This window comes from Peptoniphilus harei (genome assembly GCF_900454685.1).
Classification (GTDB): Bacteria; Bacillota; Clostridia; order Tissierellales; family Peptoniphilaceae; genus Peptoniphilus_A; species Peptoniphilus_A harei.
This window is the reverse complement of record NZ_UATM01000032.1, coordinates 692057-749727: the sequence shown is the minus strand read 5'-3', so window position 1 is coordinate 749727 and position 57671 is coordinate 692057. Positions and strand designations below refer to the sequence as shown.

At 36.4% G+C, this 57671-nt stretch carries 47 protein-coding genes (2 of these 47 running past the window's edge); 11 read left to right on the top strand and 36 right to left on the bottom strand.

The genetic code is table 11. The annotated features are described in order from the left end of the window. From DRZ96_RS04935 to DRZ96_RS04910, 6 genes are all read right to left on the bottom strand, one after another. On the bottom strand, positions 1 to 647 hold the 5' portion of the coding sequence (locus tag DRZ96_RS04935; RefSeq protein WP_112889807.1) for a hypothetical protein. Its footprint begins 79 nt before the window's first position; 647 of the gene's 726 nt are visible here — the first part of the coding sequence; the start codon lies at positions 645 to 647; the stop codon falls past the left edge of the window. A 185-nt stretch (positions 648 to 832) separates the two neighbouring features. Then, a complete protein-coding gene (locus DRZ96_RS04930) occupies positions 833 to 1039 on the bottom strand; it encodes a hypothetical protein (protein ID WP_112889806.1) in 207 nt (68 codons plus the stop codon). Further along, the gene (locus tag DRZ96_RS04925) at positions 1029 to 14795 is read right to left on the bottom strand and encodes a SpaA isopeptide-forming pilin-related protein (RefSeq protein WP_146740967.1); all 13767 of its coding nucleotides are present in this window, start codon (positions 14793 to 14795) and stop codon (positions 1029 to 1031) included. Before DRZ96_RS04925 ends, DRZ96_RS04930 begins: the two co-directional genes overlap by 11 nt. A gap of 1220 nt (positions 14796 to 16015) precedes the next feature. Continuing rightward, positions 16016 to 17269: an ABC transporter permease gene (locus tag DRZ96_RS04920; protein ID WP_112889804.1), complete on the bottom strand. Its 1254-nt coding sequence runs from the start codon at positions 17267 to 17269 to the stop codon at positions 16016 to 16018. Further along, positions 17269 to 17952 carry an ABC transporter ATP-binding protein gene (locus DRZ96_RS04915; protein ID WP_112889803.1) on the bottom strand — a complete coding sequence of 228 codons (684 nt, stop codon included), beginning with the start codon at positions 17950 to 17952 and terminating at the stop codon, positions 17269 to 17271. Before DRZ96_RS04915 ends, DRZ96_RS04920 begins: the two co-directional genes overlap by 1 nt. Further along, the gene (locus DRZ96_RS04910; RefSeq protein WP_112889802.1) at positions 17949 to 20084 is read right to left on the bottom strand and encodes an efflux RND transporter periplasmic adaptor subunit; all 2136 of its coding nucleotides are present in this window, start codon (positions 20082 to 20084) and stop codon (positions 17949 to 17951) included. The genes DRZ96_RS04915 and DRZ96_RS04910 overlap by 4 nt, the downstream gene beginning before the upstream one ends. 173 nt (positions 20085 to 20257) lie before the next feature. On the opposite strand from DRZ96_RS04910, the gene DRZ96_RS04905 reads away from it, so the two are divergent. Next, positions 20258 to 21565, top strand: a complete 1308-nt coding sequence (locus DRZ96_RS04905) for a Na+/H+ antiporter NhaC family protein (protein WP_112889801.1) — start codon at positions 20258 to 20260, stop codon at positions 21563 to 21565. A gap of 44 nt (positions 21566 to 21609) precedes the next feature. On the opposite strand, the gene DRZ96_RS04900 is transcribed toward DRZ96_RS04905, so the two are convergent. From DRZ96_RS04900 to DRZ96_RS04885, 4 genes are read right to left on the bottom strand one after another with little or no spacing between them, the layout of a single operon-like run. Next, positions 21610 to 22254, bottom strand: a complete 645-nt coding sequence (locus DRZ96_RS04900) for an ABC transporter permease (protein ID WP_070700250.1) — start codon at positions 22252 to 22254, stop codon at positions 21610 to 21612. Continuing rightward, positions 22247 to 23224 carry an osmoprotectant ABC transporter substrate-binding protein gene (locus DRZ96_RS04895; protein WP_112889800.1) on the bottom strand — a complete coding sequence of 326 codons (978 nt, stop codon included), beginning with the start codon at positions 23222 to 23224 and terminating at the stop codon, positions 22247 to 22249. Before DRZ96_RS04895 ends, DRZ96_RS04900 begins: the two co-directional genes overlap by 8 nt. After that, complete coding sequence (locus DRZ96_RS04890) at positions 23224 to 23859, bottom strand: ABC transporter permease (RefSeq protein WP_112889799.1); 636 nt, start codon at positions 23857 to 23859, stop codon at positions 23224 to 23226. The genes DRZ96_RS04895 and DRZ96_RS04890 overlap by 1 nt, the downstream gene beginning before the upstream one ends. After that, positions 23852 to 25072: an ABC transporter ATP-binding protein gene (locus DRZ96_RS04885; protein ID WP_112889798.1), complete on the bottom strand. Its 1221-nt coding sequence runs from the start codon at positions 25070 to 25072 to the stop codon at positions 23852 to 23854. The genes DRZ96_RS04890 and DRZ96_RS04885 overlap by 8 nt, the downstream gene beginning before the upstream one ends. Positions 25073 to 25267: 195 nt before the next feature. Here DRZ96_RS04885 and DRZ96_RS04880 point away from each other — a divergent pair, with 195 nt between their 5' ends. Continuing rightward, on the top strand, positions 25268 to 25642 hold the full coding sequence (locus DRZ96_RS04880; RefSeq protein WP_112889797.1) for an encapsulin-associated ferritin-like protein: 375 nt from the start codon (positions 25268 to 25270) through the stop codon (positions 25640 to 25642). Between the two features lie 57 nt (positions 25643 to 25699). Here the strand turns inward: DRZ96_RS04880 and DRZ96_RS04875 are convergent, their stop codons facing one another. The 4 genes from DRZ96_RS04875 to DRZ96_RS04860 are packed head-to-tail and all read right to left on the bottom strand — an operon-like array spanning position 25700 to position 29725. Beyond that, positions 25700 to 26908 carry an AI-2E family transporter gene (locus DRZ96_RS04875; RefSeq protein WP_112889796.1) on the bottom strand — a complete coding sequence of 403 codons (1209 nt, stop codon included), beginning with the start codon at positions 26906 to 26908 and terminating at the stop codon, positions 25700 to 25702. Between the two features lie 26 nt (positions 26909 to 26934). After that, positions 26935 to 27378, bottom strand: a complete 444-nt coding sequence (locus DRZ96_RS04870; protein ID WP_112889795.1) for a hypothetical protein — start codon at positions 27376 to 27378, stop codon at positions 26935 to 26937. Positions 27379 to 27380: 2 nt separating this feature from the next. Beyond that, positions 27381 to 28247, bottom strand: a complete 867-nt coding sequence (locus DRZ96_RS04865) for a radical SAM protein (protein WP_112889794.1) — start codon at positions 28245 to 28247, stop codon at positions 27381 to 27383. Positions 28248 to 28270: 23 nt separating this feature from the next. Next, complete coding sequence (locus DRZ96_RS04860; protein WP_112889793.1) at positions 28271 to 29725, bottom strand: nicotinate phosphoribosyltransferase; 1455 nt, start codon at positions 29723 to 29725, stop codon at positions 28271 to 28273. A 273-nt stretch (positions 29726 to 29998) separates the two neighbouring features. On the opposite strand from DRZ96_RS04860, the gene DRZ96_RS04855 reads away from it, so the two are divergent. From DRZ96_RS04855 to DRZ96_RS04845, 3 genes are all read left to right on the top strand, one after another. Continuing rightward, positions 29999 to 30817: a tRNA lysidine(34) synthetase gene (locus DRZ96_RS04855; protein WP_070700241.1), complete on the top strand. Its 819-nt coding sequence runs from the start codon at positions 29999 to 30001 to the stop codon at positions 30815 to 30817. A 126-nt stretch (positions 30818 to 30943) separates the two neighbouring features. Then, positions 30944 to 32155, top strand: a complete 1212-nt coding sequence (locus DRZ96_RS04850; protein WP_112889792.1) for an FprA family A-type flavoprotein — start codon at positions 30944 to 30946, stop codon at positions 32153 to 32155. Positions 32156 to 32993: 838 nt separating this feature from the next. Then, positions 32994 to 33344 carry a Spx/MgsR family RNA polymerase-binding regulatory protein gene (locus DRZ96_RS04845; RefSeq protein ID WP_112889791.1) on the top strand — a complete coding sequence of 117 codons (351 nt, stop codon included), beginning with the start codon at positions 32994 to 32996 and terminating at the stop codon, positions 33342 to 33344. 287 nt (positions 33345 to 33631) lie between these two features. Here the strand turns inward: DRZ96_RS04845 and DRZ96_RS04840 are convergent, their stop codons facing one another. From DRZ96_RS04840 to DRZ96_RS04825, 4 genes are all read right to left on the bottom strand, one after another. Next, complete coding sequence (locus DRZ96_RS04840) at positions 33632 to 35167, bottom strand: ClC family H(+)/Cl(-) exchange transporter (RefSeq protein WP_236251302.1); 1536 nt, start codon at positions 35165 to 35167, stop codon at positions 33632 to 33634. Next, positions 35148 to 36344, bottom strand: a complete 1197-nt coding sequence (locus DRZ96_RS04835; RefSeq protein ID WP_070700237.1) for a hypothetical protein — start codon at positions 36342 to 36344, stop codon at positions 35148 to 35150. Before DRZ96_RS04835 ends, DRZ96_RS04840 begins: the two co-directional genes overlap by 20 nt. Positions 36345 to 36455: 111 nt before the next feature. Continuing rightward, a complete protein-coding gene (locus DRZ96_RS04830) occupies positions 36456 to 37808 on the bottom strand; it encodes an MATE family efflux transporter (protein WP_083315492.1) in 1353 nt (450 codons plus the stop codon). Further along, entirely contained in the window at positions 37801 to 38427 is a 627-nt protein-coding gene (locus DRZ96_RS04825) for an NAD(P)H-hydrate epimerase (RefSeq protein ID WP_112889789.1), read from the bottom strand. The genes DRZ96_RS04830 and DRZ96_RS04825 overlap by 8 nt, the downstream gene beginning before the upstream one ends. A 294-nt stretch (positions 38428 to 38721) precedes the next feature. On the opposite strand from DRZ96_RS04825, the gene DRZ96_RS04820 reads away from it, so the two are divergent. The 5 genes from DRZ96_RS04820 to DRZ96_RS04800 all read left to right on the top strand — a co-directional run bounded on the left by DRZ96_RS04820 (position 38722) and on the right by DRZ96_RS04800 (position 43456). Then, positions 38722 to 39357: a helix-turn-helix domain-containing protein gene (locus DRZ96_RS04820; protein ID WP_070700234.1), complete on the top strand. Its 636-nt coding sequence runs from the start codon at positions 38722 to 38724 to the stop codon at positions 39355 to 39357. 55 nt (positions 39358 to 39412) lie between these two features. Continuing rightward, positions 39413 to 40849, top strand: coding sequence for an MBOAT family O-acyltransferase (locus DRZ96_RS04815; protein ID WP_112889788.1), 1437 nt, complete (start codon positions 39413 to 39415; stop codon positions 40847 to 40849). A gap of 8 nt (positions 40850 to 40857) precedes the next feature. Next, positions 40858 to 41886, top strand: coding sequence for a hypothetical protein (locus tag DRZ96_RS04810; protein WP_112889787.1), 1029 nt, complete (start codon positions 40858 to 40860; stop codon positions 41884 to 41886). 172 nt (positions 41887 to 42058) lie between these two features. Continuing rightward, positions 42059 to 42934 carry a LysR family transcriptional regulator gene (locus DRZ96_RS04805; protein ID WP_112889786.1) on the top strand — a complete coding sequence of 292 codons (876 nt, stop codon included), beginning with the start codon at positions 42059 to 42061 and terminating at the stop codon, positions 42932 to 42934. Next, positions 42935 to 43456: a phosphatase PAP2 family protein gene (locus tag DRZ96_RS04800; RefSeq protein WP_112889785.1), complete on the top strand. Its 522-nt coding sequence runs from the start codon at positions 42935 to 42937 to the stop codon at positions 43454 to 43456. It abuts the gene before it with no gap. A gap of 4 nt (positions 43457 to 43460) precedes the next feature. Here the strand turns inward: DRZ96_RS04800 and DRZ96_RS04795 are convergent, their stop codons facing one another. The 14 genes from DRZ96_RS04795 to DRZ96_RS04740 all read right to left on the bottom strand — a co-directional run bounded on the left by DRZ96_RS04795 (position 43461) and on the right by DRZ96_RS04740 (position 53183). After that, positions 43461 to 44150, bottom strand: coding sequence for a hypothetical protein (locus DRZ96_RS04795; protein ID WP_112889784.1), 690 nt, complete (start codon positions 44148 to 44150; stop codon positions 43461 to 43463). Positions 44151 to 44178: 28 nt separating this feature from the next. Continuing rightward, positions 44179 to 44523 (bottom strand): hypothetical protein, encoded by a 345-nt coding sequence (locus DRZ96_RS11700; protein WP_256584811.1) that lies wholly within the window; start codon positions 44521 to 44523, stop codon positions 44179 to 44181. Next, positions 44480 to 44785 (bottom strand): hypothetical protein, encoded by a 306-nt coding sequence (locus DRZ96_RS11695; protein ID WP_236587164.1) that lies wholly within the window; start codon positions 44783 to 44785, stop codon positions 44480 to 44482. The genes DRZ96_RS11700 and DRZ96_RS11695 overlap by 44 nt, the downstream gene beginning before the upstream one ends. 42 nt (positions 44786 to 44827) lie before the next feature. Then, the gene (locus tag DRZ96_RS04785) at positions 44828 to 45562 is read right to left on the bottom strand and encodes a TIGR03915 family putative DNA repair protein (RefSeq protein ID WP_112889783.1); all 735 of its coding nucleotides are present in this window, start codon (positions 45560 to 45562) and stop codon (positions 44828 to 44830) included. 9 nt (positions 45563 to 45571) lie between these two features. After that, entirely contained in the window at positions 45572 to 46801 is a 1230-nt protein-coding gene (locus tag DRZ96_RS04780) for a putative DNA modification/repair radical SAM protein (RefSeq protein ID WP_112889782.1), read from the bottom strand. 368 nt (positions 46802 to 47169) lie between these two features. Then, positions 47170 to 48768 carry a Na/Pi cotransporter family protein gene (locus DRZ96_RS04775; RefSeq protein WP_112889781.1) on the bottom strand — a complete coding sequence of 533 codons (1599 nt, stop codon included), beginning with the start codon at positions 48766 to 48768 and terminating at the stop codon, positions 47170 to 47172. A 151-nt stretch (positions 48769 to 48919) separates the two neighbouring features. Beyond that, positions 48920 to 49414, bottom strand: a complete 495-nt coding sequence (locus tag DRZ96_RS11690; RefSeq protein WP_236587163.1) for an MFS transporter — start codon at positions 49412 to 49414, stop codon at positions 48920 to 48922. Next, a complete protein-coding gene (locus DRZ96_RS11685; protein WP_236587162.1) occupies positions 49362 to 50141 on the bottom strand; it encodes an MFS transporter in 780 nt (259 codons plus the stop codon). Before DRZ96_RS11685 ends, DRZ96_RS11690 begins: the two co-directional genes overlap by 53 nt. Before the next feature lie 34 nt (positions 50142 to 50175). Next, entirely contained in the window at positions 50176 to 50451 is a 276-nt protein-coding gene (locus tag DRZ96_RS04765; RefSeq protein WP_112889780.1) for a hypothetical protein, read from the bottom strand. 1 nt (position 50452) lies between these two features. Further along, positions 50453 to 50992, bottom strand: coding sequence for a GNAT family N-acetyltransferase (locus DRZ96_RS04760; protein ID WP_112889779.1), 540 nt, complete (start codon positions 50990 to 50992; stop codon positions 50453 to 50455). A gap of 4 nt (positions 50993 to 50996) precedes the next feature. Beyond that, positions 50997 to 51413: a histidine kinase gene (locus tag DRZ96_RS04755; protein ID WP_112889778.1), complete on the bottom strand. Its 417-nt coding sequence runs from the start codon at positions 51411 to 51413 to the stop codon at positions 50997 to 50999. Positions 51414 to 51420: 7 nt separating this feature from the next. After that, positions 51421 to 51633: a helix-turn-helix transcriptional regulator gene (locus DRZ96_RS04750; RefSeq protein ID WP_112889777.1), complete on the bottom strand. Its 213-nt coding sequence runs from the start codon at positions 51631 to 51633 to the stop codon at positions 51421 to 51423. A 104-nt stretch (positions 51634 to 51737) separates the two neighbouring features. Next, positions 51738 to 52610, bottom strand: coding sequence for a hypothetical protein (locus DRZ96_RS04745; RefSeq protein WP_112889776.1), 873 nt, complete (start codon positions 52608 to 52610; stop codon positions 51738 to 51740). 90 nt (positions 52611 to 52700) lie between these two features. Continuing rightward, the gene (locus DRZ96_RS04740; RefSeq protein WP_172605462.1) at positions 52701 to 53183 is read right to left on the bottom strand and encodes an acyl-CoA thioesterase; all 483 of its coding nucleotides are present in this window, start codon (positions 53181 to 53183) and stop codon (positions 52701 to 52703) included. 420 nt (positions 53184 to 53603) lie between these two features. Here DRZ96_RS04740 and DRZ96_RS04735 point away from each other — a divergent pair, with 420 nt between their 5' ends. Next, a complete protein-coding gene (locus DRZ96_RS04735; RefSeq protein WP_112889774.1) occupies positions 53604 to 54569 on the top strand; it encodes a stalk domain-containing protein in 966 nt (321 codons plus the stop codon). 97 nt (positions 54570 to 54666) lie between these two features. Here DRZ96_RS04735 and DRZ96_RS04730 read toward each other — a convergent pair whose 3' ends face one another. The 4 genes from DRZ96_RS04730 to DRZ96_RS04720 form a co-directional block, all read right to left on the bottom strand. Beyond that, a complete protein-coding gene (locus DRZ96_RS04730; protein ID WP_305887685.1) occupies positions 54667 to 55782 on the bottom strand; it encodes an ABC transporter permease/substrate-binding protein in 1116 nt (371 codons plus the stop codon). A gap of 13 nt (positions 55783 to 55795) precedes the next feature. After that, positions 55796 to 56185, bottom strand: a complete 390-nt coding sequence (locus tag DRZ96_RS11965) for an ABC transporter permease (RefSeq protein WP_305887684.1) — start codon at positions 56183 to 56185, stop codon at positions 55796 to 55798. Next, entirely contained in the window at positions 56178 to 56828 is a 651-nt protein-coding gene (locus DRZ96_RS04725) for an ATP-binding cassette domain-containing protein (protein WP_305887686.1), read from the bottom strand. The genes DRZ96_RS11965 and DRZ96_RS04725 overlap by 8 nt, the downstream gene beginning before the upstream one ends. A gap of 237 nt (positions 56829 to 57065) precedes the next feature. After that, positions 57066 to 57671: the 3' portion of an SDR family NAD(P)-dependent oxidoreductase gene (locus tag DRZ96_RS04720; protein ID WP_112889773.1), read on the bottom strand. Its footprint extends 153 nt past the window's final position; only the last 606 of its 759 coding nucleotides appear in the window; its start codon lies off the right edge, out of view — the gene reads right to left on this strand; it ends in the stop codon at positions 57066 to 57068.

The window sequence follows — 57671 nt, the reverse complement described above, 5'->3', positions numbered from 1 at the left end:
TCAACATTAACATCGAAGTTTCTAGTTTCAGGAACTTCAACTATGTCTTCCTTAATAGCTTCAAGAATATAAATAGCATGATTTATAACCTTTAACTTATTATGTTTCGAGTTTCTCAAAAAAATACTTACAACTACAGGAGAGTAAAATAAAACTATTAATATAATTATTAAAATAAGAAAAATTATATTTCTGACTATAAAACCCGAATCTTGCCCTGTTGAATGTTCAAGTGCAGCAAGAAGATAGGCTAATATTATAGAAACACTTGTTGCTAGAATTGACAGAAAACCAGTAATGCGATCTACACTCTGCGAACTTACTTCAATGTCAACCTTATATGTTTTGAATGATATTAAGTCTTCTACTAGTTTTTCTTTATTAATGTTTTTAAAATTTTTACTATCCGTGTAATTTACAGTTACATATTCTAAAATTTCATCCGTGTCGTAATATTTTAAATCCTTCACTTTGTCATGAGCTAATTTGCAAGGAACTCCAGTGTTAAGTTCATTGATTGCTGTTAATATCTTTGTTAAAAATATAAAAATTCTGCAATTTATTATAAAATTAATAATTTTCTTGTACTTTTCATTATAATTTGCTTTTTCAACTGTATTATTTTTGATTGATTCTCTTTCTTTCATAAACCATCACTTTATTCTTTGAATATTAGATGATTATGAATGAGAGAGTGGGTGCGTGGCCCTTTCATCTATGAGGGTGGACCACCGGACTTCCCTCCACCACTCTCTATTCATTTAACATTGATTTTGACTTGCACTTTTCACAAGTACTTTACGGAGGGTGCCTCTTCTTGTCCTTAATACTATTAATCATAGGACAACCACCTTCTCTCGTCGGCCACGAGGCCCCCTGTCACAAAAGTTTCCGCCTTACATTTTCTATAAAATTTCAGCCTTAGAAGATTAGATCTGGCATCCTTAAAACTACTCGCCATAAGAGGACTTTTCTTCTTGTCCCTATAACTATTCATCATAAGAAGACTTTTCCTGGTGTCCCTATAACTATTCATCATAAGAAACACCCCTCTTCCTGCTGTAAACATAAGCCGCCGCACTCATAAGCACAAGCCCAGCAAGAGTAAATATCAACGTACCCCTACCACCAGTAAGAGGATATTCCGCCTTACGGTTTTCCACTTGGATAGGTGATTTAGAATCAATATAAGATCCTTCATTGCTTGATATGTTCGTTATATCAAGCCTATTTGTTACTTCGTCAATCATTGTACCAAAAGCATTGATATATACATCAGATTTTGGATTTACTGGACTTGTTGCATTTTCTTTAAGTTTTCCAGTAAATTCTACTACTAGAGTTTTATCTGTAGATAAATTGCTTCTACCTTCTTGATCTCTTGTGTAGTTAGTTCTTCCATACATCTCTCTTATTGAGTATTTAAGTGGATTAGTAGTTGATGTTACAGTGTAATTAGTTGGAGTAACTGTCTTAAAGTCAGCATCTTTCAAGTCGTTAATAGTTTTATCCTTATCAAGAACCGCTACTTTAATAAGTTTAGAAGTATTAGTTTCTTGAACATTCCAACCTTCTACAAAAAGTCTAAGGTGTGAATCATATTCGTCAAAGGTCCATTTACTGTTGCCTGGATTTATAACAAGTCTTTGCTTAAATGTTCCCTTGTCCTTATCCACTTCAAGGATTTCACTTGTTATCATGCCATTTGCACCAATAGTCTTGCTTGCCTTTAATGGGTCTTTTTCAAAAACTTGAAGTTTTCCATTTTCTAGCTTAAATTCCTTGATATATCCAGGGAATTTACCATAGCCATCTGGAGCTTTAGTCTCTTCAAGTGCGTAGTAACCGTCTTTAGTTAGGTTTAGACTAAATTTACCATTTTCACCAGAAGTTACTTTCATAGTTTCCTTCTTGCCTTGTGCATTGGCTACTTTGTAATCAGTGTATTTTCCATCTTTTGATTCTTTATAAAGAACTTTGAATACTGCACCATTAAGCTTCTTAGATTTATCGTCGCCATCTACTTTTTCAAATTCGAATGGTTTGTTGTTTACAATGTTGATTGGAATAGTTCCGTCAACTGGTTGGAAGATTTCTTCAGTACCCTTGCCATCTGGAGTTGGAACAGTTACTTTGTGATAAATCTTTCCAGAACTATCTACTTTAAAGTAGGCAACTGCTTTTGTTGGTTTTATATAACCTTCAGGTGCTTTTGATTCTACTAGCTTGTAGTAGCCCTCTTCAAGTTTTTCGTAAAGAACAATTCCGTCCTTGTCAATAAATTTTGCATTTCCTTTAGGAGTCCAAGTATCGTTTGGCTTTTCTACTGTACCACCATTCTTGAATAGGGAGAAGGATGCTGTTAATAGCTTTCCATCTTTATCTTTAATTAATTGACCATATGGGTCAACTTTCTTGAACTGAATCCTATTAGATGGGTTAACTGCTTGGATAGTTAAGTCAGCAGAAGCTGTATTTGCATTTTTGAATTCGAAAATCCAATCTGTTCTAGATACACCTGGATACTTCTCTGTAATATATCTTCCATATTGATAACTATAGAAAGTATTGTAATTGTATATGTCTGATATACCATTATAAGATAATAGATTTTCAGTATTCATAGTACCTGTAACTTTAATAATCATTGGACCATATGGGTCTAGTTTTCCTATTTGCTGTTCTTTTGTTGATTCATTAGCCCTTATATCAGTTGGTGGCATACCGCCAACTCTTCTTAAGTTTGGACTGTCTTCATTAACTGCGAAAGACTCTGGCATACTTTGAGCTATTGCATAATCACTATTATCCCTTAGTTTATAATAAGTGAATTGTAAGTCTTTTACATCTATACTTGGTGTGTATTTGAAGTATAAATCTTTACCGTTGTACTTTCCATCTCTATTTACATAGAAGTAATGGACGAACTCACCTGTTTTTGGATTGTAATGGTAAAGCTTAGATGCCATATTAATATAGTTAGTGTAATCTGTTCTTTCAATTGTATCGACAACATATTTTACTTCTATATTTTTATAGTTGTCCTTATTATTTCCAAGTCCTACTCCAACATATTGATTTCCTGATGTCTTAACCTTATCCAATGTTATATGAGCGGTAATCTTGTTTTCAAAGCTCAATAACTTATATTGCTCAGCATATTTTGTGAATGTGTAAGTTATTGTTCCTGCTTCTTTGTCATAGTCTGCCTTGGCTATTGTACCGACACCGTCTGCAAAGAGGTCCATGTTTCCTACCTCATCTGTTCTAATACCTACAAGGTCCATATTGTCAGATAGTTTTAGTACGAAGTAGTCTCCAGGTTTTATCTCAATATTTGGATCAAGTTTAAATTCGTTATCAAATTCCAAACTTTGTCCAACGTGAGGTCTGACTACACTATTTCCTTCTGATGATGTTACTTTTGCATCATCTGGGTCTGGTCTAACAACTTTAAGTTCAGATTTGCTTAGAGTAATATTATCTGTTAAGTTTTGACCTGTCCTTGCTATGTCTCCAGAATATGGGTCTAGGTCCTTACCACCAACTGTGAAGTGCCATACTTGGCCAGTGTTGATATGACCAGATGGATTTTCTACTTCTCTTAGTTCGTAGTTACCAACTGGAAGACCGTCTATTACAAGTACACCCTTTTCATTTACAGTACCTTCATAAACTGCATCTTTTACAGGATTTCCGTCTTTATCCTTCTTACCACTAGTCCTGATAGCTTGGAATTTAGCTCCAACTGTCAATTCTCCACTAGCATCTGCAGTTGCTCCTAAAGCATTTCCGTTTTCGTCAATTTTTTTGATAGTGACTTTACCTTTACCAGGTTTTTCGTTCAATATCTTACCCATGTTCTTAGCTGTTGCTGCTGTTACATAGTCAACTAGTGAACCACCTGATGATCCTGCTTTACCATATTCTGCTACATAACCGCCTTCTTTGTATTCTAGGGTTATATAACCTTGGGCACCTGCAATAATTCTACCCATTGGTTCATTTGATTCTGGGTCTATAAAGTTTGCAGTCTTTAGTGGTATTTCCTTTGGATTTCCATCTTTATCTTTAACTTCACTTAGAATCATACAAGTATCCATGTTGAACTTATCTGTATTTACTAATTCGCTAAAATTATAGACTTTATTATCTGGATCGCCTTTTATCTTAGCCTTAGCATTATTAAGTTCTATTTTTTCTTCATTGTATGGGTCTATTATTGTTAATTCAGTTAACGCTACTTCCTTTTTAGTCTTTGGATTTATGATTTTTCCAGACCTTGTATCAATTTGTTTGATTGTAAATTGTAGAAGTTCTCCTTCAATTGGCTTGTAGCCTATTGGTGGTGTTACTTCTAATAGTCTGTAACGACCTGGTTCTAGTCTTCTAAATCCAAAGTAACCATTGAAGGCTGATGCTACATAAGATTCATCTAGATCATACCAGAAGGAACCTTCTCTCTTTTGTAGCTTAAATACAGCACCTTCAAGTCTGTTGTTATTGTAGTCTTCTTCTGTTCCATCTGTTTTTAGTTTGGCGTGCTTAGAGAAAGTAATATTATAAGTTTCATCTTCGTTAGTTATTGTCATTCCATCTTGAGGAATTGTCTTTATACTATCTGAAGAATACAAGTCTTTAATATTCGCCTTAGTATATGAAGTTTGGATTGGTGTGGCATTTTTGATATTTGAGTTATCAACATTTGATGCTAGTACAATGCGGCCTGCATCGTAATAATTACCTGCTATTGTGGCACCTTTTCTTAACCAAACATCATATTTTTGCTCGTCAGAATTACCATAGAACCATTTCTTAGCTTCTGCTTCTCCATAAATACTTGAATAATAAGCGTATAGGGCTTCCATACCTTGTTGGTAAGCTGCGTCTCTCTTAGTTTGGAGACCGCCTGTGTTTCCAATGTCCTTATCAACCTTCCAACCTAATTTTCCATTTTTATAAGTTCTTTGAGCAAATACCCATTCTCCTGCATAGAAGTCTACCTTAAGTTCTATTTCCTTTAGGTCAACTATGTTGTCGTCGTAGAATCCTTCAATATCTATGAAGTAAACTCCATCATTTGATAGGTTGATTTGGTCTTCGTCAAAGCCCCAGTCAAATGGTCTCCACCTTGCAGTGTTAACAACTGATACATTGGATTTTCTTAAGTCATAATCTTTTAGAACATCATCAGGGGTTAAGTTGTCTGCTGGGTTTGCAACTTTATAAGTTGTCCTATAAGCAGTCTTTACACCACCACTTGTTGTCTTTGGAGGTTGTGAAGGTGTATCAATTTCTTCTCTCTTTGTTGTAGGAGTTATTTGGACGTTTATCTTGTCAGCACCTTTGTATCCTCTAGTATCTATATAGATTCTTTGGACGAAAGTCTTATTAACAGGGTCAATATTTTTAATTATTGACTTATATTTAATTGCATCAGTTGAACTAGTATTATCTCCTGCCTTTGCCCCTTCAGATGATAGATATGAAGTAGATGTGTGTTTTGGACCACTTTCTTTAATAACAAGTTGTCCTCTTTCTTCTACTACTTGTAGTTTCCAAGGTGCTGCAGGTTTTTTGTAACCAGCTGGCGACTTAGTTTCTGTTAATAGGTAATTACCAACTTGTAGCTTGATAGGTTTATTGTTTTCGTCAACAAATACTACATTACCATTTTCATCGGATACTGCTTTTGCAATTATCGTATCTGTTCCGTCATCTTTCTTTAATTCAAATTCTGCACCAATTAGACCTATATCAGCATTGTTCTTCTTATAGATTTTAAGTTCGATACCTGTTTGTGGGTTGGTAATTAATGCAAATTTTCCTTCTGGAATTTCAATTTCATCCTCGCCAGGTTTTGTTCCACCATCTTGAATAAAGTTTGCAGAAACATTTACTACTGATTTAGGCATAGTAAACTTGTTGTCTGTAACTGTTATAGGGTTACCACTTGCATCTGTAACAGTATATGAGTAGAATGTATATCCCTCATTGGCTGTAGCTGTAAGAGTAACTTCTTCTCCTGCTTTTGCAGTTAGCTTGTCAGCTTCAACTTTACCATTGTTTGAACTTATAATGTTTATATCAAAAGCGTCTGGTTCAGGCTTAACAATATTTACATTATAAGTCGTTGTTTTGCCACCATATGTTATGGTAAGTGGCATATCTTGTGCTTCTTTTGCTGAACTAAATCCTGTTACCATACCAGGGTTTACAGCAATTGTTTGTTTAGTACCATTAGACATCGTTGCTTCGATTGTAAGGTTTGTTACATCTAATCCTTCACCAACTTTGTAAGTTGTCTTGTGGTTTAAACTATTAACTTTTATACTCTCAAGATTTACTGGAGCATCCTTCCATTGAGCTACAAATGTGTAGTCTCCACCAATTTTAATAAATCCTCCAGGTAGGTATACACCCTGATATCCTTTTATTGTCCATCTTAAAAACTCTTTTCCAGCTGGAGGAGTAAATTCACAATTTGGTATTCTGTATTGATAGCCATTATATACTTCTTGGTTCTTCATTACACCAGATCCACCATTTGGATCGAAGCTTATGATTGATTTATATGGATCTCTAACAAAAGTTGCTGAGACATCTATATCCTGATCCCTAACGGTAAATGTTGCTTGATTGTTAACTACTCTTTGTGTGAAATCCCATCCACCTATTAATAGTTGGTTTAATTTATATCCAGGTTCTGGCCTTATAGTCAATGTAAACTGTTCACCAGTTACTGCTGAAGATTTATTACTTGTTACCTTACCATTTTGAATATTAGGGTCAATGGTTATTTTATAACCGGAAATTGCTTTGTCTTTCCAAAGTGCTGTAAGTGTTGTATTAGCACTTACTTGGATAGTATCTCCTGGTTGATATTCTTTTCCACCTACTGACCAAGCTTTAAATTCTTTTCCAGCTGGTGCTGTGAATGTAGGACTTGGTAGTTTGTAATCGCCTTGTGGAACAGTTTGACTTTGCATTGTTCCTGATCCACCATTACCGGCATTAAAGTAGATTGTCACATCGGTATTTAATTTCTCAAAAGTATTTGTTACTATTACATCCTTATCTGGCATTCTAAAGCTAAATACATCTTGTGCTATTACATTTCCATCTTTATCAGTAATTTTATTGCCTGTCCATTCGTATCCAGGGTCAGGTACTATATTTAGGCTGATTTCTTTTCCAGTTTCTCCATATTGTGGAGCAGTTACACTACCACCTGTTGATTGTTTGATTGTAATTAGGTGTTTGTAGTTGATTTTATTTGCGCTGTTGTAAGACTCGTTTGCTGTAGCATATTTCCAATAAGATAGAGGTGGATTTTTTTGCCTGTCGTATAAATAATAAGCTTCTAAACCTAAATTTGAGTTGTCAGTGTAGTCTACAGTGAATTCAACAGCATACTTATCAGTACTCCAAGGGAAATTTATAGTATTACCTGTGTAGTAGTTGTCACCAAAAGGTCCGTTATGATTTATATCAGCTCCATTAGCTTGTAAGTTATCTATAGTTGAAGCATTTTTAACTTTATAAACTCGGATATTCTTAGGAGTTATTGAAGTGCCATTAGCTGTGTGGTAGTTTAGCATAATAGGTTTTTTACCTAATGTCTTACTTCCATCAATTAAGAATACTTGTGTAAATTCCTTAGTATCTTTATTGATTCTAGTAATTTTAGTTTGGATTCCATCTTCATCTTGGTGGCTTGCTATTGTAGATTTATTTGGATCTACTTTTTGCCATCCACTAGCTCTTTGAGCCTCTGGAAGTGGATCGTCAGAAATTTCTAATCCTGAATTTGTTCCTAGTGCAAAGTCTCTGTTGTAAGCAACCATTGCAATTTCACCAAAAGTCATTCCATCAGCTAATTGGTTTTCAAGATTGTTTTCTCCATATACTGCATTTATATTTTGTCTTATATATTCTTGATTTATTTCTGCTTGTGATCTAAGAAGAGATTTTTCATCAGCTTTTGAAGTTAATCCATATTGAGCTGACCTTAGGCCTTGCATTTGCTTTGCAAGTCTAAGATTTCTAACTTGTTGTGCTTCAGTTGAGTTAGGGTCTCCTACTGTTAGGATTGTGTTTGCAGCTACTGGTTCAAGTGCTGGTTGTGCAGCTCTTTCTTCTCCAGTAGTATTATTTGTGTCCTCAGTTTTAGCAATTTGTTTGATGAAAACTTTTCCTTCATCTGTTATCCTAACTGACCAATCATTATTCGCTAGTTCATAACCTGGAGCTGCTTTATTTTCTTCTAACTTATATGTTCCTGGTGTTAGCTTGTCGAAAGATATCATTCCATTAGAGCCTGTTGTCATGAATCTTTCATCCTCGCTAGGTTCTGGACCTGTTAGCTTAAATTCTGCTCCTTGAATAGCTTGTGCAGCATTAGTTTCTTTAACCTTCTTTAGTTTGAATCCAAATGTTTTTGATTCATTGGTTACGTCTAAAGAGTTATCAGCTATATAAGAACCTTGGATACCTGTAGACTGTTCTAGTACTGGTCCTGATTCTTTTATTATATTAACTTTTTCGTAGTAGTCAGACTTCCAATAGGTTGTACCATTTTCAACCCAGTCCATGCCTGTACCAACGCCGCCAGTGTCTTCATTGTATGGTACCTTAATATCTACAACTATTGGTTTGTTAGTTGCTGGGAAATCTAGGCTTAGTCTGTCTGGTTCTCCATACCTACCTGCTACTTTCTTAGCTGATCCCTCTACAAAACTAGTAATGTTTTCTGCTTTGTAGTCAGCAAGTCTAATATCTTCTATTTCACCTGTGACAGCTTTATCTAGTTTAAATACTTGATAATCTTTTCCAGCTTTTGCATTACCCTTATACCAATCCATATTTGGATATTCTATTTTTTCTCTGTGGATTGTAGCAGTTGTTTTTCCCATACTTTCTGCTTCTGGGTTTAGGACATATCTTTGGATAACATACTTTTCAGTTTTATTGATACCAACTATTCTTGTTCCCATTTTAAATGGTGTTGGGAAGTTTCCAGTCCAGTCAGTACGTCTATTATCATATAGATTCCAGCCATCAAGGCTTCTGCCTGCTACGTTAACCCAGTTAACATTCTCTTTTTCTAGGATTGAACCAATTGTTTGATCGGATTTTTCTCTATAGTTATAAACTTTTTTGTTGCCTTCAGCATCAACTACTAAAACCCATTTTTTATCGAGTTTTCTGTAGCCTTCTGGTGCTTGAGATTCTTCTATAATATAGGTTCCTTGAGTTAAGCCTTCAAATTCAACGATACCATTTTCGTTAGAAGTAGCTTCTTTATTAATAGTATTGCCGTCTTGTCCTTTTATTGTAAACTTAGCTCCTGGAAGAGCTTTTCCAGTGGAATCCTTCTTATAGACTTTGAAGTTTCCTCCACTTGGTTTATTGCTTACAGGTATTATTATAGTGTCTTTTCCTGTGAAGCTTGTTCCACTTCCACCTACTTCATTTATAACTACATTTCCTGTGTCATATACTATTACTTGCCATCTTCTATTTGACTTAACAAAGCCATTTGGAGCTTTAGATTCTTGTAGTGTATATACTCCTGGTTCTAAGTCATTAAATTCTACTAGGCCGTCAGAACCACTGTACCTATTAATTATTTTACCTTCTTTGTTTTTTAATTCAAAAATTGCGTCTGGTAAATTAGTATTATCAACTTCATTGGTCTTTTTGATTTTAAATGAGCCTGGTTGGTAAGTTTTATTTATCAGTTTAATTTTTTGGGAATAGAATTTAGGAATTTCTTTTCCCGTTTCTGATCCTATTGCCCAGTTATAGTTACCTTTTTGGTAAGAGCCTGTGTGTCTACTGCCATTTGATAGATAGTATCCTGACCATAGGTCTTTGAATCTCTGTTTATCTGTTACCTTAAAGGTTTGGACTATTACATAACCTTCATTTCCACTTACTCTAGGTAGGTCTATTTCAAGTGGGTGCTTGCTATGACCGTAGTCTAACAAACCCTCATATGATTTTAGATATTCAGGTTTATAGGTAACCCTTACTTCTCCACCAGATTCTGAGAATCCTTTTTGTGGATCTACATTTGATTTCGAATAAACTCTAATATAATCAAAAGTATCTTGTTCTGGTCTTATACCATAGGATAATGGCATTAGATTTTGTTTTCTATTTTGGTCGCCATATACCTTGTATACTTTTAGGTCATCAAATCCAAAGGCTGGATATCCATCTGCACGATAGTATTCTAGACCTGGTCTTGGTTTTTTCATCGACAACCAGTCAAGTCTAACTTTTCTTGGTCCACTAGACAAATTAGTTGGGTTGTAATAAGAAACAGCCTTCATGTAGATTTCTCCATCGTCACCCTTATAAATGTCTGTTATATATTCACTTGTTAGTGGTCCGCCTCCACCTTGGGAGTCATAAGCATAGTAGTCAGTCTTTACATTAAAGTTTAATGTCTTATTGCTAGTTGCTGCATTTGGATCGTCTGGATCTACTGTTATCTTAAAATCATAACCATTTGTCTTGTTTGTTTGAGTCGCATAGTACTTGTCTGGGATAATACCTACAATTTCCAATGACGCACTCACATCAGTTGCATCTTTTACAAAAACATAGGTCAAAAGATTAGTGTCGTAGTTAAAGTATGGTTTTGCAAGTAAATTGCCATCACCATCTTTAAGGTCTGGTATTTCGTAGACATATCTCTTGAAGTCTAGGTTAGTATCAAATTGGATTTTGAACCTTCCACCTTTAACAACATTGCCAATAGTATAAGTACCATTATATTTGTAAGATTCTATACCATAGGCTTCCCAAATGCCCTCTTGCCATCCAAGACGGCCATCATCTGGTTGTGTTTGTTTTTCTTGTAGCTTCATGCTTTGGTTAAGAACTGTTACATTGTAATTAGTAGTATCTTGTCCTACCTCTACATCTTCTAGGATATAGTCTACACCATTTATTGGTGTACCATTACCATCTTTGAATCTTGCCTTGTAAGTTACCTTGCCATCTTCAGATACATTTACATCAAATACAACATTTGAATTTTTGTATCCTTTAGGCGCTTTCTTTTCTTCTATAGTATAGTTACCTGGAGCTTGATGACCAAAGGATACAAGTCCCTTAGTTTTTCCTTCACCTTCAGCTTGTGACTGAACGTCAATTATTGGATTTCCATTTGAATCCTTTAGGGTAAATGTTGCACCACTTAGGCCGTCAACTTTATTTTCATCAAGCTTAGTAAGTTCTATTGGTGATTTTTGAAATGCTTCGTTGGTAATAGTAATCCTTGTTATATCACTTGTAGGGTTTTCTCCTGTAGAATCTGATGAGTTTTTAGTTGACAGACCAATTATTTCTTGCATCTTAGCTTCATTTGCAACACTTGAATTATCTGTCAACCAGTCATAGGATACCGCACTTGTGCTAGTACCACCAGTTGCCTTTACTTTTACCAAGAATCCCCAATCATTTCCAAATCTTGAAGCTGGGAATTTGATTTGGTAACCAGTTTTACCTGTGTAAGAATCTACTACTTTGTCTTGTCCTATAATTTTATTAGCGTGATCTTTGTTTAGAACTTCATTTCCCTTATATGTGCCCGCAGTCTGCTTTTGCATTATGTTTCTAGTAGTGTATCTATCTCCAGGGGCTACATCTAGAACTTCTACAGTGTCAATTTTTCCTCCACCTGCTAGGTTAAGATTTAGTCTTGTGTCTTTATCTGTACTTCCACCATAGCTATTTGCTTCTGGTTTTAGATAGATATAAAATTCTACATTTCCCTTTTCATCAATGCTACCATAGTGCATTGCATTCATGTAGGATGGATATGATGGGTAGTAGTTGTGTCTTGTAAGAACTGTGGCTACTTTTCCACCTTGCATAGAAATATTATTTCCCGATACTGATACAGTACCATCATTGTGGACTGTGATTTGTTTAGGCTCTTGGTCTAATTTGTATCCAGCAGGTGCTTTGTTTTCTATTAAGTTATAAGTTCCTGGACTTATGTTTTTAAAGTTTATTTGTCCATTAGCGTCTGTTTGTAGTTTTAAAGTTTCTCTTGGGCTTTGAAGTGTAAATTCTGCTCCTGCAAGTTTCTTATTAGGATCCTTGCTATCTGTTTTTATAATAGTAAATGAGGAATCTGTTTCATCTGTAGATTCTGTCATAACATTATAAAGATTATATGCTCCATCTTCTAGGGAATAGTAGTTATACTTTTCCTTGTAAGAATATTTTGTTTCATCTATAGTTGGTCCTTCTGGGAAAGTTTGAATTATATTTGGAGTAATCTTTGTTTCTGATCCATCGTTTCCTATTGTCCATGTTTTAACAGCTGGGATATCAAAGTTTCTATCAGCTTTACCTATTTCTCCTTCATCAACTGTTATTGGACTTGATAAAGGATTTCCATTAGCATCTTTAACTTCTATGGTTTGTTTAGGCATTGTTTGAGTGCTATCAATACCAGACCAAGTTTGTTTTATCTTTATTGGTTGGTATTTGTTGATGTTAACACCTGAAAGTGAATAGCCGGCTTCTGAATCTGTTATATCTGTGTTAAATTCGTAAACTGCAATTCTACCTGGAAATTGTTGGTCTGATGGATTTTTTCCCTTTGCTGGAATTGTTTTATTAAGGTCTGTCTCTCCTATTATGACCTCCATCTTACCATCACCTGGGTTAAGTCTATAAACAGCCATCTTTGCTGATGCTAAGGTTTGATCTCCTGTCAACTCTCTTGTAGCTAAAGGAAAGCCTATAACAGGGTCTACTTTTTTAGTGTTATCACCTGTTGACACTTGGTCTGTTACAGTCCATTTAGCTGTTGTATCAGATGAAAATTCACCCATAATTGTTGTTCTATTGTTAACGCCCACACGCTTAGAAGTTGTATCTTCCATATAAGACTTGTTATCTGCTGCGTCATAAACTAGTCTTACTGCTCCTGTTTTCTTCTTATTTAAAAGAGCAACTGATAGGTCTAGGGCATATTTTTCTTGAGGATTGGTTATCTCTGTTTCAAATGTGTAGCGAACCTCTCTTAAAGATTTATTCAAAGTATGGTTTTTAGATGCTACTATACCAAGCTGACCTTCAATTTCATTTTTTGTTAGGCCATCTGCCTCAGTTCTAAGCTCATCACCATTTAATAATAGGTCGCTAAAATCTCCTAGACCAGATCCTTTAACAGTAGTAGCGTTTGAAGATAGACCCAAAGCTAATAAGTCTTTAGTTGATGTAAATGTAACTGACCAATTTACTGCTACAAGTTTTCCATCTTTTACAACGGGAGTTCCATGAGCATCCATGTAAACCTTATAGTCAGACCCTGGTTCTACTATTTGTAGAACTTCATGTCCGCCTTCTTCTGAAATTCCATTTACTATGTCACCATTATTATTAACCATTACTTCTGGAAGTTTTACTGGTCTAACTACGCCTAGTCCAGAAATAGAATTGTTAATAGGGTGAGTGTCTTTTATTTTGTCTAGTTCTTTTATTTTGTTAACATTATAGTCGACATCTATGACTATAGGAATTTGTAGGTCTTTTGCTATAGGGTTTTCAACTGTATATTTAATTGTATTCGTACTTTCGTTGTACTCAGGTTTCGCTAATACTGTTCCATCGTTTACAATGTTTGGAAGAATAGTACCTGTTTTAACAGTAAGTCTTGGGTCTAGCTTGATTTCAAAAAATTGTCCTGGTTGAATTGCTCCAGTAATAGTTGATGTATCAAGTCTAGTCCTGATCGTGAACTTTTTATTTTCTAATTCTTCCGGGCTTGCTCCAACAGGATTAGCCATCAACATATCTGACCTGAAGTTTTCTTCCCTATCTCTTTCAATAAGTTCTTGGAAGGCTTCTTCGTTATCTGCCATCAGTTTGGCTTGGTCTTCTCTTGACAAGTCGTACTTATCTTCGAAAGTATCAAGTAGGGCTTGAATTTCTTCTAGACCGTTATCTTTGTTTTTAAGTGCTTTTTTAAGTTCTTTGTCTGCTTTTTGTAGGTCTGTAAGTCCAAGGCCTTCTTTGATTTTTTCTAGTAGACCTTTTTCTTCTTCATCTTCTGTAAGATCTTCTGTCTTATTTTTATCTTCTAATTTATTTGATTTTTCCTGGTTTAGACTTTTTTCTGATTCTTGTTTTTGTTGGTCCCTTAGACCCTTTTCTTTTAACTTTTCTTCTAATAGCTTTTCTAGCTCGATTCTCTTTTGGCGAGCGTCCCTATATTCTGCTTCGGCTGCTGCGGCTTCGGCTTCGTTGGCTCTTGCTGCTTGTGCTTGTTTTTCTGCTTCGATTCTCAAAAGCTCTTGTTTTTGTTTTTCAAGTTCTGCATTTTCTTTTGCAGCTTGTTCTTCTTTTGCCTTTGCTTCTTCTGCAGCTTTTGCTTCTGCTTCTGCCTTTGCTTTTTCTTTAGCCTTGGCTTGGTCCGGTTCATTCTTCTTTGTGTTTTCAAAGAATTCGTAATCGTTCTTTGTTTTCTTAGCCGGTATTAGTTCAGGAGCCTTGCCTGTTTCTTTAGGCTTGTTAGAAGAATTTTTATGTACTTCTTCTTTCTTATTTGAATTAGTCTTCCTAGTATCCTTCTGACTGGTCTTCTCGGCCGGCTTATTAAATAGTTCGTCGGAAATCTTTTTCTCAATCTTATTTGAATTTGAGTTTTCATAATTGGTATCATCTACTAATCCTGCAGCCAGTGCTGTGACTGGACTAAATACCTCCAATATCATTAATAATGCCAAGAATAGGCACGTAAATCTTTTAAAAATATTATCCATTTTCTTTCTCCTATCTCTTAATCAGTAATAAGTCTTTACTAGGAAATATGTAACTCTCTAGTAATGATATATACATTCTAATACAAGAATAAAAAGATATCAATACCTATTTTGTAAATTATCCTTCGCCAATGGCTTGTTTTGGTCTTTCTTGAATACTCTCGAAGAATCTTTATTTTTTATTCATGTCTTATTATCAATGTTTCTTATGTAATACTTTTGTAACTTTCCCTAAATATAGCGCTTTCCTATATTTACTTATTTTTAAATATTTATATATGTATTATATAAGTATATTTTTTGTATTTATTTTATACAATTTTTCTTCAAAAGAAAATTTTTGATTTTTTTATTTTTATGATTCTATATTGTGATTCTCTCTGGTTTCCTGGCCTATTTTTTTATTTTTGTAAAACTCTTTAATTTTTATGAAATCTTTTCTCCATAGATAAAAATACAAGAACCTAATTTTGATATTATTTATCTATTAAATATATTTTTACATTCTCTTTAATTATTTTTTTAATTATTAGACTTGTAATATTTCTATTAATTTTTATTACTCCTGTAATATGATTTGTATTTTTAAAATATTTCCCGTATAAATACATGTATAATAGAAAGAATTTTACTTTTTTGCTTTTAATTTTATTTGTGAGTCTGTAATTTTTAACCACTTAGGAAATATTTGTAAGTTTTTATTTTTACATGAGCTTCCTAGTTTATTGTCATTTAGATCTTTCTCGTCTATATCTTATTTTTTATTAACTCTTATTTGCTTGCAACTTATAAAATAATTATCAAGTCAAACTTAACTACAAGTTATAAAATTATTTTGAGGTCATATTTGTTTGTGACTTAATAATTTATCATCAAGTCTTATTTGCTTATGACTTAAGAGTTTATCATCAAGTCATACTTATTTGTCACTTTAGAATTTATTAGTGAGTCCAACTTGTTTGTGACTTAGGAGTTTTTTATAAACTCATTTTTCAATCAGGAACTTATAATTTTTTGCTAGGTCATAGGACTTTATGACTTCAAAATTAATTTGCTCTTTAATCTTTTAGGTCAAGAGTAGACATCCGCTAGTTCCCTTCGGTCCTTCTCTTTGGCATATGGTCGCAGATAGGTCAAGCAAAAAGCACTGCCTCTCGACAGTGCTTTTCTTCTATTATATAGTCTTTTTAATTGTTTATAAGATTCTAATATCTTACATCTTATTCGTACCTAAGGGCTTCGATTGGGTCTAGCTTGGCTGCCTTGTTGGCTGGATAGTAGCCGAAGAAGATTCCTATTAGCATGGAGAATCCCACTGCCACCACAATTGATCCAAGGGATGGAAGTGTTTGGAATTCTAAAAGCTTGGACCCAATTAGTCCTATTATGGTTCCCAGGATTATGCCGAAGAATCCTCCAATAATACAAATTATTACGGACTCAATGATAAATTGCTTTCTTATATCGCCTCTTGTTGCTCCCAGAGCCTTTCTTATTCCAATTTCCTTGGTTCTCTCTGTCACAGACACGAGGAGGATGTTCATTACGCCGATTCCTCCAACTAAGAGGGAGATGGCTGCTATGGCTCCTATGGCAACTTGAATGGACCCCATAGCGGAGTTCATTTGTGATATTTCGCTCTCGGCTGAGTAGTGGGCAACTTCTGCTCGTGGGTTGTCCTTATAGAATTTGGCATTTAAGTCATCAACTAGAGCCTTGGCATCTTCTTCTATAGTGTCGGGGTTTTTTAAAGTCATGGCGATGTCGTAGTAGGATGTCCTTGGTTCTGTCAAAAGTTCTCTGTCCCCTGTTGTCCTTGGGATGTAAACGGATGAGCTGGCCCCATTAAGTGATTGGCCCATGACCTTCATCTCTTCGTACTCATAGACTCCAATTATTGTGGCAACTAGGAGTTTACCATTGACGTCAATTTTTACTTCTTGGCCCAAGGCTTCTGGTGCTGGGACCTTGTAGATTTCTTCAAGGACCTTGTCTGATATTACTGCAACAGACTTGCCCCTTGCCACGTCTTGGTCATTTAAAAACCTTCCGGCAATCATCTTGAGTTTGAAAAGATTTTTTTCGCCCTCTGATGTAGAAACTATGGATACTGGCTCCTTGTCTCTCCCTTCCTTGACATAGCCTTGGCCGCTGGCTCCATGGTAGACTAAGTCTTCAATGGTCCTGCCCTTTTGTGCTTCTAAATAGTTTATTATGTTTTCTGAGAAGTAGTCGGAGTCGGTGAGTTCTCCCCCATCGTAGTCGGCATTTTTTGGCTTTACATAAATTTGGACTGCTGTGTTGGCTATGGAGTCAAAGGCCTTGTTGACTGACTTGGTGAGGGCATCTCCTATGGTTGTGATGCCGATTACTGACCCGATTCCAATTATTATCCCTAGCATGGTTAAAAAGGACCTGAGCTTGTTGGACCTAAGTCCCTCAAGGGAGAGTTTTATTGTTTCTAATATATCCATTAAATCTCCTCCAAAAGTCCGTCAGTCATCTTGTAGATCCTGCCAGCTTCCTTGGCCAGTTCCATGTTGTGGGTGATGATAATTATTGTCCTCTTGTCTTCCTTGTTGAGTTTGTGGAAGAGGTCCATAACATTTCTGCCAGTCTTGGAGTCCAGGGCTCCCGTTGGCTCGTCTGCCAAGATGATATCGGGGTTATTGGCCATGGACCTGGCTATGGCAACTCTCTGTTTTTGTCCACCTGATAACTCATTGGGAAGGTGGTCCATCCTGTCCTTCATCTCCACTATTTCAAGGAGTCTTTCTGCCCTCTCTGCCCTTTCCTTTTTCCCCACTCCTGCATAGGTCATGGGAAGTTCTACGTTCTTTTGGGCATTGGACCTGGGTATTAGGTTGAAGTTCTGGAAGACGAAGCCAATTTTTTTGGACCTGTAGGCTGAAAGCTCGCTGTCCTTTAGGGTGGATATGTCGACTCCGTTGAGTTCGTAATAGCCTGAGGTCTGCCTGTCGAGTAGACCAATGATGTTCATTAGGGTTGACTTACCTGATCCCGACTGGCCCACAACTGATACGAAGTCGCCGTCATTTACTTCAAAGTCTATGCCGTGGAGGATTTCCAATTCATTTTCTTTTCCTATATTAAAGGACTTTTTTATGCCCTCCATTTTTATAAGCTTGCCTGTCATTTTATAATAACTCCTCCGGCTTCTGCAGTGCTGGCGTCTACACTTTTTTCATCTCCATCACTTTCTTTGGAGTTTGGGTCCTTCATAAGGGTTAGCTTTGTTCCTTCTCCATAGCCTCCTGATGTGGCAAGGACCTTGTCGCCAACCTTTAGGTCTTTGGACTTGATGGCAGTTTCTGCGTCATTTTCAAGTCCCCTTATGACTTCTACTTTTTCAATTTGGTAGTCATCCTTACCAATGTTTTTTAGACCAAGGACATAGGACTTGCCATCTCTCTCGAAGATTGCATCACTTGGCACCTTGAAGGTGTCTCTTTCTTGGCTGAGGATGTATTTTACCCTAAGTGTCATGCCTGGAGCAAGCTTTTCTTCTTGTCCTTCATCTATTTCTATTACAGTTTTGTAGAGGACTTCGCCAGACTTGTTGTCTTCAGAAACTGGCATTGGTGCTGGGTCAATGGAGATGACCTTGCCCCTAAAGACTTCTCCCACAAGGGAATCTGATGTGATCTCAACTTCTGTACCCACACTTATGGAGTTCTTGTCGTATTCCTTGACTTGGGATTCTATCCTAAGCTTGTCTATAGTTTCGATCTTGGCAAGATAGCCTGTTGGAACTTGGCCTTCCTTGGCTGGGACTTCTGTCACAGTTCCGTCTGCTGGTGCCTTGATCATGACCTTGTCTAGTTCCTGACTTAGATTTTCGATTTCCACATTATCAAGATTGTTTGCTCCAGCCTTGGCTGTGTTTAGGTTGTCTCTTAGGCCAGAAATTTCGTTGACAACTTGTTGTTTTGTTGATTCTAGATTTTTCTTGGCATTATCATAGTTGTTCTTAGCAGTTTCAAGGTTCTTCTCTAGAGTTTTTAACTCGTCGTCACGAGATTTTCTTGCCTTTAGGGCCTTGTCTGCATCGGCATAGAGGTCTTCTTTTGCCTTTCTCACTTCAAGTTCTGTTGACTCCACTTGTTTTACCTGGCCTTCCACTTCTTTTTCAAGGGCTTCGGCTTGAGAATCGTATTTTTGCTCGTCAGCCTTGGCAGTGGCAAGGTCTTCAGATATTTTTCCTATTAGGATTTCTGTTTCTGATTGTTCTCTTGTTAAGTTTTTTACTTTATTTTGCAATTCTTTTATTTCTTCTGTAATTTTGTCAGAATTTGAATTTGCACCACTTGTCTTGTCATCTACAATTCCATTTTCAATTGTGCCTGCATTTATAGTTTGCGTACCCTTGTCTATCATATTGTTTTTAGAAGGCTTATTCTTAGAAAGCTCTTCAGCTTTTTGTCTTCCTCCAGCTAAAAGGTTCTGTTGTTTTTCTGAAATTTTAGCTTGGGTTTCAGATATTTCAATCCCAATTTCTGTAAGTCTTCTCTTGGCATTGTCAAGATCTGACTGCAAGTAGTCCTTGGACCTGGAAGAGTCTCTTGCAAGGGACCTATTTTCAGCAATTTTGTTCCTATTGCTATTTAGGTCTTCCACAAGTTGCTTGTATCTTAGGTCAGTTGCTTCTTCTTGGTGGGCAAGATTTTGCCTGGAGTCCTTCTCTGCAACTATGCCTTGGTTGTATCTCTCGTCTATACTTCTCTTGAAGTCATTGTAGGATTTCTCTGCGGCAAGGTATTGGTCCATAGCTTGAGTTAGGGAAGTTTCTGCAGCAACAAGGGCTGGATTTTTACCAGACTTTTGACCAGTCACTGCTTCAGAAAGTCTTTTCTTGGCAGCAGAAATTTGTGCCGACACATTTTTGTCTGTGGCCTCCTTTTGGGCCTTCCTTGACTTTAGTTGTTGCTCTATGCTTGAGGAGTCAAGCTTGGCTATGACGTCGCCCTTCTTGACCTTGTCGCCAACCTTTACATTGACTTCTGTCACTGGAAGGGACTTTTCAGCAAATACTTCCACTGAGTTTGATGGAACAACCTTTCCCTTTTCGCTGACGGAGTTTGTCACGCTCCCCTTCTTTAGGGTCACAACTTGGTTTTCAGAAATTGTTTCTCCCTTTCCTCCACCAAGGCCAGCAAATTTTGGTATAAGTATTAGGGCCAGGATGAGGGCCAGTCCTCCTCCTGCTAGGATTTTATTTCTTCTATTTTTAAGTATGGTGTCTTTCGCTTTTGTATAAAATTTTTTCATATCTACCTCCATGCTTAATTATATATTAAGTTTTTCAAGAATTACAATAGTAAAGACCTGCAAAAGTCTTTCAAATTTATTAAGATTTGCCTAAATTTCCTTGAAAGATGTCTTGGCTTAATTATAAAATAAAAAGTATAAAGCTAGAGTAAAGAAAGTCAGGGAGGTGGAAAATGCTAGAAATTTTAATTTTAATTTTATTTATGGTGAATCTCTTCATAGCAATAATTTTTGATATATCAATTGTCCTTGCCCTCTTTTTGAATTTGATTCTCCTAATAATTTACGCCTTTATAAAAGACTACAAATTAAAAGAAATTTTTCACATGGTCTATGAGGGACTCTTGGACACAAAGACCATCCTCTTTGTCTTTATGTTAATTGGAATGATAACAGGTATTTGGCGATTATCGGGGACTATTGCCTACATAATTTATAAAGGGACTGGGCTTATTGCCCCAAAATTTTTCTATGTGGGAGTTTTTATTTTTAACTCTGCCATTTCAGTCTTAACTGGGACAAGTCTTGGAACTGCTTCCACTTCTGGCATAATTTCCATGTCAATTTCTACCGCCATGAACTTCAATCCCTATATCACTGGTGGGGCAATTTTGTCTGGCTGCTATTTTGGCGACAGGTCATCTCCAATGTCAACATCAGCCCTATTGGTTGCAACTCTTACCAAGACTGACCTCTATGTTAACTTGAAAAATATGTTTAGGACCTGTGTCATTCCCCTAGTTTTGACCCTAATCACTTTTCAAATTTTTAATTTTGGAATTGATGCCGAGATAAATTCTCAAAGTTTGAGGTCCATTGCCAGCATTTTTAATTTTAATTTCTTCTTAGTGGTCCCAACTCTTTCCATAATCATCTTGGCTATATTTAAAGTGGACATTAGGATCAACATGGTAATTTCCATTATAATTTCTATTTTCTTTGCAATAATCTTTCAAGATGCTAGCCTTGGAGAAATTTTTAAGGCCTTGATTTTTGGTTTTCACATTGACTCTGATGTGGGACCACTAGTAAATGGTGGCGGCCTTCTATCTATGAGAAAGATGCTACTTATTGTAGGGATTTCATCTGGCTACTTTGGTTTTTTCAAGCACACAGACCTCTTAGTAGTTGTGAAAAAATATGTAAACATCTTGTTTGAAAAGCTACCCGACATGGTGGTCATGTCCTTTATTTCATTTATAATCGCAGGTTTTTCTGCTAACCAAACCTTGACCACTATGATCACCTACGAAATGGCAAGGGAAAATTATAAGGACTCCTACAAGTTAGCCCTTGATCTTGAGAACTCTGCAATTATGACTCCACTTTACATTCCCTGGAACATAACGGGCAGGACCCCTCTTGAAATGGTCGGAGGACCCATTGGGGCAATTTTATTTTCCTTCTACCACCACTACATTGTACTGGTGAATACGCTGGCATCTAGCGTGGAATTTTATAGGAGTAAAAAAATAAATTAAGATATGAAAAAACTCAGGCTTATAAAACCTGAGTTTTTTTTATTCTATATCTTTGTAAAAGTTCTTGGTTTAAGTTTATTTTCTATGGCTCCAAGGGCGAAGTCTGCCAAGACTGCCATTAGGGCTGTTGGGATTGCTCCTGCTATTATTATAGGGCTTCCGTTGGCAACTGTGATCCCCCTTGTGATTATATCTCCAAGGCCACCTGCTCCAATGAAGGTTCCCACTGCCGTAACTCCTATGGCAAGAACAAGGGCATTTCTTATGCCACCCATGATTATGGATATGGCAAGGGGAAGTTCTACCTTTTTCATTATTTGAAATTTCGTCATCCCCATTCCCTTGGCTGCATCAACAAGTTCTGGTGTCACTGAATTTATTCCTCCAACTGTGTTTTTTAATATTGGAAGGATTGCGTATAAGAATACTGCAAAGACCACTGTGTTTGGTCCCGTTCCTATTAAAAACATGAGGATGGCAAGCATGGCAAGGGATGGGATTGTCTGCATTACATTGGCAATGCTTATTGTAAGTCTTGATAATTTTCCCTTTCTTGCAACTGCAAATCCAAGTGGTATTGCAACTATTGATGCAAAGAGAACTCCGTAAATGGAAATTAGAAAGTGTCTAATAAATTGTTCAAAGACATAGGACGCGTTCTCCATATAGTAAATCATTACATCAGACATTTTTTCCTCCTTCCACTGCTTCCTTGTATTCCTTTATCTTTTCTTGATCAACTTTTACATCTTCAAAGTAATTATGCTTTTTCAAGAAGTTTTCTGCCACTAGTGCTGGCATCTCCAGGTCTTCGTCTGCTTGACGGTTTAGTTCTTGCATATCTTCTGATGAGATTTGACCCACAAGCTTCATCATTATGGTTTCAAGCTCTGGATATTTTTCCACAATTGCCTTTGACAATACTGGTGAGCAGTCATAAGGTGGGAAAAGTCTCTTATCATCTTCTAGGACAACTAGGTCATAGGATGAAATCTTTCCGTCTGTGGAATATCCAAGGACTAGGTCCATTTCTCCACTGGCAAGGGCTGTGTAAACTAGGCCAATATCCATGGGATAAACTGTTTTAAAGTCAAATCCATAGATTTCTTTGAAGGCCTTGTAACCGTCTCCCTCTCTCTTTATCCAAGCTGTGTCAACTCCAACTTCGAGATTGTCCTTTAGCTTCTCAAGGTCAGAAACTTTTTTAAGATTATTTTCTTCTGCGAATTTTTTTGTAACCATAAAGGCATAGGTGTTGTCAAAGCCAAAGGATGGGTACCAGTATCTCTCCCACCTCTTGTAGTATTCATCCATAACAACTCTCTCTGCCTCTTTTGGGTCCTTGATAGGGTCCATGCCAAGTTCCCCACTTAGGGCTGTACCTGTGTACATGGCACCAACTATGTTTACATCTCCCTTTAACATGGCTATGTGGTTTAGGACAGATGATGACAAGTTGGTAATAAGTGAAACGTCTATGTCGCTGTGGTGTTCTATCATTTGCTTTACAACTTCTCCCAGGATCTGTCTTTCTGTGTTGGATCCCGTTGCCACAACTACGCTAGTCTTGGTGTTGCCACCAATTCCCGGTAGTGTGCAGGATGTCAAAAAGATTGGAAGTATAAGAAATATTAAAAGAAATGTTTTAATTTTTTTCATTATGCCACCTCACTTTTCTTATTGGGAGATAGTTTTTCTTCTAGGATTCCAAAGAAGAAGTCCACTATTATGGCCATAAGGGTAACTGGAATTGTGCCCCAAACTACCATTGGCATTATTGCGTTAGTAAGTCCGTTGAAGATAAAGTCCCCAAGTCCACCTGCTCCTACATAGGCTGCAAGAGTTGTCCAGGCAAGGACGTAAACTCCTGAAAGTCTTATACCACCCATAATAACTGGCATGGCCATAGGAATTTGGACCTTAAAAAGTATTTGGGACCTTGTCATCCCCATTCCCTTGGCTGCGTCAATTAGGTTTTCATTTACTCCTGCTATCCCAAGATAGGTGTTCCTCATAATCGGAAGCAAGGAGTAGATAAAAAGTGAAACTATGGCTGGTTTCTTTCCAACTCCAAAAAGTGGAATCATAAGTGCCAAGAGGGCAAAGGATGGAACTGTTTGAAGAACTGATGCTATTGCCATGACAATTTTCGCTGCCTGCTTGGACCTATTTAGTAAGATCCCAATAGGAACTGCCACTAGAATTCCAAGGGCTAGTGAAATCGCCGCAATCATAAGGTGCTCCATGGACTTTGAAAATATTTCTCCGCTATTCGCTAATAAAAAATCAATCATTTTTATCACCTATTTTCTTAGGTGACTCACCTGATGCATCCTTCATAAGTTCAGACAAATTGTCCTCTTCGTAAATTTCCTCAACTTCTTCCTCTTCTTCATTTTCCCAAAGGTTGGTGTAGATTGTATCAACTACTGATGCCCTGGTAACAAGGCCCACGAGTTTGTTCTCATCGTCAACTACTGGAAGGTTCTTTATGTCGAGATTATAGATGTCACGAATGGCATTCATGATAACTGTGTCCTCTTCTATGGCATAGACCTTGTCCATGACTTCGTCAAGGGGTTTTATGTGCTTACCAAATTTTCCTATGTCAAACATACCCACTGCTCCAAGTAGGTGACCTTCTTCGTCAGTAACGAAAATCGTGTCGACTCTCTTGTTCCTCATAAGGGCAAGGGCATCGTAGGTTGACCTGTCACTTGTTAGGGAAACTGGATTCTTAAGCATTATTGTCTCAACAGTCCTATAAGAAGTCTTGGCCTCGTTCATCTTTTCTTGGCCCAACATTTCTTCTACGTATTTTGATTTTGGGTTCTTAAGTATATTTTCTGGTGTATCAAATTGTTCAACATGACCCTTCTTCATGATGACTATCCTATCTGCAAGTGAAAGAGCCTCATCCATGTCGTGGGATACAAAGACTATTGTCTTTCCCATTTCTCTTTGAAGTCTCTTCACAAGTTTTTGTAGTGCATCTCTTGTTATTGGGTCAAGAGCACCAAAGGGTTCGTCCATTAGGATTATGTCTTGGTCTGCTGCCAAGGCCCTTATTACACCAATTCTCTGTTGTTGACCACCAGATAATTCTGATGGGTATTTTTCTAAGTAAGATAGTGGCAGGTCAACTTTTTCTATTAAGTTCTCTGCAATTGGTCTTAATTTTTCTTCGTCCCACTTAAGTAGCCTTGGAACCAAAACTATGTTGTCGTAAACTGTCATATGGGGCAAGAGTCCAATTTGTTGGATTACATATCCAATTTGTCTCCTAAGATCAACAGCATCCATATCTTTGATGCTGACTCCGTTAATGAGGATCTCGCCTGATGTGATTTCGTTCATCCTGTTTATCATCCTCATACAGGTAGTCTTGCCCGATCCACTGGCTCCAATAAAACATATAAATTCGCCATCCTTGAATTTTAAATTTATATTTTCAGCTGCAACCTGATTACCGGGATAGATCTTACTGACATTTTTAAATTCAATCATTAACAATCTCTCCTTTAATCAATTTTCTCAGTATCTTTGAAAATTATTTCAATTCTCTTTCTCTTCATAATTTTTTCAACTATATCTATTATACCCAAAACAAGGAAGTTTGAAAAATCCATTCCTTTGGTAAAGTGTTAGTGCTTTAATTAATTTGAAAGTAAATTAACATTTTTTATTGTAAAGGAGCTTATTATGGCTAACGATTATCACGAACCCGCTAGTGAAATGACGAAGAAGCAAAGGGAAATTGTAAGAGCAATTAACTCTCTAAAAGAAGAAATCGAAGCAGTTGACTGGTACTACCAAAGAGTTGCAGTTACTGATGACAAAGAACTAAAGGAAATCATGTGGCACAATGCCGAAGAAGAAATTGAACACGCAATGATGACACTTGAATGGCTTCGCCGCAATCAAGAAGGTTGGGACGAACAAATGAGGACTTACTTATTCTGCGAAGGCAACATAATGGAAGCAGAAGAAAATGCCAAGGAAGATGACGACAATGAAGAAGATGATGATAAAAAATCTTCTAAATCAAAGAAAACTACAAAGAAAAAATCTAAATAAGAAATAATTTTTTGCATAAAGAAAGACTTCTCACTGTGAAATGAGAAGTCTTTTTGTTTATATTTTTTTCATTCTTAAGTCTAAGTTCTTTTCATTGATCTTGTACTCTGTGTACTCTTTTATGAGGGCGTAGATTGTTGATGCAAGTGGTATGAAACCCCACATGCCAACAACACCAAAGAGTGAACCACCAATAGTGATTGCCACAAGAGTCCAAAGAGATGGAAGTCCAACTTCGTTTCCCACAAGTTTTGGATAAACTAGGTTTGACTCAACTTGTTGCAAGATCACAATCAAGGCTATAAAGATAAGTCCCTTTGTTGGATCTTCGATTACAATCATGACAAAGGCTATGGCACCACCAAGGAAGGGGCCAATAATTGGAACAAGGTCTGTCACTCCAACTATTACACCAATTGTGGCTGCATTTGGCATCCTCAATACTAGGCAGCAAATAAAAGTTGCTATACCTATAAAGGTTGAAACTGTAAGTTGTCCCCTGATGAAACCAAAGAAGTTTTCATGTAAAAGGTGGGCAACGTGTAAGATTTTATTTGCGACCTTGTTGTTAAAACATGAGTAGCAAATTCTTGTTGCTTGGTAACCCAATCTTTCCTTGTCTGCAAGGATGTAAATTGATGTGATAAGGGCAAGGAAGAAGGAAACCAAACCACCTAATATACTTGATGCAGTTGAAAGTGCAGAGTTTAGTATGTGTGATGAATTTTCATCAGATTTCACAAAGCCCTTGACCCTATCAAAGATTTCATTCCAAGACAAGTTGTCGTATTCTGCTTGGAGTCTGTCTGAATAACTATTAAGGTAAGGTATCTCTCTTGTCTTATCAATTGCCATTTGCAAGAAACTTGGAAGGGACTTCCTAAGTTCGTTAAAGGAATTAATAAGTTGTGGAACAATTATTGCCGTAATGATAAAGAAAACAAGGATTATCACTATAAAGGATAGGGCAATGGATATTGTCCTCTTGTGCTTTTGAAATTTTTCATTTTGTATCTTGTCAAAAACTTTTCTCTCTAAAAAGTTTAGGGGTATTTTCATTATAAAGGCAATGACTCCTCCCAATATAAAGGGAGCGCAAATGCCAAGTAAGACTCCAAGGCCTGAAAATATTGACCTTGAATTTACGAATAAGTATGCCACAAATAAGAGGGCAAGTCCTGTCAAAAATATCTTCTTGTAGACATCTGTCTTAAAGGTCAATTTTGACGGGATATTTTTTTCTTTTATTTCTCTTTTATCTTCCATATTTTGTTTTTCCTCTTTTCTTGAAACTAGAGTCCAAAGTAGTCTTCAAAAAATTTTTTCTCTATGTTTTTTGTTCTATTTAAGTAAATCTCTAGGTAGTCATAAAAGAGAGAGCCCTTATCTATCTTGGGGTTTTCTCTCTTTGTCCTTTGAAGATAATGAACCCTGTGAGGGGCAGGAAGTCTTGATGACCTTCCCTTCTTTTCATAAACTTCATGACCTTCTGGATTTAACTCAATAATAATTTCGAAATTCTTGTCACTAGGTCCTTCCTTTTTCTTGTAGTCAATGTCAAGTTTCTCCTTTTTATTGGGACTTGACTCAAGGGGGATTAGGTACCTAACAGGATTTAGAGCAAGGGAGGTCTCTTCAGTCTTTTCTTCAAAGGAAATAACTCCAGAGTCCAAGTCTTTTTTTAAATTTTTTAGCCTTTGCCCTTCATCCATGCTTTCAAAATTCTTGTCCTTCAATTTTAAAATCCTCTCAATACATCAGGTCTAAAAGACTTTTTCTTTAAAGTTTTTTCTATTGCACTAATTAAGCCTTCCCTATCTTCATTTAAAGTTCCTGCAAGTAGAACGTAGTTGGAAGCGTGGTTGGACCTAAATACTGTACCTTCAGAGTCAACGTGCTCCAAGAATATCTTCATCTCTTCAAGGATTTGACCTGCATCTGGCATCTTGAACTTGCCATTTACATAGTCTTCATAAAGAGGTGTGTTCTTGTAGATCCTCATTGTAAGATAACCCAAGAAGTCTGGCTTAGTTTCTGAAATTAGTTTGGCAGTTCCAATGGCATTTCTCTCCATGCCCTCTACTCCGCCAAGACCTGCAATGATTGTGATGGAAGTTGTAAAGCCAGCTTCCTTTGCCTTCTTCATGGCAGTCACATATTCTTCATAAGTTACACCCTTATTAATTTCTTTTAGGAGTTCTTCGTCTCCTGTTTCAAAACCAATGTAGAGCATCTCAAGTCCTTCAGCCCTAAGTTCTTTTAATTCTTCTAGGGACTTCCTATTTATATCTTGGGCAGTTGCATAGGAAGAAACCCTCTTTACATTGGGATAATATTTTTTTATTGTCCTTAGGATTTCAAGAAGGTCTTCTGTCTTTAAAACTAAAGCATCCCCATCTGCCAAGAAGATCCTTTCAAAGTAATCTCCATAGGAACTCATTTCTATTAGGTCCTTCTTTATGTCTTCAAGGGATCTTATCCTAAAATCATCTTCCTTGTACATGTAGCAAAAAGTACAGTCGTTGTGAGAACAACCCACTGTAGCTTGAACTATTAATGACCTAGCCTCACTTGGCGGTCTAAAAACATTTCCGTAATACTGCATATAACTTCCCTCTCTTTTTTATTTTAATTTTTTCCGTGCTTCTTTAATAAGTTGTCCTTTAGTTGCCAAAGTTCTTCTGACAAGTCAACAATATATTGATTTGGATTGTCAAGCCTCTTTGTTTCTTCCCAAAGGGTATCAAGTTCGTCCTTGGCCCTTTGTCTTATTTCGTCAAGACTTGGCATCTTGTAAACAAGTTCTCCCTTGTCATAAATTTGAACAAGGACCTTCTTAACTGTGTAGTCTGTAAGAGTCTTTCTCTTCCAAGTGTAAATTGGGTGGAAGACTTCGTAATTGTCCTTAGGGATTTCTTCATCTCTTAGGGCAATGACGTCACCCATGGCCTTACCCGTTTCATTTTCATAGAATCTGTAAAGTTCCTTAAAGCCTGGTGTAGTAATTTTTGTCACGTTTTCAGAAATTTTAATCTTTGGAGTTATTTTTCCATTTTCATCTTCTGTGGCAACAAGTTTATAAACTCCACCAAAAACTGGTGATGACTTTGATGTGATTAGTCTTTCACCAACTCCAAAGGAGTCAAGCTTTGCTCCTTGGTGGAGGATTGTCCTAATTGTGTACTCGTCTAGGGAGTTGGATGCCATAATCTGAACATCTTCATAGCCTGCGTCATCAAGTATCTTTCTCGCCTTGTTGGAAATATAAGTGATATCTCCAGAGTCAATCCTTATTCCCTTAGGTCTAAATCCACGAGGGACAACTTCTTCGTCAAAGACCTTGATGGCATTAGGGACACCTTCCTTTAAGGTGTCGTAAGTGTCAACAAGAAGCAGGCAGTTGTCTGGATAAACTCTTGCAAAGGCTCTAAAGGCTTCTAGTTCTGTGTCAAACATTTGAACCCAAGAGTGGGCCATTGTTCCAAGAGCTGGCACCCCAAACATCTTGTCTGTCAAGGTGTTGGCTGTACCTGCACAACCACCAATGTAGGCTGCCCTTGCTCCAAGATTGGCTGCAGAATATCCTTGGGCCCTTCTTGATCCAAATTCAACAACTGGTCTGCCCTTGGCTTGCTTAACAATCCTTGATGCCTTAGTTGCAATCATAGATTGGTGGTTAATTGTAAGTAGGACCATAGTTTCAAGCATTTGTGCTTGGATTGCTGGACCTCTTACTGTTAATAGTGGTTCGCCAGGAAAGGCCAAGGTTCCCTCTGGCATTGCCCAAACGTCACACTTAAATTCAAAATCTCTTAAATAAGTTAAAAATTCTTCGTCAAAAATTCCTTTTTCTCTTAAAAAGTCTATATCTTCATCAGAGAAGTGAAGATTTTCCATATACTCGATAAGCTGTTCAAGGCCTGCAACAATTGTGTACTCTCCATTGTCAGGCACCTCTCTAAAGAACATGTCGAAGATAACAGTCTTATCCCTTAGTCCTTCCTTAAAAAATCCATTTGCCATTGTCAGCTCATAGAAATCCACAAGCAGAGTGTAATTTTTCTTTACATTATAATTTACCATTTTATACTTCCTTTTCTTTCAACTAGCCTAGCTAGTTCCCCTTAGTTAATTACATAAATTATATCACAAAGGCCTTTAATTTTATAATTTAATGAACTTTACCTATATATTCCCAAAAATATTTTTATAAAAGACTTCTTGTGTTATAATTTTTAAGCAAAATTTTTAATCGGGATTTTATTTTCATTAGGAAGGTCTTAAAGATTTAGACTTTCTTATCAATAAGTAAATAACTATGCTATAATAAAAACAGATTGGTAAAGGTGAAATTTTTTGGAAAAAGTTAAAAGTATTGTGGACATAGAGAGGTCCCTAATAAAAACTTATAGGAGAGATATTTATAAAAAATTCGTCAAGGGAATCAACAATTATGAAATGATTAGCCCTGGCGACAAGATTGCTGTTGCTATATCAGGAGGCAAGGACTCCCTAACTCTTGCCAAGCTCTTGCAAGAACTCAAGAAGCACAACAAGGTTCCCTTTGAATTAGAATTCATCGCCATGGATCCAGGTTATCTTCCTGAGAACAGGGAAAGGCTGGAGTACAACTGTGAAAAACTTGGGATACCCGTTAAGGTTCACGACTCTGACGTATTTTCTGTTGCAGAAAAATTGTCTGAAGGCGGATCAACTTGTTACATGTGTGCAAGGATGCGTCGTGGCAACTTATACAACAGGGCCCAAGAACTTGGTTGCAACAAGCTTGCCCTAGGCCATCACTTTGACGATGTCATAGAGACAGTTCTTCTAAATATAATTTATGCTGGCGACTTCAAGACAATGATGCCAAAGTTAAAGTCTAAAAACTTTGAAGGTCTTGAACTCATTAGGCCCATGTATCTTGTAAAGGAAGAAGCCATAATTAGGTTTATGAAGTCAACTGGCCTTACTGCTCTTGACTGTGCCTGCACAGTTACCCAAAAGAAGTCTGGCAACAAGAGATTTTTTATAAAAGACCTCATTGAAGAGCTAAAAAAAGAAAACAAAAACGTGGACATCAACCTCTTGCGTGCAACAGAAAATGTCAACATGGAACAAATTCTTGGCTACAAGGAAAAGGGCGAGAGACACAGCTTTCTAGAGTTTTATTAAAATTATATTAATCCTGAATTTTATTGGGATTATGGGGTAAGAAATAATTTGTAATATTAACTATCTTAAATAAAAAGAACAAAGACTTAATTAGGTCCTTGTTTTATGAAAATATAAGGAGGATATATGGAAAATTTATTATCAGTGCCTATTAAAGATGATATTTATTTCATAGGTACAAATGATAGGAAGACAGAACTATTTGAAGGAATGTGGCCACTACCAAAGGGTGTTGCTTACAACTCTTTTGTTTTAAAGGGAGAAAAAAATATACTTTTCGACCTAGTAAGAGTTAACACAATTGACGATTACATTCAAAAGATCAATGAAATTATTGGAGAAAATGAAAAAATTGATTACATAGTAATCAATCACATGGAACCAGACCACACATCTTCAATTAAGTCAATCTTGGATATTTATCCAGATGCAAAGCTTGTTACAAACAAGAAAGCCGTTGCAATGCTAAACAACTTCTACGAAGTTACTGACAACATCATAGAAGTTAAGGAAGGCGAAACTCTTGAACTTGGGAATAGAAAACTTACTTTCTACATGACTCCAATGGTTCACTGGCCAGAATCTATGGTTGCCTATGAAGAAGCAACTAAGACTTTATTCTCTCAAGACATCTTCGGTGGCTTTGGAACACTTGATGGTGGAATCTTCGACGATCAAATCGAATACGATTCAAACTATCTAGAAGAAACTACAAGATACTTCATCAACATCGTTGGTAAGTATGCAAATCAAGCCCTAAAAGCCCTTAAAAAACTAGAAGGTCTTGATATTGAACTAATTTGTCCAGACCACGGACCAATTTGGAGAGAAAACCCACAAAAGATTATCGACATCTACACTTCACTAGCTAAGCAAGAAACTATTGACGGTTGTGTGGTAATCTACGGATCAATGTATGGTAACACAGAAACAATGGCAGAAGCAGTAGCAAGAGGACTTGCTGAAGGTGGACTTAAAAACGTCAAAATTCGCGACATCTCAAAGACTTCAAACTCCTACCTACTTTCTGACATCTGGAGATACAAGGGAGTTATCTTGGGATCATGTTCTTATGACAACAACCTATTCCCACCAATGAACTACCTATTGACAGAAGTTTCTCACCAAAGAATGAAAAACAACTATTGGGGAATCTTCGGTTCCTACTCATGGTCAGGTGGAGCCCTAAAGACTCTAAAGAAATACATGGAAGAAGGCAAGTACGATGTACTTGACACTCAACTTGAAATCCAAGGTGCAGCAACTGACGAAGAATTAAAACAACTTATAGACTTCGGTAAGGAAATGGCTGCAAGAATCTTAGCAAAAGAAGATTAATAAATTTAAATAAAAAAAAATCTCCACTTATGTCACAACTTATGTCACATAGGTGGAGATTTTTTATGTAGATTTTTATTTTATTGTCGATTGTTTTTCCTTCTTTATTTTTTAAATTCATTATTCCATTATTCCTATTTTTATTTCCCTTGTAAACATATTTTATTTCCCTTGTAAACACATATAAAATACAAAAAATTTTAATTTTTTCTTTATAAATCATTTTTGTTATCTGTTTTTTTTATTTTTCAACTTTTTATAATCGCAAGCCTTATCTTCTTTAAAATTTTTTAAATTTCCACAACTAGCTTAAAAAATTCCACAAAAAAAAGAATGTCCTTAATCAATTATCTAAAGACATTCTTTTCAGATTCTTAATTCCATCCAATTAAAACTTTTTGGTTCAATCACATCAATCACCTATATTCTTCTTTTTACCATAGCCCTATATAAATTAACATTCCCGAGAGCTCCCAACTCTAGGACTCCCTGCCATTTATATAAAAACTGAGAGTAAATTAACTTAAAAAATTCAAACTATTTACCATCTTACTTTAATTACATCTTCAATTTCAGTTTATATAAAAGCCTCATTGAAATTAATAAAAGGCTAATAAAATTAATAAAATCAAATACGCTTTTACTTTTTTATTGGATGGAATTGTCATTGTTCACAAATAAGATAAAACCTTAGCAACTCTTTCTTGCTTTATCGCGTTAATCTTATTTGGTACTATTATTATACCACGTAATCTAAAAATGTAAACACTTTTTGCAAAAATTTTTAAAATTTTTTATAATTTTTTTATAGTATAATTTGACTTAGAAGGAGGCTATTATGAACACATTAATCGGATACAAAAAATGCAGCACTTGCAAGAATGTAGAAAAACTTTTGGAAGAAAAAAATATTTCCTATGACTATAGGGAAATCGACAAGGACCTACTAAGCGTAGAGGAACTGAAAAAAATCAAAGACCTAGCAGGAGTTGACATCTATAAACTTTTTAACTCATCAGGAGTGAGGTACAGAGAACTAAACTTAAAGGACAAGAAGAAAGACATGACAGACCAAGAAATTTTTGAGCTCCTATCAACTGATGGAATGCTTGTCAAAAGACCAATCCTTTTAAAGGACGACAAGGCTTACGTGGGACCACAAGTTAAAAAGTATTTAGAAAGTCTGTGAGATAATTAGAAGTTAATAAATTTTTTTATTTTAGAATAAGTTGAAAAAATTTCAAAATCACAATAATTTCAAAAGTTTAAATTAAACTTAAAATCAAAATGCTTTCAAAACTTTTAATTAAAATCAAAATACTTTCAAACTTTTAAACAAAAACGAAAATAAAAACAAAAGAAGTGCAAGAAAACACATCTTGCACTTTTTCTTTTTGACAATTTAAAAAATATAAAAGCACTATCTTGTGTCTTATTACAAGTTTAGTGCTTTTTAATTATTTTAATTTCTAATTTTTACTCGCCTTTAAAAAATTCGTCTATGTCTAGGGCGTCTTCGGCACTTATTAATACTGTGACCTTGTCGCCAAGTAGGATTACGTCATCGGCTCCAGGGACAAATTCACTTCCATCTCTCTCGATGGACATTATTATAAGATGTCTTGGAAAGTTTATTTCTTTTAGGGTTTTGCCCAGATTTTTGAAGTCGTCTGTGATTGTGTATTCAAAGACTGAATAGTCGCCAAGTTCTCTTTCTTTTGGACTGAGTAAATTCTTGTCCTTTAGTTGTCTTTCAAAGAGAGTGTCATAAATTGGTGCGACTTTTAAGGCTTCGGCAACGTAATAGGAAACCATTACTACAATGGAAAGGGCGATCAAGTGCTCAAAAGTCGATGTCATTTCTGATACCAAAATTATTGATAGGATTGGACTTCTCACTACTGATGCTAGGATTCCACTCATGCCAAGGATTATGAAGTTGATGTAAAAGGCATCTAGTCCAAAGGCATTGTGGACTGCAGAGAATATTAGGGCTCCACATGATCCACCTATTACAAGGACTGGCAAAAAGATTCCACCTTGGACTCCTGAACCATAGCAAAAGCTTGTGTAAAATAATTTTACCAAGAGGATTGCCAAGATATATTTTACGGCAAATCTTTCTCTTGCCATATTTTCTAAGAGTCCGTGTCCCCCACCTGTTCCTTCAAAAAACATAAAGCCTACAAGGATTGTAACTCCCATCAATAGGGCGTACTTTAAAATTTTTGAGTTTATCTTTTTGAAGAAATCTTGGAACTTTGTTATTAAGTAGTTATAAGCTCCTCCCACTAGGCCTGTCAAGATTCCTATTAGGATGGCAACCCAAATTAAATTCATGGGTAGGGATTCTGTGACAAAGAAGGTGAAGGATGTCTCTTGTCCCATTATTACAAAGGAAATGTAGTTTGCTGTTATTGATGCAATTAGGGCTGGCAAGAGGACAAATTTTGAATAGGTCTTGTGGAGTTCCTCTATTGCAAAGATGCAACCAGCTAAAGGTGCGTTAAAGGCCGCTGCAAGTCCTGCTGCTGCCCCTGCTGTTATCATGTACTTGATCTCATCTGGTGGCCTCTTTAAGATTTTGCCAAGTCCTTTGGCCGCTGCTCCACCCATTTGGATTGATGGGCCTTCTCTTCCCAGTGAAAATCCCATGAGGTTTCCCAAGCCTCCTCCAAGGATTTTGGATATGAGGGTTGGGACTTCTTCCATCCTAAATTTACCAAGGATTTCGCCACGAATTTGTGGAATTCCACTTCCTCCTGATAGGGGAGCCCATTTCAACAAGTGATGAATTATGAAGGAAATTATTGCTCCCAAGCCTATTAAAATTATTAGGGACCTTGGGTTAAATTCCCCGTATAGGAAGGACCTGTAGAAGTCCATTTTCATTATCACAAACCTATAAAGAACAGAGAATAATCCTGCCAAGGCTCCCACCATTAGAGAGTCTATTAGGATCCTAAATATCAGTTTGTCCTTCTTACTTATATCATTTTTCAAATTTTTCACCCCACATTAGTTCCTGCCAATCTTCTTCCTTTAATTTTAAAATTTCTATATAATTTTTTTCCCTTTCAATTTTTTCTGGGATTGTATAGAAGTTTAAGTTTATTTTTTTTATTTTCGCTCCATCTATATCAGCTATTAGCTTAAACTTCTTGGATCTCACAAAATTATAAAATCTGGCATTGATTAATGTCCTCCCATCGTGGTAGATGAGCTTGTTGGAATCGGGATAGTAGGACATCCTAAAGGGTCTGTCATTTATCTTTCCCCTTAGGGTCCTAAGTTTTTCATTTTCCTCTGGCTCGATGTAGATTCTAGTCTCTGGAAGTTTTATCTCTAAGTAGTCTTTTATAGCTAGGGCATACTTATTGTCGTCTGACTTTAGTTTCAAGAGATTTAGGTCATCATCTGTGTAGATGTAAAAGACAATTTGGTCCCTCTTATCTAGGTCATTTGAAATTTTTGCAAATTCCCTTCTCAAAAGTCTCGCAATATAAGAGTAAGGAAAACTATCTTCTTCATAGTAAAAGCCCTCAATTTTTTCGAAAAGGTCTTTTAGGTCCTTGGACCTCACCTTCAACTCGTAGGACTTGTCTGAAAGTTTCTTCACCTTAGTCCTTCTTATGGTCTCTGCCCATTCCTTTTTCACATATTTCTTAAGCTCTGTGTTTTTTTCAGAAAGGGAAACTGGTGGAAGGAAGAGTTTTTTGTTATTAATGTCATAGCCAAGGTCGGACATGACCTTGGAGTCACGAGACAAGTTCACCATGGTGTTCCTGTCAATGTAAAGTGGAAAATCTGACACGTCTTCTCTATAGAGATAGACGTCACTATTGACGATTTTTTCCCCGTAGGTCTTTATTTCATGGTCTACTTCTCTTCTCTCATGATAGTATCTTTCCTTCTTGTCAGGACTTTGGTAATTGATAATATTTAATTTATCATTTTTATTATCTTCAAGGCTAAGTCTTATTCCGTAGTCGCCAGTGGATTTGACCTTGTTAAAAATATCTGCAAAGCCAAAGTCTTGGATATTCTTATCAACAAAGGCAAGAATCCTGTCGTCAACGGTGTAGAGAATTTCTGCCACCACTTTTTTTGGATAGCGGTTAAAGTTATAGAGGGCAAAAAAAATTCCCAAGCAAAGAAGACTTATTAAAAATAAAGTTTTTTTCTTCATAGTATCACTGCTTTTCTTATATTAAGTATAGTTTACAATAAAGCCTGACTTCATTGCAATTAAAAAAGGCACCAAGCTGGTGCCAATTTGTCATTATCTATAAATTTTCATTTACATATCAAAATCTTTTCTCCATCTTCCAAATTTAAAGTAAAGTACCATGATCACAAAGTTTGCAAAATATGAAACTGGATAGATAATGGAAATTACTCTTATTGAATTGAATATTGGCATTGCAAAGTAAACCACTACAAGCCTAAATATACAAATTGTCAAAAGAGAAATGATCATAGGTCCCATTGCGTGTCCACTTCCTCTTATGAAACCAGAAATTGTTTCTGAAAGTCCAAAACACCAGATTCCAAGACTCAAAATCTTTAGGAAGTCGGCACCATAAGCAACTACATCAGGGTCTGGGTTAAAGATTGCTATTAGTGGACTTGCTAGGAAGTAGGCAATAAGTGATAGAACAAAGGAAATTCCAAATACAATTATTAGGGAGACCTTCATACCCTCACGAAGTCTGTCAAACTTCTTGGCTCCAAAGTTTTGTCCCGAGAAGGTTGTTGCCGCAAGGGCAATGGCTTGTAAGGACATAAAGAGGAAGCCATCAATCCTTCCTTCTGCAGCTACACCGGCTATGGCATCGGGGCCAAAGGAGTTAATCTTTGCTTGGAAGATTACGTTGGTAAAGGAAAGAAGGGCCGTTTGAATTCCCGTTGGGATTCCAACTTCAAAAATCCTCTTGGCTTCAAACTTGTGAAGTTTAATCTCGCTCTTTCTTAATTTATAAGATGAATCAGTCTTTAAGAGTGAGTATGTTACAAGTATTGCTGATGTAACTTGGGATGCAAGAGTTGCTATCCCTGCTCCTAGGACTGACATTTGTAAATATCCTACTAGGATTAAGTCAAGGACAATATTTACTACAGCTGACACACAAAGGAAGTTGAAAGGTCTCTTGGAGTCACCAGTTGCCCTTAGGATTGAGGCTCCCATGTTGTATATAAGTATAGGAACTGTTCCCAAGAAGAAAACCCTCATGTAGGTTGTTGCGTCCTGCAAGATTTCTGGTGGTGTATCCATTATCCTTAGGAAAAATGGTGTTGTTAGATAACCAAAGATAGTTATAAGGAGTCCCGACATAAGTCCAAGGAAGTAGGAGCAACCTACGGACCTCTTTAAGGCTTCCCTATCGTTAGATCCGTAATAAAGTGAAATTATTACGGAAGCACCAGTTGTAAGTCCAAGGAAAAGTCCAATTAACAAGTTGGACACTGGTCCCGTTGCACCAACTGCTGCCATGGGGTTCTTGCCTGCGAACCTACCCACTATCATAAGGTCAGCTGTATTGTAGAGCTGTTGCAAAAAGTTTGTGAGAAGTAGGGGGATGGCAAAGGCAATTATCCCCTTGGGAATGGAGCCTTCTGTCAAGTTTATGTTTCTGTTCATTTTTTTACTCATCTGCATACCTCACAATCCCTATATATATTTTTTTAAGTTCTCCAACCTTACTATTTAGGAGTTGGCCGTCTTTTATGTCTGATATGGCAAAGGTCAAGTTGCATCCAACACAAGCTCCATATTCGTCACCAGTGTCTGGGTCCATGCCTGATGGGATATCAACACCAATAATATAATTGCCATGAGCGTTTATAAGATTTATAAGCTTTTTATAGAAAGAATTTAGGGGCCTGTTTAGTCCAAGTCCAAAGATTGCGTCAACAGTAACTTCATTGACTTCTAGAGACTCTACTAGGTCCTCAAAATTATTTTCGTCTTCAATATATTTTATTTCAGTAAGTTTTTCTAAGATCTCAAGATTTTTTGCAAATTCGTTTGTCATCTTATGTCCAACAACAAAGACTTCAACAAGTTTGCCATTTAAGATTAGGTGTCTAGCTAGGACAAGGCCGTCGCCACCATTGTTTCCCTTACCGCAAATTATTGTGTAGGAATTGTACTGATTAATTTCACGATAAATTCCCATTCCTGCGTTTTCCATTAAAATAAGAGAATCAATTTTGTATTCATCTATTGTTCTCTTCTCTAGTTCCATCATTTTATTTTTTGAAATTGTCACAGTAATCCCTCCTCTATCTTATTATATGCTATTTGCTAAAAATTAAAACCTTATAAGCTTTATTTCTTCTTGTGAATTAAAATTTTTTCAAATTAAATAAAATTCATTAATATATTTAAAAATATTTTTTGTTTAGTAATCTCACAAAGATGATGGCATGGCTCTTATTAAGGCTTTTAAAATTTTAAAAATAAATTAACCCTCTCTATTGATATTAGATATCAATTGTCCTATAATTATCTTAAGCTAAAAAATTATAAAAATTACATAAATAAAATTTAAACAGGAGGAAAAATGACAAATTATCTTAACCTTGCACAAATGACAAGACCAGAGTTGCTTGAATGTGCCACAGAAATCTTTGAAAAAATTTCACCTTGCAGCGAAACTTCTTCTCTTGATGAGATGAAAAGACAAATGGAAAACTTAAACACCTTTCTTTATACATATTTTTTGATTACATATAACAAGGACCTCACATACTTACATGAGGCCTTTGCAAAAAGACTTGAAGGGCAACTTGATGAAGTAGACCTTAAACTATTGGGTCACGACCTAATAGAGGCCTACTCCAATTCTCTTTTAGACGCCATAAGTTTTTCTAAAAATGAAATTATTGACAAGGCCATAAAAATTATTAACGAAGAATACAACAAGGGACTTGGACTTGAAGACCTTGCAGATAAACTTCATCTATCAAAAAATTATCTCTGCTCACTTTTTAAGGAAGAAACTGGCTTTACCTTCTGCCAATACCTAAACACTTTAAAGACAAATAAGGCCAAGAAGCTTCTCCTAGAAGACAAGAAGACCCTCGAATACATTTCTTATGAGTGTGGATTCTCTTCTCAGCCTCACTTTACAATGACTTTTAAAAAGTATACAGGCAAGACTCCTAAGGAGTACAAAATGAGCCTTCTTGCTGGATAATAATTTATTGAAATCCTCTAATTTTTACTATATTATATAGGAATTGGAGGATTTTATGCTTTTTAATTCTTTTGAATACTTAATCTTTCTCCCCATAGTTGTAATTTTTTACAACCTGCTTAGGGGAAAATCTAAAAATATATTTTTGCTCTTAGCAAGCCTTACATTTTATAGCTTTTGGAATGTGAAGTACACCTTCCTCATGGTTCTTTCAATTGTCATCACCTACATGACGGGGATCTACATTGAAAACAACCGTGACTCCAAGACTAAGATGAAGCTTGCTGTCTTTTTGTGCTTTTTTATAAATTTGGGAATCTTATTTATCTTCAAGTACTTTAACTTTTTTATGGACTTGGCAGGGAAAATTTCTGGTGGCAACTTTAACATAGCCCTGGACCTCCTCCTTCCTGTTGGTATTTCCTTTTACACCTTCCAGGCTCTTGGCTACACCATCGATGTCTACAGGAAGGACCTTGAAGCTGAGAGGTCCCTAATTGACTATGCCCTTTTCGTTTCCTTCTTCCCCCAACTTGTGGCAGGACCTATCGAGAGAAGTACTAACCTTCTTCCACAAATAAAAAATCCAAAAAAGTTTTCTTATGAAAATCTTATAAGGGGCCTCCAGTTATTTTTTTATGGAATGTTTTTGAAGTTAGTCTTAGCTGACAGGGCATCAATTTTTGTAAACGACGCCTTTCGTAACTACCAAGATTATTCTAGGGGATTTTTATTAATTGGGGCCTTCCTCTTTACCCTCCAAATTTATTGCGACTTCTACTCCTATTCAATTATGGCAAAAGGGTCTGCAAAAATTCTTGGCATAGACCTCATGGACAACTTCAAGGAGCCACTACTTTCAAAATCCATTACAGAATTTTGGAGACGCTGGCACATTTCCCTTTCCACTTGGTTTAAGGACTACCTCTACATTCCACTTGGTGGCAACAGGAAGGGAAGCTTTAGGAAGTGTCTAAACCTCTTAATAGTTTTTCTCGTGTCAGGACTTTGGCACGGAGCAGAACTTTCCTTTGTCCTCTGGGGCCTTATCCACGGAGTCTTTAACGTAATCGAAAGTTTACTTGGGATAAATAAAAATAGGAAGTCAAATATTTTCTTGGACTTCTTTAGGAGGATCTTGACCCTTCTTATTGTTGTCTTTGCCTTTATCTACTTTAGGGCAGAGACCATCCACCAGGGAAATGATTACATCTTGGGAATAATCAACAATCCTTGGTCCAATAATCTCTTAGAAGAAATTACAAATTCAAAGTTTGGCCTTGCCAACCTCTATCCTCTTGGAGTGGGAATTTTTATCCTACTTGTCTTTGACATCTTAAAGTACAATAGGATAAATCTTGGAGAAAAAATTATAAGACTCGTCCTTCCAATTAGATGGATAATTTATATGGCCTTTATCCTTGGAATTATAATTTTGGGAATTTATGGTCCAGAATTTTCTGAGTCAGCCTTTATTTATTTTCAGTTTTAGGTGGTTAAATGAAAAAATTTTTAAGAATTTTAAAATCAATAGTTTTTCTTGGCATCTTAATTTTTGCCTGCCTACAACTTAATAACCTCTTTATAAGAAAGTCCCTGGCAAAACCCTGGGACATGGGCAATAAAATTGGCGGCTTCTTTAACGAGACTGAAGACTACAATGCCATGTTCTTTGGGACAAGTCATTCCTATTGCTCCTTCGAACCACTTTATATCTATGAGAATACTGGTATAAAGTCCTATGTCTTGAGCTCTCAAAAGCAGCCCCTAAAGATAACGGCAACTTATGTAAAGGAAGCCTTTAAAAGAAAAAATCCTCAAGTGGTCTTTGTGGACATAAACGCTGGGCTTTTTAAAATCACAGAGGACTTGGGAGTTGTGAATTCTTATGCCGACTACCTTCCCATGTCAGTTAACAAACTCAAGATGATAGGGACAAAAGTGCCGAGGGACCTAAAGGCTCCTGCCCTATTCCCCCTTGTTGCCTATCACTCAAGGTGGGACGAACTAAGGGAGGAAGACTACGACTTTGACAAGGAATCTTATGACGACTACTTAAAAGGTTACGTCCTATTAAAGGGTCAGAGCCAGGGCTTCAAGAACGATGTGATTGCAGATGAGGAAGAATTTCTAGAGTCTATAAAAAATTTTGACAATGATGCTTATCTAAACGAAAACTTAAAAGCAATTGATGAGATAATAGATATTTGCCAAAAAAATGGAGCCCAAGTTTACTTTGTTAAGACGCCAGTTTATGCCTACTCCTATTATGCTGACAACATAAAAGCTTTTAGCAAATACTTAGAAGATCGTGGGGCAAAATTTATTGACTTCAACGATTTTTCTCATGAGATGGGACTTACAAAGGATGACTTTTACGACCCTCAACACTTAAATGTCCGTGGTGCAGATAAGTTTAATAAATTTTTCATCGACTACATGAAGAGTGAAGGAGTCTTCCAAGAAAATCTTGCTGACGACAAGGCTTGGTTTGAAGACTTGAAAACCTACCATATAAATAAATCTTGATAGACAGAGCAGTTTTTGCTTTGTCTATTTTTTTTGTATCCTTTTTGTAATGTGGGTATATTCCTGCTTTTCTCTTAACATTAATATTTTTAAAAATAAAATTATAAGCTTTCTTCTATAACTTCTTGATTTTTGCTAAATATGATAATAGAATATGTTTGAGGAGGTTTTTATGACAATTAGAGATTTGGAAATTTTCATTGAAGTTTGCAAGACTAAAAACATGTCTAACGCGGCAAAAAATCTTAAGATTTCACAGCCAACTGTTTCACATGCCATTTCACAAATTGAAAATGAGTACAATGTCAAACTATTCGATAGGATTTCAAAAAAATTATACATAACAGATGTTGGTTTAAGACTTTACGATTTTGCCATAAATATTTTGGAGCAATTTCAAGATACTGTTATTTTCTTACAAGGTTCATCAACTGCACACAACATTAATCTTGGCGTAAGTTCAAACTTTAGCTCTCAATTTCTCCTAGAGATCATAGATGAATATGAAGAAAAAAAGGGAGACATAAAGATAAGAGTTTATGTTGACTCACGTGAAGAGATACTTAAGAAGTTAAATTCTGGAATAATTAACATGGCAATCATTGATGGTGATGCTGGTGTTGAAACAAATATTGCAGAACCCTTCTACGAAGATGAAATTTATATAATTTCGTCAAATCATTCTGACTTAAAGGAAAAACCAGTCCTAACTCACGATGATTTAAAGGACAAGAAGTTTGTCTTGGGTGACCTAGACGAAGCTTCAAAGAAAATTCTTTTCTCCTACTTGAGGGACAAGAATATACCGATCGATATTAAATATATCTGTCAAAACAAGGACATGGTCCTAAATATTGTCAAATCTTCTAATGCAATATCACTTGGTGCCAGGTCTTCCTTCGATGATGACGAAATTATTATGCACAAGGTAGAAGACTTAGCAATTTCTAGGACTTATTACATGGTTTATCACAAGGAAGCCTTCCTAAAGAAAAACCTAAAGAACTTTGTTCAATTTATTAAGGGCAAGTTTAAAGAACAAGAGTAAATGGAAGTTCAATTCTTAAAATTTTTAGAATCAATCCACTCCCCCATCCTAGACAAGGTCATGATTTTTATAACAAGTCTTGGCAATGGGGGAATCTTTTGGATTGCCCTTGGTCTTATTATCTTCTTCCAAAAAAATAAGGACTCAAAAAAGAAAGCCCTTAGTATTTTTTTAAGTTTGATTATTTTTTCTATTGTTGGACTTTTAATCTTAAAGCCCATCATTGGAAGACCAAGACCCTTTATGGTAGAAGCCTTTGACCTCTTGATAAAAGAGCCCATGGGTTATTCCTTTCCATCAGGCCACACAGGCTCATCTTTTGCTGCAGCCTTTACAATTTATTATTACAATAAAAAAGAAGGAGCCCTTACCCTTATCTTGGCTGCCTTAATAGGATTTTCACGTATGTATCTATCAGTACACTATCCAACAGATGTCTTGGCTGGTCTAATACTCGGATACCTGTCAAGTCTTGTGGCTCTAAAAATAATTAAAAATAAGTATGAAAAAACTACCTCATAATTTTTTAAGAGGTAGTTTCTTTTTTTGCAATCTTAATATTTAATTCTTCGCCAAGGCTTCCGTAGATTTCTTGGTATTCTTCGTAGACATTTTTTAGTCTATTGAGGTTGAAGTCAATGGCTTCCTTGTCCTCAAGCATGTCCAATTGATTGAGGGGAAATCTCTCAAATAAAATAGAAATTTCTATTTCAAGGTCTTCCCTCATTTTTTCAAGTTGGTCATTACTCATCTCAAGTTCTTTGGGCCTTTCCTTTTTTAAAAAGTTTTCAAGTCCTTCCTTGTCGCAGGCCTTAAAGGCATTTCTCGCTTGGTCGAATTCTTCAAGAGAAAAGTCGTAAAGCTTGGGACTGTAATAAAATATTGCTTCCCTAAAGAGGTCTTCCACCTGTCTTTGGACCTCATCGTCAGCTAATTTAAGCTCAGCTTCATAGTCTTGGTCTTCTCTTAATTCATCAAGGTCCTTTTTAAATTCTTTCTCTGCTTCTTTTTTTGCAAGGTCTGGAGAAAGTTTATCCAAGAGTTTCAAGTTTCTTCTAACTTTTCTAATATTTAAATTTAGTGTATCTACATAATTTTCTAATTCCCCAAAGATCTCCCTATACTTTTCTTCAGTCTTGGGGATCAAATTTATAAGGGTGTCTTCTCTCACGAAGATAAGCTCTGACACCAAAAATTTCAAATAATTTCTTTCCATATCATCACCTGTCTGGTCTTAAACTTTATTACAAGTCTTCCCCTATGTCAACATCAAAGACATTGTAGGAAAAAATTGGGACCTTCAAAAATCCCCTTAGGTCGTTGTAGTCAATGTAGGACTTGGTCTTGTTCCATCCATCATAAACGTGCAAGAACTTGACCTTCATCCCCTTGAATTTATAAATTGAATAACCTGAGATAACTAATGAATGGTTCTTGTAATAGCCTGATCCCAGGTTCATAACTAGGGGCCTAAAGTTGTCGATCTCATCCTTCACGTGGGAGTAGAAGTTGCCAAGGTAAATTCCCCTTGCCCTTATGTCAATTTTATTTTTCTTGAAATAAATATTGGCAATGTGGGAGATCATCACAGGAAGGGTCCCTATTTTTTTTGAAATAGCCATTTTTCTTGGCGATTGCAAAGACTTCATCATAGATTTCAAATTTGTCCTTGTCTCTAAAGTAATAGTTTATAATCCTTGTTAGGCTTGCTATGGTGCAGTTGTTGTGGCTGTCATCAAAGTCCCTTTGCAAGAAGTCTGGCAATTCTAAATCGCTGGACTCAATAAATCTTGCTCCATGATAATGGTCTTCTATATAAGTATTTAAGTTTGCAATTCTATTTTTTTCCATTTTTTCCTCCCAAGTCCTTTATACCCTTAGAAGAAATTATTATTAATCATATTTCTTTGGCCTGTTCATCTCTGGCAAATTCTTCCAATATTTTTTTGGCATGTTTTGCATCCTGAGTTTTTCATTTTTTCTCTCATCAATTGCAACAGCATCGTAGAAGGAAAGCCAGAGGTCAATATAAGAATCATCAGTCTTCATATCTTCTGACATTTCAAAGTCAAAGAAGTTGCCCCTCTCTCCATTGTAGATTACGGCCTTGCTGCGAACTATATCTGCAATTACAAATTTTTCATTGACTAGCCTTCTCTTGAAGTGCTTGTAGACAAAAATCAAAATATCATTTTGTGGTTCAAACTTGGCAAAGAGAAGGCCATCCTTTTCTTCAAAGCGAAGAAGTCCCTTGAAAGAGTGGATCTCTCCTGAGACCCTCTTTAATAAATTTTTGAATTCAACTAGGTCTTCGTCGGCACTTTCATAATAATAAAATCCATGGGTGTAGAGTTTTTTAAGGGTCTTGGCTATGGCCACTTCCTTTCTCTCGTTGTTTGCCGCAAATACCCTTAGGACTGAATCATAAAATGAATAGGAAAAGTTTTTTATTATTGAATCTCTAACCCTCTTGGCCTTGTCAATTTCTGTGGAGCACTTGATCCTGTCAGCCATAAAATTCATTTGACCTGACCTCTTAGTGATTAAGTCCACATCTTCTAGGACCTTGTAGGCATTAAAAATTACTGTAAAAAGTCCTTCTATTGTCCCGTCGTATAAGTAAATCATATCTATCACTTAGTCGAGAAAACTAAGTTGTTCTCCTCCTTCCCTCTCCACCATCAAAGACCTCAGGGCTTCTTTGGAATCAAATCTTCTCCCATAATACTTGCCTGAAATTGTTATAAAGTTTAGGGCTCTCTTAGTGGAAATCCTAAGCTTCTTTAGGTCTTCAAGAGACAAGTTAAAGGCTCTCCTAGCTCTCACAATTTTTCTTGCAGACTGGGGTCCAAAGCCTGGGACCTTTAAAAGTTCTTCAAGGCTTGCCTTGTTAATGTCAGTGGGATTACTGTAATTTTCTATAGCCCAGTCCATCTTTGGGTCAAGATTTAAGTCAAAATCTCTTTTACTCTCGCTTAAGAGTTCCCCTGCCCTAAAACCATAAAATCTCAGGAGGAAGTCTGCCTGATAAATCCTGTGTTCACGAATGAGGGGTGTCTTTATCTTTGGCAATTTGGAATCTTCTCTCACAGGCACATAGGCGGAGTAGTAGACCCTCTTTAGATTGTAATTATCGTAGAGGGACTGGGACCTTGTGAGGACATCCCTGTCGTGAATATCACCTGCTCCAACGATCATCTGACTAGTTTGACCTGCTGGCAAAAACAAGTCCTTCTTTGAAAATTTTTTATATTTTTTCTTTTCAAGCTTGTTGATCTTTAAGGTTTTGGAAACTAGGTCCATGGGCCTTGTTATTTCATCAAGACTTTTTTCTGGAGCAAGAAGGGCCAGGCTCTTTTCTGTTGGGAGCTCGATGTTTATGCTCATCCTGTCTACGTATCGGCCCAGCTCTTTTATAAGGTCTTGGCTGGCACCTGGTATGGCCTTCATGTGTATGTAACCGTTGAAGTTTTCTTCTTGGCGAAGCCTCTTTGCAACTTCTATTAATTTTTCCATGGTGTAGTCGCAGGACTTGAAGATACCAGAAGACAAGAAGAGACCCTCAATGTAATTTCTCTTGTAAAAATTTATAGTTAAATCAACTACTTCATCAACTGTAAAAGCCGCCCTCTTGGAGTCCACACTCTTGGCATTGATGCAGTAGTTGCAGTCGTAGATGCAGTGATTTGTAAAAAGTATCTTAAGAAGAGATATGCACCTGCCATCTTCAGACCAGGAGTGGCAGATTCCACTTTGGCTAGCGTTTCCTAGTCCACCCTTATTCTTTCTATTGGATCCAGAAGATGAGCAGCTCACGTCATACTTTGCAGCATCAGACAAAATTTTTATTTTTTCTTTTAATTCCATATTACCACCAAGGTCATTCTAACATCGAAACTTGTGTTTGTAAACAAATTTTCTTTTGTAGTTCTTTGTTTTGATTTCTTTCAATAACTTGTGGATCTTCATGAATTTTTTAAATTTTTAAATTTTGTATTGATTTATGATTCAATATCTTCTAAGACTTCATAATTCTTAATAACTTTATAATTTTCTATAACTTCACATTTTTCTATGACTTCATAATTTTTTATAACGCCAAAAGCTTTGAGGATTTCTCAAATTTTTATGACCTCATAAGTTACCAGAACTTCCTAATTTTTAAAATTAAAAATTCTCAATAAAAAAAAATCTGCCCGAAAGCAGATTAATTTTTATCATTTTCAATTAATTTATTATATTGAAAGCTTTCCAGCGTTGGAAATATAAGATGAAATTCTTTCCATAGCTGCAAGAGTTTTTTCATAAAGAAGTCCTGATTCAGGATTACAAATTTTTTCTCTCATCCTTATCATGTGGTTGTTCCTAAAGTCAGAAGCCTCTTTTTGAACAAGTTCATTGGACTCACGCATGAATACAACTCTTTGGTCTTTTTCCATGTCTCCGTCATAGGAGTGGAACATTTTTTCAATAATAGTATTTATTTCTCTCATTTCATCAAAAGTCACATCTGTGAAGAAAAGACCTTCGTCATTTTTTAACTTGGCAACTTCAGCAATATTTTTGGAGTGGTCCCCAATTCTTTCCATGTCTCTAGATATTCTAAGATAAGCTGCAAAGTTTGCAGAAGTTTCCTTATTCATTGGTAGGCCTAGTGAATCAATAATAAAGGCCGAAATTTGTTTGTTGAGGTAGTTAATAACTCCCTCTCTCCTAAATATTTCGTCGTATTTCTCGTCGTCAAACTCTCTTAAGAGTTCAACAGAGGACTCATAGTTCATAGTTACAATATCAAGTAGCCTTCTAACCTCTGCCTTGACATCAGTAAAGGTTGCTGGTGCATCCTTTGTAACATTTAAGTTGATATATTGTAGAGACATCTCTTCTTGTTCCTTGTCTATACCAGGAATAATCTTGAAGGCTAGGTCTGCAAGCTTCTTGGAGAAAGGAATTAAAATGATTGTAGTTGCAATATTAAAGAGTGTGTGAAGGTTGGCAATCTCTGCTGCCGGTAAGTTCCTTGAAAATCTTTCTACTATCTCGTCTATTGGGATCACAAAGGATACAAGGATAAATATTATTGTACCAATAATGTTAAAGAGAACGTGAACTAGGGCAGTCCTTCTTGCGTTCTTGGAAGATCCAACTGAAGATAAAACTGAAGTCACACAAGTACCAATGTTAAATCCTAGGATTATATACATGGCTGAGTGAAGTGATATTACACCTTGATTGGCAACGGCTTGCAAGATACCAAGAGATGCTGATGAAGATTGGAGTAAGGCTGTTATACCTGTACCTGCCAAAACTCCCAAGATTGGATTGTCAAACTTAGTCATTACAGTTGAAAATCCAGGATAGTCCCTTAGGGGTTCCATGGAGTCACTCATAAATTGCATACCCATGAATAAAAATCCAAGGCCTATAACAGCTTGACCTACGTATCTTTTCTTCTTACTCTTGGAGAAAGTGCTCATCAAAAAACCTATAAAGGCAATTATAGGTGCTAGGGTTGAAATGTTTAGGGCTACCAACTGACCTGTGATTGTTGTACCAATGTTTGCTCCCATAATAATTCCAACAGACTGATAAATAGTCATTAGGCCTGCATTTACAAAACCTACAACCATTACTGTAGTCGCTGAAGATGATTGGATAACTGCTGTGACAAGAGCACCAACTAGAATAGATTTGAAGAAGTTGGACGTCATCTTTTCAATGACAACTCGGAGTCTATCACCTGCGACTAGTTCGAGGCCCGAGCTCATCATTTCCATTCCATAAAGGAAAAGAGCAAGTCCTCCTAATAGTTCAATAAAATAATTAATTGACATAAGTCCTCCCAAATTGTATTTCAATTTCATCTTACAATATAATTTCTAATTTTTAAAGGAAAAGTAAAAAATTTGTAAAGAATTTGCAAAGTTATATAAAAAAAGACGGCTAAGCCGTCAAATTTTCTTATTTTAATTTGTATCTTTATTTTTAAATTTCTCTAGAAGCTTTTAGGTAAAAAGGAATTGCTAAGACTTGGGCAAAAATTGAAAGGCCAATCATCAGTGGAAGAGACTTAGAATAAATCACTCCAAGTATCCAGGACCCCAAGAACCAAAAAATTCCAAAGGAGCATTCAAAGATTCCATAGCCCGTTGCCCTGTTTTTCTTTGGAACCATAGAAGTCACAGCAGCCTTTAAGATGGATTCTTGAGCACCCATGCCTATTCCCCAAAGGACTAGGCCAAATAAAAGCGCAAGTTCACTTTTGAAGCCAAAGATGAAAAGAGAGAAGGGGGCAGAAATAATCGTTGAGATGACAAGGGCCCTCACTCCCTTTTTGTCATAGATGTGACCAAAGACAAGAGCAGCCACAGCATCCACTAACATGGCTCCTGCGTATAAAAGTGGTAGAGTCTCTTCACTTATTAGCCTAAAAGTTCCATAAGATCCTCCAAGGCCTGTAAAGTTTTTGGATATGTGCATGATGACAAGAGCGTAGTCCATAAAGCCAAAAGCAAAAAATGAAATCCCCACAATGTAATAAATAAAGGACTTCTTCATGACAAAGGCTTCTTCTTTTTTTTGCTTCAGGTTCAAAGGCCTCTGGGTTTGGAAACTCCCTCTTAGTTATGAATAAAAGGAGGATCGTAATAAAACCTGGGATTGCCAAGAAGGCAAAGGCAGTTCTATAAATTTCAAAAGTTGTGCCATCTGTTTTAAATAACATGACTAGATATAAAAAGACTGGTCCCAAGAAGGCTCCAATTTGGTCTAGCATCTCTTGGATCCCAAAGGACTTGCCAACTCCTTCTTGACTGGCAGCAAAGGACATTATAGTGTCCTTGGCAGGTTTTTTTATTGCCTTCCCCATCCTTTGGATGACAAGCAAGAGGGCAGCAGCTATCCAACCTTTTTCACCAACTAGGGCAAGGGCTGGCACTGCCAAGATATCTAATATGTAGCCAAAGATTACCATGGGCCAATACTTTTTCGTCCTGTCGGTAATTTTTCCAAAGACATATCTCATGGAGTAACCAATGAGTTCTCCCAGACCAGATATAAATCCAATAGTTCCTGCCGAGGCACCAAGTAGGGCAAGATAAGCTCCCCTAATGCTTGAGGCCCCTTCATGAGTCATATCTGAAAAGAGGCTGACAATCCCAAATAAAATTATAAAGGTCATGGCTCTTGAAAATCTTTTTTCCTTCATCTTCTTCACTCCCAAATTTTTCTTCCTTATAAATTTATTTCTTCTTAACAAAAACTGTCATGCCATTGACTATTATTGACCCAATAGTACAGACAAATAGGGCCCATCTTATTGTTGGGATGACATCAAGGGCACCAGCAATATCTTCTTTTGCCAAGAAATTTGCCCCCATATTGTAAAATCCAAAAATAGCAAGACAGGTAAAGGCCATGCTGAGGAACCTATCCCTATATGGATCCTTACCATTTAACCAAGCCAAAATATTTTTAACAGCAAAAAATATTGCAATAAGTCCACAAATAATTCCCATCTTATCCTTCTTTCTTTAAAAATTCTTCTCTCGTAAGTAAGTTTACATTTACATCTCGCCTCTCGTCCATGAGAGGAAGGTATTCATCTTTTATTACTTTTTGAGGAATAAAACCACACTTCTCTTGAACTCTCTTTGATTTTTCATTTCCTGTGTAGTAGGCACACCAAACCTTGGTCATGCCCAAGTCACAAAAGGCATATCTCAAGATTTCTCCAACTGCTTCCGGCATAAGTCCTCTTCCCCAAAATTCTTTGCCCAGCCAATAGCCAAGCTCGCACTCATCATCCCTATCTGTAAGATTTGTATCGCCTCTTAATTTCAATCCAATTGCCCCAATTGCCTTGTTGTCTTCTTTAAGAGCAAGGGCATAGATTTCTTCCCCTTTAAAAACATTTTTTATTATGCTTATGCTATCTTCAATAGTCTTGTGGGCAGGCCAACCTGCAACTGGTCCAACCTCAGGGTCCTTGGCATACTCAAACAAAGACTCTGCATCATCGAGTGTCCACCTTCTAATAATAAGTCTCTCTGTCTCCATATTTTTAAATCCTATTCCAATCCTTTGATTTCAACTCCATAAATCTCTCTTCATTGCCATCAAAAATTTTGCCCTTGAAGTCAACTTCATACATGACCTTCTTTCCCAAGTGTCTAAGGCTTATGATGGCCTTATTATTTTTATCTTCTACTTCAAATTCTTCTATTTCATTCCAAGGCATGAGGAAAAAGTCTCTCTTCATCGAATTAGAAATTTCACTTTCATAAAGGCCCTTAGGGCTAAAATAGAGGATAAAGGTCCTTGATGAATCAAAAGTGTAATAGATATTACTTAGGATCAATTTGCCCAGTCCTGTCTTTAGGTCATTGGCCTTAAAGGCTACAAGATAGTTGTCCTTATCTCCAAATATTTTTTCAACTTTTTCACTAAATTCCTTCTTGTCATTAAATAATAATCCCATAAAAACCTCACTTAAATATAAAAACTTCCTTGATATCCTTGCCCAAGACCTTTGAGATTTTGTAGGCTGTCTCAAGGGTTGGACTAATTGTGTTATTCTCATAGGCCATGATTGACCTCCTCTTAAGTCCCACAGCCTTAGCCAACTTGTGTTGAGAGAGCCCAAGCCCTTTCCTGTACTCAGCAATTTTATTTTCTATTACTACATTTTCTATTTCCATTAAATCACCTGACGCTTTTGGTTACATTTATAGTACCAAAGTATGTTCTTACTTTCAATATTTTCCAATAAAAAATCAGTGACTCCCATCACTGACTTATAAATTTATTTTATTTTTCCAAAGGTCTTTCCATTGTTTCTTGAGATGTAGTTAGATTTATTGTTATTTATGTCCTCAAAGTCCAAATGGATTAGGCCCTCATCATCCATCCTTCCAGAAACCTTTGGGCTTGTCTCTTCAAGTTCAGATATAAATTTCATCTTGTTACCAGAGATTCTTACAAGAAACCAGCGTGACCTTGCCCCTGCCCTGTCTACTTCTAGGAGACCAAGGTCAGAATTTTCTATTTTTATAGCGTCTTCTGCTTTAAAATTTTTTAAAATTTCATCTTTATTCTCTTTTTCTTCAAAATTTTCTTTTTCATCAAGATCTTCGAGACCAGTCTTTGCAACTTCATCTTCTCCTTGCTCATCAAAGCTTTCTCTTTCACTAATTAAGATTTCTAAAATATCTCTCGTGTCTTGGTCTTCAATCTCTTTTAAATCATCAAAGGTATTTTTTATTTCATCTTCACTTAACTTGTCCATAGTGATGAAATTTTTTCTGTAGACCTCATAAATTGGATCCATCCAACCTACATTTAAGATGTAAAAATTTTCATTATAATAGGTAAGTTTTCGATTTTCTTTACCAGAAAAAGCAAAGACTAGAAACAAGTAAGCCATTGAGATGAGGCAAAGTCCTATTAAGATTAGACCAAGAAGGATCTTTAAATACTTGTTAAACTTAAAATTTAAAATCCTATTAATAAAAAAAATTTGTAGGCCTAAGAAAACTAAGAAGCTAAGACCAAGCATGACGTTGTTAATTATTGGAATAAATTCAATTTTATTAACTAAAATCGAAATCCCAAGGACTTGCCCAAAGGAAAGTAAATAAAGAAAAATATATAAAAGTTTTTTATCTTTTAAAGTCATTGGCTCCCTCCTAAATAATCTTTTCTTACATTATAATATTTTAAAAAATTTTTGGGCAAAAAAATTAGGAGAACTAGTCTCCTAATAATTTTACATATTATCTTTTACACCAACAGCAACCATCTTTGCCTTGGCACGAACTTCGCCATCAGCTTCCATCACCATGTTAACAATTACCTTTCTCTCGCCAATTTCTTCAGCAGTAGCAGTAACTGTAACTTCCTTGTCCATTGGAGTTGGCTTTTTGAAGTCCACTTCAAGCCTTGCTGTGATAAATCTGCCAATAACTGTGTCTTCAGTAAGTTCAAGTCCAAGGTCCCTGTGCTTGAACCAAGCAGCTGAAGCAGTGCCGTGGCAGTCGAAGATCATGGCAATCATTCCACCAAAGAGGTTGGCAGGAACTCCACCAGTGTAAACTGAATCTGGAGTAACCTTTGCGATGCACTCACTTCCACCTTCTGATGGATAAGATCTTAGGTGCATTCCCTCGTGGTTCTTTGGTCCACAACCCCAACAATATTGAAATCTTTCGCCGTAAGTTTCTTGAATGGCAATTTTTTTATTTTCTGACATAATATCCCCCTTGAAATCTCATTTATAAGAATATTTTATCACATAGTCTTATTATTTTCTTCTTTAAGTCTTTCTTTAAGAATTTTAATTTCAGAATTATAAATTTTTATCCTTTTCATTAGTTATAGTAAATGTATCTTTTAAGTAGTAGATTGAAAAATATTTTGATAGGCCTTTTTGTTTTTAATAAAAATATGCTTTAACTTAATAAGCTTTCATTTTTATATTCTTGTTATTTCCCTAAATAGCTGGTATACTTTAATTAGCAAAAGTTGATGGAAAATAAAATAAGATAACTTACATATGGTTTTTTCAAAAAATAAAATAGATTAATATTTTTATCTTAAATAGTCTTTTATCAATTCTACCAATAATGTGTAGTATTAAATCTCGACCCAATCTTTAAAAGGAGAATTGAATATGGAAAAAATAAAAAATGCACTTATAAGTTCCCTATTAATTATGAGCCTTATTCCAACTTGTGTTTTCGCGGCAGGACAAGTTCCACCTTCTGCATCTGATAAAAATATCAATATTATGATCAATGGAGAAAGAAAAAATCCTCCTCAAGAAATGGGAAGCCCTTATCTTGACATGAAAACTCAAAGGACCATGGTGCCTCTTAGGTTTATATCAGAAAATCTTGGCTTTAATGTTGACTTCTTACAAAAGTCAAAGGACAACCCTAAGGGAGGAATTGTTATAAGGGACCAAAATAATGTGGAGATTAGAATGGAAATAAATTCTAAGAATGCCACTAGGATTACAGGTGGCAAAAAAGAATCTCTCGCTCTAGACTCTCCTTCTCTTATCTATGATGGTAGAACTTACGTGCCTATTAGATTTATATCTGAAGCTACGGGCTACCAAGTTTCTTGGGAAAAAGACACAGTTATAATTAGCAGTAATTGCCCTGTAATAAAGTCCATAGCTGAAGAAGAAACTAAAGAGATAGCAAAAAATTTAGAAACAGAAGATAAAATGCCTACTGGTTCAGTTGGCGACTCAAATAAATTTATGAAAAATCTAATGGACTACAGAACTTCCAAGGGTCTTGGCCAAGTAAATGAAGATAAGGATTTAAATAGGCTTGCACTTTTAAGAGCCCAAGAAGAATTAGACCAATTTATAAAAACCGGTGATGCTGATCACGAAAGTCCTGGTGGATACAACAAGGATTTAGGAGAAAACCTGGCTCTTTCACGTTACACTCTTGGAGCAAGAGATGGAGATCCATGTGACGGCTGCTTAAAAAGATGGAAAAATTCTCCTTGCCACAATGACAACCTCTTAAATAAAGATTCTAAAAGAGGTGGCTATGCTTGTGCCAGAAAGATTATTGACAATAAGGTTTACGAAGCTTCAATTTATCTCTTTGGATTTTAATTTAAAAACTAACGACTTATTATAAATTTTTACACTAAAAAATGGAGCCTAGGCTCCATTTTCTTTTTTTATAAATTTTTTACCTCATCTTTTATACTTACTCATCAATTAAGCCTTCCTTAATTAAAAATTCCCTTGCCACATCTCTTGCAGGTCTTCCCTTGACGTCAACTTCATAATTCATCTCTGCCATTTGATCTGAAGCGATTTTGCCAGCAAGTTTATTTAAAGCTTTCTCCAGTTCTGGATATTTTTCTAGACTCTCACTTCTCATAAGTGGAGCTGCTTGATAAGGTGGAAATAATTTTTTATCATCTTCCAAGACTTTTAACTTGTTGGAGATTATCTGGCTGTCTGTTGAGTAAACATCAGTAACACCTATGGACCCATTGGCTATTGCAGTATATCTTAGGGCTGGCTCCATGGTCTTCACATCAAAGTGAAGGTCGTAAAGACTTTTTAGTCCCCTGTTCCCATCTTCCCTGTCATTAAATTCTAGGGTGAAGCCTGCCAGGATAGATTTTTCTAATTTTTTTAAGTCAGAAATTTTTTCCAAATTATTTTCCTCTGCAAAGTCTTCTCTAACTGCAAGGGCATAGGTATTTTGAAATTCACTTGGGTTTAAGTAGGCCAAGTCATCTTGCTTTAAGATTTCATCTCTTGCCACCTTATAATATTTTTCTGGATCCTTTTCAATATCTCCTGGATCAGAATTTAAAAGTGTAGAAGTGATTGTACCTGTAAACTCTGGATAGATGTCAATACTTCCTGACTTTAGGGCTTCGTATAGAAAACTAGTCTTGCCAAAGTTTGGCTTTAGTTCAACTTTTATGTCGGTCTCGTCTTCAATTAGTTCTTTATACATATTGATTAAAATTTCTGGCTCGGCTCCAAGCTTACCAGCTATGACAAGGGACTTGTTCTTGTTTCCTCCAAAGGAAACAAAGGACATAGCCAAAAGAACAAGGGCCATAATAAAGGAAATTAAAATCGTCTTTAGCTTTTTATTTTGCAAGAACTTAATCAAGGCTCCAAATAAAACTGCAAGTAGGGCAGAAGACAAGGCTCCAATTAAAATGAGGGCCGAATTGTTTCTATCAATTCCTAATAAGATAAAGGATCCAAGTCCACCTGCTCCAACAAGGGCAGCAAGGGTTGCAGTTCCAATTATCATAATGCTTGAAGTCCTCACGCCAGACATAATAATTGGCATGGCAAGGCTAAGCTTATATTTTTTTTAATTTTTCCCACTTAGTCATCCCAAAAGCCCTGGCTGCTTCTTCAAGAGAAGAATCGATTTCTGCAAATCCAGTGACAGCTCCCTGATAAATTGGAAAGATTGCATAAATCACAAGGGCTGTTATGGCTGGCAGCTTTCCAATCCCCATAAAGGGAATAAAGAGTCCCAAGAGGGCAAGAGAAGGAATTGTTTGAAAAATTCCCGTAACTTGGAGGACCCCTTCATTTATTTTTTTGCGGTTGGACAAAAATATGGCCAATGGAATTGCTATTACAATTGCAATTACAAGGGACATCAGTGAAATCTGAAGGTGTTCAAGAAGAGAAGTGACCCATTGGCCCTTTCTCTCAGCAAATGTTGTAATCAAACTATTCATTAATCTCACCCTCCTCCTTGAAGAAACTTGCAACAAAATCATTGGCAGGATTGTTGACAAGGTCTTCTGGGCTTCCAATCTGGATAATCTTGCCGTCCTTCATTAGGCAAATCCTATCAGCAAGTTTTATTGCCTCTCTCATGTCGTGAGTTACGAAAACAGTTGTAATCTTGAAGTCTCTGTGAAGGTCTTTCACCAAGTCTTGAAGCTGAGTTCTCGATATTGGATCAAGGGCAGAGAAGGGTTCGTCCATTAAGAGGACCTTGGGGTTGGCAGCAATGGCCCTTAAGATCCCAATTCTCTGTTTTTCTCCACCAGACAAGTCTTCTGGCAACCTATTTTTATAAACTTTTGGGTCAAGATCAACTTGTCTCAAGAGGGAGTCCACCCTCTTGTCAATCTCCCTTTTATTAATTTTTTTCATCTCTGGAATTAGTCCAATGTTTTCTGCCACAGTGAGGTTTGGGAAAAGGGCAATCTCTTGCAAGACATAACCCATCTCAAGTCTCATTTCCCTTAGGGGATAGTCCTTAATATTTTTTCCTTGGAAGAAAATATCTCCCTCAGTCTGCTCTATTAACCTATTTATTAATTTAAGCGTCGTAGTCTTCCCGCTGCCACTGGGGCCAACTAAGACGAAAATTCTCCCTCTTTGATTTCAAAATTGAGATCATCGAGGACTTTTTCCTTCCCGTCGTAAGACATAGAAACGCCTTGGTATCTTATCATCATATTCTCCTTTGTTGCTAAAAATAACTTACTTAAATAACTTACCCCTGGACAAAAAAATAATTCACAAATCCCAATTTATCTGAGACTTGTGAATTTTATTTAAAATTTATTTTTTTCTTAGAGTCCTAAAGATAAGCGACTTAAAAAATTACATATTAGTAAGTCCACCATCAGACACCAAAATTTGTCCGTTGATGTTTGATGCTTGATCAGATGCAAGGAAAAGAAGATTTTCTGCAATTTCTTCAGCACTTGCCACCATCTTGTCAAGTTTTGGTCCCCTCATTACAACTTCCATTCCTTTTTCGTCGACATCATTAAGCTTTTCCATGATTTCTGTTGCAATACCACCAGGTGCCACAGCGTTGCAGCGGATTTTGTCATTGGCATACATGGCTGCAGTGTTTCTCACAAGACCATGGATGGCACTCTTGGACATTGTGTAAGCAACTCCTGCTTTGCCACCTCTTACACCTGCTATTGATGTTGTGGCAACAATGGATCCCCCGTCTTTCATTAGAGGGATAGCTGCTTTAAAGAGTCTAAAGGACCCCTTTACATTTACTTCGAAAATCCTATCAAAAGTTTCTTCTTGGCAGTTTGTTACAGGTTCAAACTTGTCCATTATACCAGCGTTGGCAATTAAAACATCAAGCTTGCCATTTTCACTTTTTACCTTTTCAAAAAGTCTATCCACATCTTCTTGTTTAGAAACATCTCCTGGCACAGGAATAATTTCTCCCTTGCAGCCCGA

Excerpts from the sequence above, each read along its gene's own strand:
- DRZ96_RS04930 (WP_112889806.1), bottom strand. The coding sequence starts at position 1,039 with ATGATGAATAGTTATAGGGACACCAGGAAAAGTCTTCTTATGATGAAT.
- DRZ96_RS04925 (WP_146740967.1), bottom strand. The coding sequence starts at position 14,795 with ATGGATAATATTTTTAAAAGATTTACGTGCCTATTCTTGGCATTATTA.
- DRZ96_RS04920 (WP_112889804.1), bottom strand. The coding sequence starts at position 17,269 with ATGGATATATTAGAAACAATAAAACTCTCCCTTGAGGGACTTAGGTCC.
- DRZ96_RS04915 (WP_112889803.1), bottom strand. The coding sequence starts at position 17,952 with ATGACAGGCAAGCTTATAAAAATGGAGGGCATAAAAAAGTCCTTTAAT.
- DRZ96_RS04910 (WP_112889802.1), bottom strand. The coding sequence starts at position 20,084 with ATGAAAAAATTTTATACAAAAGCGAAAGACACCATACTTAAAAATAGA.
- DRZ96_RS04905 (WP_112889801.1), top strand. The coding sequence starts at position 20,258 with ATGCTAGAAATTTTAATTTTAATTTTATTTATGGTGAATCTCTTCATA.
- DRZ96_RS04900 (WP_070700250.1), bottom strand. The coding sequence starts at position 22,254 with ATGTCTGATGTAATGATTTACTATATGGAGAACGCGTCCTATGTCTTT.
- DRZ96_RS04895 (WP_112889800.1), bottom strand. The coding sequence starts at position 23,224 with ATGAAAAAAATTAAAACATTTCTTTTAATATTTCTTATACTTCCAATC.
- DRZ96_RS04890 (WP_112889799.1), bottom strand. The coding sequence starts at position 23,859 with ATGATTGATTTTTTATTAGCGAATAGCGGAGAAATATTTTCAAAGTCC.
- DRZ96_RS04885 (WP_112889798.1), bottom strand. The coding sequence starts at position 25,072 with ATGATTGAATTTAAAAATGTCAGTAAGATCTATCCCGGTAATCAGGTT.
- DRZ96_RS04880 (WP_112889797.1), top strand. The coding sequence starts at position 25,268 with ATGGCTAACGATTATCACGAACCCGCTAGTGAAATGACGAAGAAGCAA.
- DRZ96_RS04875 (WP_112889796.1), bottom strand. The coding sequence starts at position 26,908 with ATGGAAGATAAAAGAGAAATAAAAGAAAAAAATATCCCGTCAAAATTG.
- DRZ96_RS04865 (WP_112889794.1), bottom strand. The coding sequence starts at position 28,247 with ATGCAGTATTACGGAAATGTTTTTAGACCGCCAAGTGAGGCTAGGTCA.
- DRZ96_RS04860 (WP_112889793.1), bottom strand. The coding sequence starts at position 29,725 with ATGGTAAATTATAATGTAAAGAAAAATTACACTCTGCTTGTGGATTTC.
- DRZ96_RS04850 (WP_112889792.1), top strand. The coding sequence starts at position 30,944 with ATGGAAAATTTATTATCAGTGCCTATTAAAGATGATATTTATTTCATA.
- DRZ96_RS04845 (WP_112889791.1), top strand. The coding sequence starts at position 32,994 with ATGAACACATTAATCGGATACAAAAAATGCAGCACTTGCAAGAATGTA.
- DRZ96_RS04835 (WP_070700237.1), bottom strand. The coding sequence starts at position 36,344 with ATGAAGAAAAAAACTTTATTTTTAATAAGTCTTCTTTGCTTGGGAATT.
- DRZ96_RS04830 (WP_083315492.1), bottom strand. The coding sequence starts at position 37,808 with ATGAGTAAAAAAATGAACAGAAACATAAACTTGACAGAAGGCTCCATT.
- DRZ96_RS04820 (WP_070700234.1), top strand. The coding sequence starts at position 38,722 with ATGACAAATTATCTTAACCTTGCACAAATGACAAGACCAGAGTTGCTT.
- DRZ96_RS04815 (WP_112889788.1), top strand. The coding sequence starts at position 39,413 with ATGCTTTTTAATTCTTTTGAATACTTAATCTTTCTCCCCATAGTTGTA.
- DRZ96_RS04810 (WP_112889787.1), top strand. The coding sequence starts at position 40,858 with ATGAAAAAATTTTTAAGAATTTTAAAATCAATAGTTTTTCTTGGCATC.
- DRZ96_RS04805 (WP_112889786.1), top strand. The coding sequence starts at position 42,059 with ATGACAATTAGAGATTTGGAAATTTTCATTGAAGTTTGCAAGACTAAA.
- DRZ96_RS04800 (WP_112889785.1), top strand. The coding sequence starts at position 42,935 with ATGGAAGTTCAATTCTTAAAATTTTTAGAATCAATCCACTCCCCCATC.
- DRZ96_RS04795 (WP_112889784.1), bottom strand. The coding sequence starts at position 44,150 with ATGGAAAGAAATTATTTGAAATTTTTGGTGTCAGAGCTTATCTTCGTG.
- DRZ96_RS11695 (WP_236587164.1), bottom strand. The coding sequence starts at position 44,785 with ATGGAAAAAAATAGAATTGCAAACTTAAATACTTATATAGAAGACCAT.
- DRZ96_RS04785 (WP_112889783.1), bottom strand. The coding sequence starts at position 45,562 with ATGATTTACTTATACGACGGGACAATAGAAGGACTTTTTACAGTAATT.
- DRZ96_RS04780 (WP_112889782.1), bottom strand. The coding sequence starts at position 46,801 with ATGGAATTAAAAGAAAAAATAAAAATTTTGTCTGATGCTGCAAAGTAT.
- DRZ96_RS04775 (WP_112889781.1), bottom strand. The coding sequence starts at position 48,768 with ATGTCAATTAATTATTTTATTGAACTATTAGGAGGACTTGCTCTTTTC.
- DRZ96_RS11690 (WP_236587163.1), bottom strand. The coding sequence starts at position 49,414 with ATGCACATATCCAAAAACTTTACAGGCCTTGGAGGATCTTATGGAACT.
- DRZ96_RS11685 (WP_236587162.1), bottom strand. The coding sequence starts at position 50,141 with ATGAAGGAAAAAAGATTTTCAAGAGCCATGACCTTTATAATTTTATTT.
- DRZ96_RS04765 (WP_112889780.1), bottom strand. The coding sequence starts at position 50,451 with ATGGGAATTATTTGTGGACTTATTGCAATATTTTTTGCTGTTAAAAAT.
- DRZ96_RS04760 (WP_112889779.1), bottom strand. The coding sequence starts at position 50,992 with ATGGAGACAGAGAGACTTATTATTAGAAGGTGGACACTCGATGATGCA.
- DRZ96_RS04755 (WP_112889778.1), bottom strand. The coding sequence starts at position 51,413 with ATGGGATTATTATTTAATGACAAGAAGGAATTTAGTGAAAAAGTTGAA.
- DRZ96_RS04750 (WP_112889777.1), bottom strand. The coding sequence starts at position 51,633 with ATGGAAATAGAAAATGTAGTAATAGAAAATAAAATTGCTGAGTACAGG.
- DRZ96_RS04745 (WP_112889776.1), bottom strand. The coding sequence starts at position 52,610 with ATGACTTTAAAAGATAAAAAACTTTTATATATTTTTCTTTATTTACTT.
- DRZ96_RS04740 (WP_172605462.1), bottom strand. The coding sequence starts at position 53,183 with ATGTCAGAAAATAAAAAAATTGCCATTCAAGAAACTTACGGCGAAAGA.
- DRZ96_RS04735 (WP_112889774.1), top strand. The coding sequence starts at position 53,604 with ATGGAAAAAATAAAAAATGCACTTATAAGTTCCCTATTAATTATGAGC.
- DRZ96_RS04730 (WP_305887685.1), bottom strand. The coding sequence starts at position 55,782 with ATGCCAATTATTATGTCTGGCGTGAGGACTTCAAGCATTATGATAATT.
- DRZ96_RS11965 (WP_305887684.1), bottom strand. The coding sequence starts at position 56,185 with ATGAATAGTTTGATTACAACATTTGCTGAGAGAAAGGGCCAATGGGTC.